We start from the raw sequence: 57,671 nt of genomic DNA, 5'->3' as shown, positions 1-57,671 counted from the left end.
CTCAATTCAACCGCCGTTACCATTCCTATACGAACATCGGTTCCAAATCGTTCAGCTTGCTGTTGCAATTGTATCATCATCGTCGGGCCATCAATGCCTTCGGGATATCCTGGAAAATTATCGACTTCGGTTGTCGTCGTCAATTGTCCCCCGGGCTCCATTCCTGTGTAGAGCACTGGCTTTAAGTCGGCTCGGGCAGCATATATTGCGGCCGTATACCCCGCTGGACCTGATCCAATAATCAGTGTTTTTACTTGTTCAACTTTCTTGGACATATTCAAATTCTTCTAAATTATTTAATACAACAAAAGTAGGTTTTTTGTAAAAAACCTTACAGCTAAAGTTATGAAAAGTTATTGAAGGGCCACACCCAAGAAAGGGATCCTGATATAGGCCGAAAATAAGACCTTTATGACATGCATCATAATGGGAATCGCCATGTTTTGTGTATTTTTAATATTGATCCTGAAGAATTTGGAAATGTATTGGATAATCGCCTTGATACTGTACATGCTTATTGCCATCGGAATGGTAATAAGTTTATTGGTCAATGGCATAAAGCCTGCTAAAACCTTGGCTTGGCTTTTAACGATTTTCACCATTCCCATAGGCGGTATTCTCTTATATTGGATGATTGGAAGAAATAGAAGAAAATATTCTTGGAGAGAAATACAGGAAGATGCCGCTATTTCCAAATACTTACATAAGGTGAGGCAAAATAGTAGTCAAGAAGACTATTCAGAAATCGCTACCAATAGGTTTACCAAATTGATCCATCTTATTGAAAAAAGTACTGGTTTTAAACCTACTGATAATAATGAAGTAACACTCTTAAAAAATGGGAAAGCCACCTTTGATGCTATTTTCGAAGCTCTTGAAGCTGCAGACAAATACATCTATCTCCTATATTACATTTTTGAGGAAGGCGAACTGGCCGAACGCTTGATTGAATTATTCGAAAAAAAAATAAAAAAAGGAGTCAAGGTAAAGATCATTTACGATGGGGTGGGCAGTTATTCCCTGAGCAAAAAATATATCGCAAGATTAAAATCCGTCGGAGCAGAGGTTTATCCGTTCCTGCCTTTTAAATTTGGACGTTTCTTAGCTTCAATAAACTATAGGAACCATAGAAAAATCATCATTGTAGATGGTAAAGTCGCCTTTACAGGGGGCATCAACATTTCGGATAAATATTTAAAGGGAGACCTTGTACTCGGCAAATGGCACGATATGCACCTGCAGTTGAAAGGCGCTTCAGTATTTGACCTGCAAATTGTTTTTACTATCGATTGGTTTTTGGTATCGGGTAACGAATCCGTATTTGATAATGAACTTCCCTCGTTGAAAAAAAAGGTAGGAAACCAAGTGGTACAAATCGTTTATGGTGGCCCTGATGACTACTTCTCCCCTATAGGACAGACCTATTTTGCCTTGATCAACAATGCCCAAAAATACATTTATATCACCAATCCCTATGTTATTCCCGGCACGGCTATTTTAAAGGCTTTGGAAGTTGCCGCCAATAGTGGTGTCGATGTCAGACTATTGGTCTCGGCCAAGGCGGATAGCGTTTTGGTAAAATGGAGTGTACGTTCTTATTTTGAATCTTTCTTAGTTGCGGGAGTCAAGATCTACCAATACCCAGATGGATTTTTGCATAGTAAGATCATTGTCTCAGATGATAGGGTTGCTTCTATTGGAACGGCCAATTTGGATATTCGGAGTTATGAGCAGAACTATGAAGTAAATGCCATGGTGTATGATTCCAGAACAGCACATATACTCAAGGAGGATTTTTTGACAGAAATTGAGCAAATCATTCCTTTGCACTATGACGCTTTTAAAAAGAGACCCTATTTGGACAAACTCAAGGAAGGTTTTGCCAAAATATTCAGTCCGCTTTTATAAAATGAGTGTTTCATATCCGAGCTCATTCTTGCAGTACTTCCCTTGCGCCCAACAATCCAGATTTTCGAATGTGATCCGTGCGATTTTGTGAAGCGCCTCTTCGGTAACATAGGCCTGATGCGGGGTCATCAAGACATTAGGGAATGTTAGCAGGGTCTTTAAATGACGGTCCTTTATACCGTGGGCAGAATGATCTTTGAAATACAATCCTTTTTCTTTTTCATACACATCGGCCGCGTAGTAAGCAATCTTATTCACCTCCAATGCCTTGATCAATGCCCTTGTATCTACAATGGCACCCCGGGCAGTATTCAAGAGGAATACATCGGGTTTCATCTGTTCAAACGCTTCTTTATCGATTAAATAATGGGTTTCTGCCGTCAAGGGTACGTGCAGGCTAATAATGTCTGCTTGCCTATATAGATGTTCCAAACCAACATAGAGTACGCCATACTTGGCTACCAATTTCTGATCGGGTAACAAGTCATGGGCCAGGATATTACATCCGAATCCATGCATTATCTTAACCATCACGGATCCTATACGTCCCGTACCTACGATACCGATGGTCTTACCCACCAAATCAAAGCCCATCAAATTTTTTTGTTCAAAGTTGAAGGAATGTACCTGACGATCGGCAACAGGTATTTTACGATTCAAGGCCATTAATAGGGCAACGGCATGTTCGGCTATGGCGTGGGGCGAATAATCCGGGGCATTGGCTACCTTGAGTCCAAATCGTTTGGCAGCCTTTATCTGAATATTATTGTACCCCGCAGCGCGTAATGAAATATATTTTACCCCCAGATCCCTTAACTTTTCAAGTGCGTTCAAGCATGCATCATCTCCAGAAGATATGCTTATCGCCTTATAACCCATCGCTTTTATCGCCGTGGTCGAATCAAGCTCATCTTTGATATAGGTAACCTTATGCCGTCCGTTATTCGCTTTTTGCAGGAAGGGTATCTCAAAATCCTTTGCACTAAAGACCAGTAACTTCATTTGTAGTTTTTTTTCTGAAAATCAGATCTTGATCTTCCATGGCCATAATGACCAACGCTATATAATCATCAATGGTTTTTTCAACATCGACGGGATCGGTAATATCGATGGCCCCTCGCCAAATCAGGTTCCTTTCCTTACCCGGGCAAATACAGTATAGCGAAGTTTCGGCATGATAGATCGTAAAATCATCATATTCCGTAGATTCAAAATAAATATTCTGACTACTTCGATAATCATCATTGAAACCTTGATTATACCGATCCAGATTGTTCATCAACCTTCTGTGGTTCTCAACATTCTCTATGTCGGTAATCTTTGTGAATAAAATGGCATCAAAATCCTTGTCAAGCAATTGCTGTTCAACATTGGCCAACTCTTGTTCCGAGCGTTCCGAAGCAGTAAATTCAACATCAAAGACATCCAAACTACGAACTGCCTCTACCCCTCGTTGTTCAAATTGCTTTCGCAATTTGGTTTCATATTGAGCACGGGCCTCTTCATTATGCGTCATACCAACGATCAATACCTTGTTGGCATCGAATAACACAATGTCAGGGTTCTTCCAATTTTCAACCAACTCGGCAGACGAACATGCCATTATCAGCAACGCTATAATTGCCAATACCCATAACTTTTTCATGATGCTTCTTATTTTAGATAAAGGCTTCAGTTAAGAAGTCTTTTTTGTTTTTCTTTTTTCATGACCTCTGAAATCATTTGAAATAGACTCCCTTTTAATATTCGATAGTTGGTCAAATACGTTTCAATCGCAAAAATCATATCCCTATGGGTTTCCGTATAGGCTTTCTCCATTTTGGGTTGATCGACATCATCAATCATTATCGATAATTGGTTCTCATGTACCTGGGCCTTTTTCAAGATTTTGTCGGCCTCAGCTTCGGCATTTGAAATTGAAGTGACCAACTTCCTACTTTTTTCCAGTAAGCCTAAACCTGTAATTTGAAGTGTGTAGGCCTTCACTAAATCGTTAAGAAACAACTGCTCGTCCTTAACAAACTTCAACGCTGAAATCCACTCCAAGGAGGTTTGATGCATTTCTTCTGGACTTTTCCACTCTAAATACCTGTAAATCTGCTTCTTTGTTTTCATTTTTTCTAGTATAATCAATAATTAAAACAATCATTTTGGATAGGTTCTTCACTATTTGAACCCACCTGACTTCTATTCCTAAGGTATCCTATTTATAGCATTCCATAAATGATATAGATCAGTCACTATTAGTGGGTATGTCTGATTTAAGGAATATAAATACCTTCCAAATACTACGTAAATTGTACCTGATTTAAGGCAAATTTGATTAAGTATCCTTATTTTTGGACTTGGATGTTGCGCATTTTAATCGATACCATGGGTCATTTTTAATGACTTAGGCGACCTGTGCGCTATAACCTTTAATGAAACCAAGAGTTAACGTAACCCAGAATGGCCAATAAAACCTTGAACACTGTCGTAGTCGAAGATTCTGAAACCCAAAGGGCCATTATCAAAAAATTGGCCGAGCAACATCCCCATCTTAATGTCTTGGGGGATTATGCAAATGGTATTCTGGCGTTGAATGCCATTCGCAAGGACAAGGTCGATTTAATCTTATTGGATATTGAAATGCCCGTAGTCAATGGTTTTGACTTGTTGGATGCTTTGGAAGAACCCCCGCAGATTATACTTATATCGGATAGAAGCGATTATGCCATGAAGGCGTTTGATTATAACAACATCACCGATTACCTGCAAAAGCCAATCAATAAAGCCCGGTTTACCATGGCCATTGATCGCGCAATCAGAAAGCAAGTCCAAATATTGCAAAACTTGGATAGTAAAGAATGTGTTTATGTGAATGTAGACCTTCAAAAGAAAAAGATATACCTACATTCAATTCTATGGATTGAGGCTATGGGCGATTACATCAAAATAGTAACCCTCAACGGGCATTTTATCGTGCTATCGACTATGAAAGCCTTTTTAAATCAGCTCCCTGGAAACAGGTTCATCAGAATCCATAAATCCTATATTGTAAATGTGGACAAAATAGATAATTGGAGCAGTACGAAAGTTGAGGTGGCAGACACGAAGTTGCCTATGAGCAGATCACATAAGGACGAATTGGAAAAAATATTGTTACCCTTATAAATCTTATAGCCTTTTTCGATCAAGAACTGGGTTTTCTTTTTTTTAAAATACCTCCGGCATATTCAAAGATTTCAGATTTCAGGTTTTTGAAATCTTCCATAAAACTTACGGTTTCCGCTTTGAGCGTCTCGTGTTTTTGTTTATAGAAACTATCACAGTATGCATCTGCACACTCGATCATTCCCCCGATCTTTTTTTCATGCTCAATGATTTTTCCACAAACCACCTCCCTATTCACCTTAGTTTTTTTTATCCGAGCCTGATAATCCTGTAAACGTTCAAACAAATTTGGCGTATTGGGTTCGAAGACATAGGAATTAAGTAAGTGCTCGATAAAGGTAAGTTCGTCATGTACGAGTTGCAAGTGCGATTTCCACAGCTTATATTCCCTGTACATAGCGCTCATTTTTACGGATTGAACCGCTTTTGAAAACTCCTTTTGAGCAGTCATGGCTATTGAATTTTTATAAAATTATCAATAATACGATCAAACAACTATGATGAAGATCAGTGGGCGCAATGATGAAGGTCATTGGAAGCCTAGACCATAAGTTCAATGGTCTCATATAAATTGGGGATATGCACGTTCCAATTGAATTCGTAGTTCAATTTAGTTCTAAATGCATCTAGGGACGTCGGTTCCCCATGGACCAAAAACACCCTTTCCGGGGTATTTTTCAATTCCTTCAACCAATGCAATAATCCCGTTTGGTCTGCATGGGCCGACAGGCTCTCCAAATGCATAACTTCTGCTTTTATAGGGTAGTACTTCCCAAATAGCTTTAACTCGAAAGCCCCTTCCAAAAGTTGTTTTCCCCTTGTTCCTTCGGCTTGGTAACCCACGAGTAATACAATCGTACTTTCGACATCGATAAATTGTTGCAAATAGGTGAGCACCCGTCCCCCGGTGACCATACCACTTCCGGCAATCACGATTTTTGGTCGGGGATCATCGATGGTTTCCCAAGTCTCCTTGTACGAACTAATAATGGTCATATGCCCACACATGGCATGGTATTCCTTCAAGGAAAGTTCATGCCAGTCGGGAAATTGTTCAAAGACCGATAAGACGTTATTTCCCATAGGACTATCTATAAAAATGGGAATATTGGGGATCTTGTTCTTTTTATATAGCATCCATAATCGATACATCAACGATTGCAATCGTTCTACGGCAAAGGAAGGAATAATCAATGTTCCCCTTTGATCGATGATTTTTTTGACCAAATGTGCCAATATGCCCTCAACATCTTCCTTGGGATGGTTTTTATTGCCATAAGTGCTCTCAACAAACAGATAATCTGCCCATTCAGGTCGTTCGGGAGGTGCCAACAGAACATCTTTCATTCGTCCTATATCACCCGAAAAAACAAAGCGCTTCCTGAAAATATCCAATTCGATGAACGTTGCCCCGATGATATGTCCATTGTATTGTGTTCTGAATTTTATATTCGGGGAGAGTGTCACCCACTCCTTATTTTCAATGGAAGAGAATAAGGCTATGGTCCGTTCGGCCTCTTCAAGGGTGTAGAATGGAAGTGCGGGTCTGTGTTTGGAGTACCCTTCGCTGTTCGCTTTTTCGGCTTCTTCTTCATGGATCTTGGCACTATCCTTCAGAATGATCGAGGTAATGGCCAACGTTGGGGAAGTTCCTAATATTTTCCCTTTGAATCCTTCCTTTACCAATCTGGGCAAGTACCCCGTATGATCCAAATGACCGTGAGTAAGTAAAACATAATCCAATTTTCGGGCATCGATGGGCAAAGGTTCCCAATTTCTTTCCCTGAGCGCTTTTATACCTTGGAACATTCCACAATCGACCATAAGATCCAGTTCTGGTGTCCCCAAATGGAACTTAGACCCGGTAACCGTTCCTGAAGCCCCTAAAAATGTAACTTTTACCGTATTCATTTGTTTAACAATTACATAATTGTCGAAGTTCTTTCATGATTTTTTCCTTTCTCGGTGGTACAATCTCCAAATGGTCAAGAAAAAAATGATCGTTCAACAATTGACGACATAAAACAATGTCCCTGCTCAATAAAAATTGCTTCTCACGTTGACTCAAGAGTGTTGAAACGGTTATTGGGTACAAGCCCAGTCTGTCGATTCGGTCTTTTAGCCCATCTCCTAGGGGAACATCCCAACTCAGCAAATAAAGATCCACGCATCTCCCATAGGAAATCGCGTCTTCGGTAAAACGGGTGTTTGTAACGACCCACCCTTTATCCAAAGCAAGTTCTTCCGTCTTTTTATCATCCCAGTGTTTTTTGATATCCTCATATCTCGAACGGATATAGAGCGGTATTTTCACATTACAATTACGTCCTTCCTCACTATGGAACTTACATTCAATAACTGCTACAAGTCCATTTTTCTTGGCAAATACATCTACCTCATGGGTAACGCAATGGCCTTGAAGTATCTTGCCCACTTCAGTGGTATAACCTGAATATTGTAAAATGGAGGCGATGAATTTCTCAAAGGGAAAACCGGTAGGTCCTAGTTCATAAATTGCCTTTTTCAACTTGTATTTAGACGCGAAAACCGCTTTTTTCTTTTTTAGCAAAGCAAAGGCCCGGTTATATATTTCCCGGGTTGATATGCCTTGATAGAGCTCGTCCCGAACCTGATCTACGATTTGGTCAACAACCTTCTCGTCCGCGCCACTGCGTTGTAACGACTTTCTCAATTTAGTCAAGGAAAACCTAACCCTTTCCCCAGAGGATTTAATGATTTCTATTGATTTTGGTTCTTTCATGCCATTGGATTTTAAGCTGCTTATTCGATTCATAAATCCATTCTACCCGATGATCGCTCGGAACAGTCCTTGATTGATGAAGTACTACTTTACCTGCACCTCGATTTCAGGTATTTTAAGCAATTGCAAGGTGGTCGATGCCAAATTGACCTTCCCTTTCGTTTTGGATACTGCATAAGCTATAGCTTCAAATAATCGATGCTTCGTACTCCTTCTTAATTTGTAATCGGTAATGTACCTGAGGTTCAGCACAATCCAGTTGTCGGTTAAACTGACAGCGAGGGTTGGGTCAATTTTCGCATCTTCTATATAATACCGTTCGACCATTTTAGCCCAGTTCGCTTTTGACTTGTTCGTATAATCCGCCAATATTTCAGAAGCCCGATCCATAATTATTTTCTTTGCCAATTCAAGATCGGAAGTATAAGTGATTAGAATATTAAGCTCGTCCCATACAAAAGGAAAGTCCATCGAATAATTTTTTATGGGACCTTTGAATACAAAGGCATTACTGATCTTTACGATACGTCCCGAGTAATTATCACTGTTGACCCATTCCCCCATTTCCATGATCGTCGTATAAATACTGCCAATATCGATCACATCACCCTTGATATTGTTTATCTCAATGCGATCACCTGGCTTATAGACCCTAACAAAAAATATATAGAAGGAACCAGCGATACTCAAAATCAATTCTTGGAGGGTAAATGTCAGTCCTGCAGTAAAAAGTCCGATAATAATGGTATAGTCCTTGACATTTTCAAAAGTGAAGGTCACCAATAACAAGATGGCGATTAGGATATACCCGACTATTTCGATACCCTTTTGGGCCTTATATCTAAAATCTGCATTTTCTATCCGCTTTTTGGTCAATTTTCTTAAAAACCCGATAACCAATACTATAACAACCAGCCAAATCAACACCCGCAGTCCCTTGAGGACCAAAGGGTCTTTTAAAAAATCGTTTAAAGTTTGCATCTTTTATATTTTTTGGAATCAATTCCCAAAAAAATCCCTGACCAATTTCTTTACTTGGTTGTCGGTCATGCTATCGGCCTTTTTAACGATGGTGACCTTGGCAGCCACAAGCGGATAGTGCTCATCCAATTCTTTCTTGAACATGGTAGCCGTTTCAGCCGGTCCGAACAGTGCCAGCTTATCAGCTGCTCCAATGGCGATAACCAAGTTCTTGAAATACGCTTTATATTGGTGTTTTTTACGCTCTAGGAACTTACTGTCCTGTACAACATCCTGGGGACCCCATTTGGCCGACTTGGTTCCCGATCCACCCGATGGCCTATAGTTTTCGATTTCTGAAACCAAGGTATCAAACGTTTCGGAATCCTTAGTGAGCGTTACAATATGTGCTTTTTCCTTATCAAGCCAAACTCCAATGTTTTTCATAAGTTCAATCATTTAAAAATTAAATACGGCACACCTATAGGGGCCTTCAGGTTTTTTGAGGAATCACCATAAACGGAATATCAATATCGAAAGCCAACTTTTTTATGACAGGTTCATGTAATAGACGCTCCAAAAAACTCTGTTCATAATTCACCATAACGAGCATTCCGATACCAAGCTCATCCAAAAAAGCTTGGATTGCCTTTGTTTTACTAGTGAAATTTGGCATCCAGTGCATTGTACTGGCAATGGGATTTAAATAGGTCCTCAAGGTTTTTAGATTACTCTCTTGTACCTTTGACAAACTTTTTTCTACGTTGATGTGCACTACACGTATGGCTGAACCACACTGGGTTGCCATTGCTTTTAAGGGTGCGATTATTTCAGCATCATAAGACCTCTTATAATCCGTGGCGAAAGCCATTTCATAAGGCACCTTAAAATCGGCATTCATAGGAACCGCCAAAATGGGGCATTTTTTTATGGACGCCATGATTTTTGTGGTCGTACTCCCTAAATATATTCCCAAACCACTTGATTTACCCTTGTTGCCCATGACTACTAAATCGATCTTATACTCATCAATCATATTTGACATCGCTTCGGTCAAATCCATTTTAACCGGAAGCAACGTATACCTATGATCAGGACACTTATGGTCTAGATTGATCCTATGGAAGGTCCGTTTAAGTTCCTCGCAGGATTCGTCCTTAAGTTGTTCGAGTAATCCTTTATGATGACCATTATGGTGGCCATTGTTACTATTCCTACTTAGCAATGGGGTACGTTCACTATAGGCATTCAACAGGTAAAAATTACAGGTCGTGGCCTTAAAGAGCCGGGACGCATAAAACAAAGCGTTGTAGGCATCATTCGAAAAATCTGTGGGCACTAGAATATTTTGCATATTCAATTGTTTTGATGTGGTGGGATTACCATAAATGGAATGGTTTCATGGAAACTCAATTTCTTGATCACGGGTTCAATGAACAATCGTTCCAAGAAATTATGACGATTTTGAATCATGACCAATAGGTCTGTACTCTTTGTTTGTTGAAAAGTATTAATCGCGGAAATCAATTCCTGGTTGGGTACCTCATGAAAAAGATGTTCGGTCTTGGCAAAAATTCCTTCCAATTTTGCTTTATTTTTCACCTGGGAAGGGGTTAAATCGTATCCTGATGATACATGCAATATGTCGATTTCCGTATTATGGTATTCACTTAGATCCAACAGCTCCTGCAATTGCTCTTTTTGATAATCGATCTCAAAATCGGTCGGAAACAATAATTTCTTGGGGGGAGTATAGGCAACGCCCGTAGGGATGGCCAAAACCGGACAACAGCCTTTTTCAATAACATGCACCGTATTGGTTCCTATAAAAATCTCCTTGGCCCCTGTTGCTCCTTGGGTACCCATTATGATTAAATTGGCACCCTCCTTTTGCGATGTATCGACGATTTCGTCCACAAGGATATTAAAGGCCGAATGCACCAGAAAAGTGTGTTTTTCATTTTTGAATTTCCCCAATAGTTTATTTTTCAAATCCTTTAATTGTGTCAAGGAATTCTCTTGGTAGATATCACCAAGACCAATCTGTCCTGGACTGTGCAAAACATATTCGGCCTGATAAATGGCAGGTGTATAGGTATGCACGAGGTAAAACGTACATTCTACCTCCTTGAACAGGTTAATGGCATAACATATGGCGTTATAGGCATTTTGTGAAAAATCGGTGGGTAAGATTATACGTTTCATATTTATGATTCTTTGATTATCTAAATAAATTCTGTAAGACCAAAAAAGGAATCTTAATATGTAGGCCTATCTTATCCAAAGTCGATTGCGACAACATATCCTCAAGGAAGGAATGTCTTGAATTCACAAAAACCAACATATCGATGTCATTATGTAAAATGTATTTGGTGATCGCAATGGTCTTATCCTTTTCCCCAGTGGTCTCGAATATCAATTTGGCCTTGGGAAGACATTCCCTAAGAAATTGCTGGTTGTCTTCTTGCCTTAGGGTGAGTTTCTTTATGGGATCGATATACAGCATATGAATTGTAGACCTAAACGAACCTGACATTTCGCACAGCAATTTCAACTCACGTCTTTTATATGGGGCCAAATAATTCGTCGGAAAAAGCACCTCTTTGGGGGCGTGGTAGGAATACCCTTCAGGAATGGCCAACACCGGACAACTGATATATTTCAAGACTTGCAAGGTATTGCTTCCGAAGGTTAGACTTCGATCATTGGTCTCCCCCCTGGTGGCCATGACAACCACATCCATATTTTCTTGGTTGACCAGATCATTTACCTCATCGATCAGGGATCCAAAGGCCGCAACCGTCTTATAACTATGTTGCGGATTGGGATAGAGGTGTTTTATCTCAGTTAAAATACCCTTGAGTCGTGTAACTGATTTACGGAATGTTTCTTCCTTTAACTCGTCCAAAAGGCTTCTTTTGGTCAATTTATCCTGTTGGTAAACTTCATCAGCATAGGCATGCATGATGAAAATCTCACTTTTTTCATACTTGAATACATGACAGGCATATTTTAAGGCATTAAAAGCATTTTCGGAAAAATCAGTTGGAACCAAAATCTTTCTCATGGTGTTGGCTTTACGTGTTTAGCCAAAGTTACCTTTCCTAAAAATCAAAAACCATGATTTTGGTCAGTTCTGAAGTCTTGGTATTTTATTAATTTGCATCTGCAAATGAGTTATGATGAAAAGTAGTTTCAATAACATTATCAATTCAGATACTCCTGTTCTGGTTGATTTTTTCGCGGATTGGTGTGGCCCTTGCAAAATGCTGGCACCCATTCTCAAGGAGGTAAAGAGCGATATGGGCGATGCGATTAAGATCGTAAAGATAGACGTGGACAAAAATCCCTCCATAGCCTCAAAATATCAGGTTCGGGGCGTACCTACGATGCTCTTGTTCAAAAATGGGAAACAGGTATGGCGGCAGTCAGGGGTACTTCAAAAAAGGGATATCATCCAAATAATCCAATCCCATAATTGAACACAAAGACGTTACTCGTGTAGAACCAAAAAGGGAATATCGGTATGGTAACTTATCTGTTCTACCTTGGGTCTAAAAAGTATTCGTTGAAAGAAATTTAGGTTCTTGGCCACCATGGTGATGACATCTATGTTCCTTGATTCTGTGAAACATTGTACCGCCGTTTCAAGATCGGTTCCTGTAAGCGAATGGAAGCTATGATCGATATCGCGCAAATAATCCTCCAAAAATTCCTTGTTCTCCAACTGTTCGTCACTTAACCTTTCCCCTTTTTTAGATATATGAAGCACACGTAAACTTGATTTATACAAGTTGACCATGGCAAACAGCGTATCAAGGACTTTCAAATCATAACTCAGATGGTAATCGGTAGGAAAAGCTATTTCCTTTGGTATTTTAAAGACTGCATTCTCTGGTACGGCCAGTAACGGACATTTGACTTTTGTAAGTACATCCCCTGTATTGCTACCCATGGTGACTTCCTTTAAGCCTGAGGCCCCCTTGGTTCCCATGATGATCAAATCTATTTTTCTAAGCTCTACTTGGCGTTTTATCGATTCCACAAAGAAATTATGGGAAGTGAAGGTCTCGAATGTATGTTTGGTTTTCGAAGCTATTTTATCGACTTGCATTAGCAGTTGATCGAAGCTGACCTTACTACTGCTTAAGACGCTTGTCTCCGCCATTCTAGAGGATACCTTTACAGAGGTACCTGCCGCCGAATAGGCCGGTATTGGGTTTATATGATGTAGATGGAAGGTACATTCGATATCCTTATAGAGTTGTATTCCATATTTAAGGGCATTCCATGAATTTTGTGAAAAATCGGTAGGGACTAAAATATGCATCATCTTTTTGTCTATTTATTTAAGGTACAAAATTAAGATGTTGGCACAAGGTTGTACATGATTTTGATCATGTGTTTGTAATTTAGGTGATGTTCAGTAGGTACGACTTAAGGCATCGTGATCTAAGATTCTTATTTTATGGTCTTCCATGGCAATAAGGCCCTCTTTTTTGAAGCTCGAAAGGGTACGGATCAAAGTTTCAGTGGCCATACCGGCAACATTGGCCAAGTCACTCCTTAAAATATGTATATTCCCAAGTTCGTCCTGTTCCAGTTTATCGGCGAACTTTAATAAGGTACTCGCGGTTTTCTTGCGCACAGATCCATACGCCATTTCCAATAATTGTGTTCTTGCCTCGGTGAGGTTTTCGGCCAAGACATGCATCAGTTCAATGGCGAGTTCATTGTTTTTCTCCAATACCGTCCTTAATTTATCCTTGCTTACCCCAACAAGTTTCGTGTCTTCCATGGCCGTGGCATATTCTTCATATATTTCGTTGGCTGTTAATGAAGAAAATCCGAAGAATTCATCCACATTGTAAATGGCAGTGATCAATTCCTTACCATTTTCATCCAATTTATGGGTCTTTACGATACCCTTTGTAATCAGATAGACCATGTGAACATTGCTTCCTTCACGATAGATTTCATCTCCCTGCGAAAACTCAAAGTCCTGCCCATTATCATCCAAATAATTTTTGAATTCATGAATGCTACGTATTCCATCATCTATTTGTTTCTCCTTCATTGGATCTGAAGCTGTGATTTCCTTTAATATGGCGGCCCTAGCTAATCTGCTTTCTATGGCACTGATAAGCTCGGCTTCCTCAAAAGGTTTGGTCAAATAATCATCAGCACCTAGGTTCATCCCTTTACGGATATCCTTTCGCTCAGTTTTGGCCGACAAGAATATAAAAGGGATATGCTTGGTTGTAGGATCTTCTCCTAATCGCTGTAAGACATCATAACCATCAAGTTCGGGCATCATAATATCACAGATGATCACATCGGGCAAGACCATTTTGGCCATCTGCACTCCTTTACTACCATTCGAAGCCGTCACGACCGTATAATCTGAAAGCCCTAAAAGCTCAGCGGTGTTCTCCCTTAGAATGGTATCATCTTCTATCAATAAAACTTTACTCATTCGTATCTAATTTAATTCTAAATGTATGCCTTCCCCTTTGGGCAACTCGACTGTGAAAGTGGTTCCCATATGCTCTTTACTCTTAAAATAAATCTTTCCTTCGAGGTTTTCAATATGCTCCTTGATAATATTAAGACCAATCCCCGTTCCTTGGTTCAATAAGGCATTTTCTGCCCTGAAATAGCGTTCAAAAATATGTTTTTGGTCCTTTTCTGGGATTCCGATGCCATAATCCTTTATTTTCAAAATAATCATATCCCCTACAATTTCAAATGAAATATCGATCTCAGAATCCTCAGGGGCATACTTTATGGAATTGTATATCAAATTTGTCAATATCAGGGTAAAAATCTTCTCATCCTGATATAGGACGACCTCATCGATATTGTGAGGATAATTGATCTTCTGCCCGTTTTTCAATAGCATGTTGGCATTATAAACGACTTCATTCACCACTTTGCTTAATGAAAACTTGGTGTAATTATAGATTTCTTTCCCTTTTTCAAGCCTTTCAATGGAAAGAAAATCGGTAAGGATACCATTAAGGTGCCTAACCTCCCCAATAATCGTAGTCAAATGCTTATCCCGTCTTTCTTGATCATCGGTATCCTTATATTTGCCCACCAGTGTCGCAGAAGTCAGGATACCACTGAGTGGCGTTTTGAATTCATGGGATACCAAAGACAAGAATTTTGTTCTCAATTCACTTAGTTCGCGCTCTCGCTGCAGCGCTATCTTCATTTTAGTTTCTGCCTCTTCCCTTTTTTTTATCTCTTTTTTTAGCATGGCCACTGTTTCCCTAAGCTCCAGGGTCCGGGTCTTTATCTTTTTTTCGAGATGATCGTTCAGGTCTTTGATCTGAGAATCGCGTTTACTGATTTCAGTCTTATCGAATATAAGGGTGAACACATAATCGATGCCTTCATAAGAAAAGGGATAGAGCCCTATTTGCACGGGGAACTTCTCTTGGTTCTTGCGCAGGCCAAACAATAAGCGATCGACCATCATTTTACCAGAAGATTTATGGGTGTCGAAAAAAGTTTCGACATGGCGGTCATGGTCCTTGTTGTGCGGATATGGCACCAAAACAGCAACAGATTGCCCAATGAGTTCATCCCTTTCATATCCGAACATTATATTGGCGTTGTTGTTGGTGGCCACGATGATTTGCGCTCTATCAACCACCAATATCCCTTCAGATACCGCTTCGGACAGCAGATTGAAAATATAATTGTTCTTCGCGAAAACCCTCATAGTATATAGAATTGCGTCAAATTACCATATGATTTGAGGCCTAATTCAAGCTGATTTGTTTTTAAAAGTAAGTTAATTCATTAGGATATGTAGCGTTATGATATAAATCATATTTTAAAAATATAAATCAAGGTAATTTTAGTGAAAATCACCATATCATGGAAAAAGTGAATTCCGTTTTGGATAAATCGACGTCTAGGGAGACTTGGGAACTATATAATCAGGAATGTGAGAAATTGAAATCCGATCTGGCGTGCCATAGTAACGAACTACACTTTTTACAAGAACTTTTAGATCGTTATTTTGAGGAGATCGTGCATAATGAAAATCTGGATGAGGTACGCGAGAGCCTTATGCGTTTTCAAGATCTTTGCTATAATTGTGGACGTCTTAAAAAAAGACTCAAGGACCATCAGGACCATTTAATAGATATTATCAAAGGTTCGACAAACTATGACCCGGATATGCTGTTTCAGGAACAATCTTGGATCGTAAAATGCAAATCATCGCTGATGAAGGATTTCAAAACGGTCAAAAAGGAAATCCTGAATATAGCCAATAATGTCATCCAGATCAATAAGGATAATAATGACATTGTCTTTCTGCACTAATTCTTTAACTTTCGGGAACACCAAATTTGGAACGCTATAAAGTGAAAGTGGAAGATGGACTATATCGATTATTATAAGGTACTGGATATTACAAAAAACGCTTCCCAAGCCGAGGTAAAAAAAGCGTATCGCAAGCTCGCCAGGAAGTTTCACCCCGATGTAAACCCCAATGATCCAGAGGCTGAACGAAAGTTCAAACAAATCAACGAGGCCCATGAAGTGTTGGGCAATCCTGAAAACAGGAAAAAATATGATGCGTATGGTAAGGACTGGCAACATGCCGATGAAATAGAAAAGGCAAAAAAAGCACAACAACAGCAAGGTTACCGTAGCCAGTCTACAGGAGGGTTCGGGGAACACGATTTTTCCGATTTTTTTGAATCGATGTTCGGGGGCAGGCCTTCGGGTGGATTCACTGGTGGTCGACAAGTAAAATATCGGGGTCAGGACTTCAACGCGGAACTCCAATTACAGTTGAAGGATGTCTATACGACCCACAAACGCACCTTAACGATCAATGGCAAAAACATACGAATCACCATTCCGGCTGGAATTGAAAACGGACAAACCATAAAAATAAAGGGACATGGGGGTCCTGGACGCAATGGTGGCCCTAAAGGAGATCTTCTGATCACCTTCGCCATAGACAACAACACCCCTTTTAAACGCGACGGCAATAATCTACACCGCACCGTGGAATTGGATCTATACACCGCTATTTTGGGAGGTGAGATCACGGTTGAAACTTTCGATGGTAAAGTGAAGCTAAAGGTAAAACCAGAGACCCAGAACGGGACAAGGATAAAATTGAAATCGAAAGGTTTCCCCGTCTATAAAAAAGAAGGGCATTTTGGAGATCTCTTCTTAACCTTCAACATTAAAATGCCGACAGGCTTATCGACCAAAGAAAAGGAACTCTTCGAGGAATTGGCACATTTAAATAAGAGGAAGTGATGGCGCAAATTAAATATATAGCAGTCAAGGATTTTTGTTTCAGTCATGGGATCAATACCCGGTTTATCATCGAATTACAAGAATATGGTTTGATAGAGGTTATTACAAAGGAAGACGTTGAGTACATCCAATATGATGAACTCCCGAATGTTGAAAAAATAGTACGCCTACATGCCGATCTAAACATCAATCTTGAAGGTATCGCCGTTATTCATGAATTGTTGGATAGAATACATCGAATGCATGAAGAAAATATTAGCCTTAAGAATAAATTGCGTTTTTATGAATGATCATTGTTCTAAAACACACCTATAGCTCCGAATAATCAGTGTTAAATACCTTTCATATGGTGCAAAGAGCACTACGCTATATCTTGGTACTATTTTTCTTGTCCTGTGGTAAGGATGTAGAAAAAATCACGCCGAAAAAAACAACCTTGGTTACGTCTGTATATGCCTCGGCCATAGTACAGCCAGATAGTCTGTACGCCGTATATGCATCGGTAGCCGGAATATTGGATGAGCTTTATGTGAACGAAGGTGATACTGTGGTTAAGGGCAGTGCGCTATTTCATATTTTCAATAAATCCCCTGAATTGACAAGGCAAAACGCGAAAATCAACCTTCAAGAGGCCCGTGAAGCCTATAAAGGTAGTGCCGCTGTTTTGGAGGGAATGCGAAAGGAGATCGAAACCGCCAGATTGAAATTACAAAACGATTCCGTGAATTTTAAGCGACAGGAACGCTTATGGCAACAGGAAATCGGTTCGAAAGCCGAATTCGATAACAAAAAATTGAATTACGAACTTTCCCTGAACAATTTGAACGTTCTTGAAAATAATTACGACCGCACCAAGGATGAGCTTAGGAACAAGGTAGCTATGGCCGGGAATACCTATGAAGCGGCCATAGTAACTAGCAATGAATTCACCATCACAAGTAAAATCAATGGCCGGGTATATGCCATCTACAAAAATATAGGGGAAATAGTAACCACCGTTGAACCCCTAGCGAGTTTGGGTAGTTCCGATAATTTCCTAATTGAATTGTTGGTCGACGAAGTCGACATCGTTACATTGAAAGTCAACCAAAAGGTCATCATAAATCTGGATGCCTATCCCGGGGAAGTCTTTGAAGCACATGTTCATAAGATATACCCGAAAAAAGATGAACGTTCCCAGACGTTTAAGATCGAGGCTGTTTTCGATAGGGCGCCCGAAGTGTTATTCCCCGGTTTGGCCGGGGAGGCCAATATTATTGTTTCTGAGAAGGAAAACACCTTGACCATACCCTTGGAATATTTGATGGACAACCATATGGTGAAAACAAATGACGGAGCGGTAAGCGTTGAGGTCGGCGCCAAAAACCTAACGGAAGTCGAAATACTCTCGGGCATAGATGAGCATACTGAAATCCTTAAACCTGAACAATGATCAATTGGAAGGTCATATTGAGTATTTCGAAAACACACTTGCTATCCCGCATCAAACAAACAAGTATAGCCGCGTTGGGGGTCACCTTTGGTATCGGAACCTTTATAATCCTGGTAAGCTTCATGACGGGTTTGAACGGCCTTTTAGACGGACTCATTTTAAACCGTACCCCACACGTACATATTTATAACGAGATCAAACCTTCAGTGCGTCAGCCCTTAGATCTATACGATAAGTTTGAGGATAGTTTTAAGCTTGTTCATTCCATAAAGCCAAAATTAACCCAGACCAAAATACACAATGCGCTTCCTTTGATCGATCAACTGAAAAAGAATCCGGATGTAAAAGGCGTGATTCCCCAATTGAAATCCCAGATCTTCTATATCTCCGGTTCCATTGAATTAGGAGGTAATCTAGTGGGGATTGATGTCTTAGAGGAAGTACGCCTTTTCAATTTTGGGGATTATGTGATCAAGGGTAGCCCTGAGGCCCTGAACAATTATGAAAACGGAATCCTGATCGGTTCGGGCGTTGCTGAAAAAATGTCACTTGATATTGGAAATACGGTACAGATCAGTACCGTACGTGGCGATTTGTTTCCTTTGAAAATCGTGGGCATCTACCAAAGTGGTCTTGCCGATATCGATAATATCCAAAGTTTTGCGACTTTAAAAACGGTGCAAAAGATACTTGGGGAACCAAAGAACTATTTTACGGATATCAATGTTAAATTATTTGATATCGATAAAGCTGTTCCCATGGCACGGAATATCGAAAATCAGTTCAACCTTACTGCGGTCGATATCAAATCGGCCAATGCGCAGTTCGAAACGGGCACTTCTATAAGAAACCTTATTACCTATGCCGTATCGATCACCTTATTGATCGTTGCCGGTTTTGGTATTTATAATATACTAAATATGCTTATTTATGAGAAGATGAATGACATAGCCATTTTAAAAGCCACAGGTTTTTCAGGCCGCGATGTGCAGTTGATTTTTATGAGTCAGGCTATTCTTATAGGGCTTATTGGTGGTATTTTAGGATTGGTGGTCGGCTATTCCATATCCTCGGTGATTGATAATTTGCCCTTTGAGACAGAGGCACTTCCTACCATTAAAACGTATCCGGTAAACTATAATATCTGGTATTACGTCATAGGAATCTCGTTTGCGATGATCTCAACATTCCTGGCCGGTTATTTCCCCTCCAAAAAAGCAAGGAAAATAGACCCCGTTGAAATAATCAGAGGACAATAACCATGGGGAACAATATTATCTTAGAGGCAAGGAACATCAATAAATATTTTCGGGAACCTGTGCTTTTTCATGTGCTAAAGAATATTAATTTTAGTATAAAACATGGGGAATTCGTCTCCATTATGGGCAAGTCGGGCTGTGGAAAATCCACATTGCTATATATCTTATCGACCATGGACACCGATTACGAGGGCGATCTATTTTTGAACGGGGAACTGGTTTCCGGAAAATCCCATGAGGAATTGGCCAAAATCAGGAATCGCAATATTGGATTCGTTTTTCAATTTCATTATCTACTTTCAGAATTCACGGTGCTTGAAAATGTGATGCTCCCTGCAAAAAAACTGGGGGTGAAATCCTTTGAGGAAATTGAACACGACGCCATGGAAAAGTTAAAGCTTCTCGATATACAGGAACAAGCCAAAAAATTGGCGTCACGTATTTCTGGCGGACAAAAACAACGTGTGGCCATAGCAAGGGCCCTTATCAATGACCCGGCCATCATCATGGGCGATGAACCCACAGGCAACTTGGACAGCCATAATTCACAAAACGTAATGAATATCTTCAAAGACCTATCCGCAGAACGAAATCTTTCCTTATTGGTAGTGACCCATGATCACGATTTTGCCGATAATACCGATCGTATCATTGAAATGGGCGACGGCACTATTATTCGCCAATAACTCCCTATCATTATCTGAACAATGACAAATGTCATAAATAATCCGTTAGGTTAAAGGTAACTTTAATGAAGTTCATAAATGTTGAATTTATATTTCAAGATCATGGAAAATTATAGAACACGACCCAAAGGCACCTTCATACAAAAAACAGATTGGAATGAATTATATGTGTTGACCAAACATTGGAAATCTGATCTGACTTTCTTTAAACAAGACCTACATTTTCTTCATAAATTGTTGAGCAAATATTTTATTTGGATCACAAAAAAAGAGAATCTAGCAGCCGTGGAATCGATAGGAAAGGGTGTTTTAAAGGATAAGAAAACAAGTGATCGACTACTTCAACGGGTGGATGAACATATTTCCCATATCGCCCAGACCATTCAAGACCCGTTTAAACATGATTCAAGTATATTCCGTGATGAACATCAAGTACTTGAAGATGATATCGCCGATTTCTATAAAACCGTACGTGAAAATAGAAAACAGGTATTTGCCATAACCGAACACATCTTGGATAGCGAAAACCTGGAACATTTACTCGAGGAGTGATTTTTTACGAAATATTTGACCAAGCCAACGCCGCAGGTCCTAAAATGGCGGCATTTCGAGGTGCATCGGATAGATATACCCGTATCTTGCCCTTATAGGCGACGAATAGATTTTTCTCCATGCTCGCGATAACCGGTTGCAAGAGGATATCCCCGGCCTTACTGAGTCCTCCTGCCAAAATAAAGGCTTCAGGATCTAAATGCGCCACTGTATCGGCCATTTTGCTGCCTAGGATCTCCGCGGTAATACTAAAAGCCCTCAGGGCCAATAGATCACCATCAAGCGCAGCCTTGGCAATTGTTTCCCCTGTGAGGTCCTCGAAACTGATGCTCCTTAAAGGGGAATCTTCCCGCATTTCGGCAATCAACTCAAAAACCGTTCGTTTTATGCCGGTAACCGAAGCATAGGTTTCCAAACAGCCCTGTAGTCCACAATTACAATACCTGCCATTGGGATCGACATTCACATGTCCGATCTCACCGGCTTGGGCATGTTCCCCTAAGAGGAGGTTTCCATTGACCACGATGCCACTACCCAAACCCGTTCCCAACGTCAAAACAACAAAATTCCGCATGCCCTTGGCCATGCCAAAGTGTAATTCGCCCAAGGCTGCGGCATTGGCATCATTGGCAATATACACAGGAAGGTTCAACGCGGTTGTTATTGATTTGGCAAGCGGTATTTCCTTACCCCAGTTTAAGTTGGGCGGATTCTCGATCTGACCTGTCAGCGAATTGGCATTGGGTGCCCCAATACCTACAGCCAAAGGTTTGGCTTGGGATTTCGAGGTATCCATTAATCGATGAATGTTGGGTATCAACTCTTTTAAATAGGTTTCAAAAGGCTCTTTTGCCCTTGTACCAAAAACCTGGGAAGCAAGTATCTTACCTTTATCATCGACGATGCCGATCTTGGTGAAGGTTCCTCCTATATCAATGGCCAGTACCGTCTTCATACTATTGTTCTTAGCTTACAAATGACTCTAAAAGTATTGATTTTTAAACTGATACAGATCATCCTATAACTCAAAATTTAGACCTATACTTAATGGTCCAAAAAACATTCTGAAATATATTATGGAACCCAAGGAAAACAACAAGGAAAAACTATATTTCCATATTGGAAAACTCTTTTATGGCATTGCCATGGCTGACAGGAAAATCGACAGGAAAGAAATAATAGCCCTAAAAAACACGGTATCCAAAAATTGGATGCATGAATCCTTAACCCCAGATCATTTCAACACAGATGGTCCCCAAGAAATACTTGAGGCCTTTTCCGAAATGCAACATACCAAGGCTGATAGTGACCCTTGCTTTAGTGCATTCCGTGATTTTTATCTTGAAAACCAACGGCTGTTTACCCAAGATGTAAAAAAACGGATTTGGGAGACTGCACAAACCTTGGCTTTGTCCATGGCCAAAAAAAATAAATCGGAATTGATTGTCCTGGCCAAACTCAGGTTGTTGTTTCAAACCTAGCTTTACAATTTGAATGTGATAACCGGTAATTCTGCATTGTTGGCGATATCTTCGCCCACACTACCTTTGAAAAAGTGGGCTAATCCCTTTCTTCCTTGGGTTGGCAATGCAATGATATCGGCATCGATTTTACGAGCATAACTGTAAATACCCTCCTCTATGCTGTAATCATTCAATATCTGAACACTATCCTTCTGATGTGCTTGCCCATGATGGGCTACACCCATAAATAGTGCTATTTGCGCATTGATTTCCTCAGAACTTTTGAAATATTGATTGGGACGATTAACATAGACGTTATGCACCTCAACATTCAATAAACTGAAGAATTTCATGGCCTTATTGAACACTTCTACATGCTCAACCTCAAAATCACTGGCGTATACCGCTTTCTTGATGCTGAAATCTTTATTTCTCTTTTTAATAACAAGTACCGGAGCGGTACAGGTCCGAATTACCTTTTCCGTATTCGAACCCACGAATAAGCCTGTCAAACCACTGTTGCCATGGGATCCCATAACTACAAGATCTATTTCCTGTTCTTTTACGATATTGTTTATTTCTTGGAAATCCTTATAATTTTGGACGATTTCTGCAACTTTGATCCCTTTCATAAAGGGTTTGCCCAAGAATTCATTGAATCTTTTTTTGGCCAACTTCATATAGTATTGAGCCTCCATAAATTCCTGGGCTTCATTCTTTGTGAAAATAGCCTCCGAGAGGCCCAGCATGTGCAATAAAACCAATTCTGCCTTAAAGTTTGTGGCCAATTGGGCCGCCACTTCCAAGGCGTTTTCCGAGAACTCGGAAAAATCTACCGGTACCAGTATTCTCTTCATGGGTACTACAATTTATGGTTATTCCTAAAGGCTTCAATGCTTGTTCATAATGGCCTTTCTTTTGCTCAATTGTTTTTCAAGATCCTTGATGGTGTTTGCCGCGGCCTTTTCAAAATCATCCTCATCGGACCGCGCAAATAACCTAGGTCCCGGAGCGCTGAGCTCCATCTCACATATTTTTCCTTTACCCGTTGGGTCGTTTTCCTGCTTAAAATACACTTGAGCCCTAATGATCCATTCATATTTGTTAGCAAGTCGATTTAATTTAATGGTTATTAATTCATTCATGGCTTCACTTGTAGGCATTTGAACGTATTGAATGTCAATTGTCATAATTAATGCGGTTTTTAAGGTTTACATAAAGCTATATCCTTTACTAAAATAAAACCATGACAAATATCATTACCCGAAATAAAATGTAATGTGAGTCCGAATCACATTGAAAATTAAAGGTATTTAGCACTGACTGATATTGATCATTCGTAAAGGCATCGCACTTTACTAATTTAACTCGATATTTGAAATTAAATTGTATTTAAATCAATGAAGGCTTTGCGTATTGTACTTTTTCTTATCCATGGATGCATCCACTTTATGGGTTTTGCAAAGGCCTTTTACCCTTCTTTCAATATCAGCGGCATACAAGATGTTTCAAGACCCCTAGGGTTGGCTTGGTTGGTAGCTGGTCTACTTTGTATCACCACCGCATTAGTACTGCTTTTAAAACGGGAATGGTGGCCTGTACTAGGTATTTTGACAGTCATCTTGTCCCAAATATTGATTGTTATCTATTGGGAGGACGCAAAGTATGCCACTTTTATGAATAGCATTCTTCTCATGATCTCAATTTCGGGCTATGGTAATTATAGTTTCGATCAAATGATTCAAAAGGAATCGCAGAACATGCTTGGGGCAATAGATTTGAATTCTGCCGTACTTCAAACCAAAGATGATGTTGGCCATTTACCAACTATTGTCCAAAAATGGTTGACCGCTTCTGGGGCACTACAGACAGAAAAAACGGTATCTGTTCGACTAAGACAAAAAGGGGAAATGAAAACGAGCCCTACTGGAAGATGGATGCCCTTTACGGCCCAGCAGTATTTCAATTGCGATGATCCCGCTTTTATATGGGTCACAAAAGTTAATGCCCTACCCCTTGTGCATTTGAATGGACGTGACAAACTTACCAACGCCCAAGGGGAAATGTTGATCAAATTATTCAGTCTGTTTCCCGTAGTACATGAAGGTCGGAATGAAAAGATAAATGCGGCGAGCATGCAGCGCTATTTAGCGGAACTATGCTGGTTTCCTTCTGCTGCCTCAAATGACTACATGGTTTGGGAATCGATTGATGAAACTTCTGCAAAAGCCATTCTTACCCTTAACAATAAACGTGTTTCCGGCATCTTTTCCTTTACATCGAAAGGGGAATTCCATTCCTTTGAAACCAAACGTTTTTATGGTAGTGATAAAGATGCGAAACTGGAAACTTGGTATATTGAGGCAGTAGATCACAAAGTCTTCAATGGTGTAAAAATCCCATCTAAATGCAAGGTATTCTGGAAATTGGAAGAAAGCGATTTCAATTGGTTAAAACTTGAAATCACTTCATTGGAATATAATAAACCGTATCCCTACAAATAGGCAAGTCTTTAGAAAAGCCTTACATGCGCAGTGCATATTTAAGCTACCATTTTTCTACTTTATAGTTCCTATTCCAAATTGAAATTGCCTAATTATGCCAAATACCTACCCCCTATTCTTCAAATAATCCATTGGCCAACGCCGGGATCTTAAAAATATCCATTTCCGGAGTAGTTCGTTCTTCTTTAAATATCCTTGCGGCGTTCTTCAATATGTCCGGGTATTCATTGGCAACGTTGGTCGTTTCCATAGGATCTGATCGCAAATTGTACAATTCGAGGGTGGCTTCTTCTTTATTGTCCTTTAGGTGTTGCCGAACCACTTTCCAATCGCCCATACGAATGGCAACTTGGCCCCCGTAACTTGGAAATTCCCATAACAAAAATTCGTGTTCTTTTTGATTTTCTTTGGATAGTAAAGTGGGTAATATACTTACGCCATCAGATTCTTGGCGTAGTTCATACCCTGTGATATCGGAAAACGTCGCTAGCATGTCATATTGAGCTGAGATAAGGTCACTTTTACTTCCCGGTTCGATTTTTCCTGGCCATGATGCGATCATTGGAACCCGAATACCTCCCTCATACAAATATCCCTTACCCCTGCCATAATTCCCATCGAAAGGTTTGGCACTTTTAAAAAACCCTGGGTCCGCACCACCGGCATAGGATGGGCCATTATCGGAAGTAAACACGATCAACGTATTATCATAAATCCCCTCATCTTTAAGCTGTTGTACCAGTTTGCCGATATTCTCATCCAAATAGGAGACCATGGCAGCATAGGCCGCCCTCGGATTTTGATGCGGAAAATAGCCCATTTCCCCCAGATATGGTTTTTCAGCACCAAATTTCTGTTTGTAATAGTCCAACCATTTTTGGGGAGCTTGCAAGGCCACATGCGGTATTGGGGAGGCCCAATAGAGAAAGAACGGTTTGTCCTTATTGCGGTCCACAAAATCAGTGAGTTCCCCGAACATCAAATCCGGGGCATACTCATTCAAAGTAAAGGGCACATAGTTCTTTGGGTCATTGGGGTCTGCCCCTTTTGGCAATTTGGTGTTGGGAGCTATGGTGTCATTCGCCAATGGCACCCTATTTTTGTTTTTGTACAAGAAAAGTGGAAAATAGGTATGTGCTTGACGCTGACAATTATAACCATAGAAAAAGTCGAAGCCCATCGAATTGGGTATTGATTGCGTATGCGGGGCCCCAAGTCCCCATTTACCTACCATTCCGGTTGTATACCCTACGTCCTGCAATCTTTTCGCCATGGTAATGGTAGTATTAGGCATTGGGCCTTGACCCTCTAAGGTTGAGTCCATAGCCATAGCACGATAGTTCCAAACATCCCCCCGTTCCTTCCATTCCGAATTACTGCGAATATATGCATGCCCGGCATGTTTACCCGTCAATAACATATATCGGGCCGGGGCACAAACGGGAGCACTGGAATAGTGTTGGGTAAAAAGCATGCCGTTTTGGGCCAAGGCATCGATATTGGGGGTTTCAATTTTTTCCTGTCCGTATACGCCAACGTCACCATACCCCAAATCATCGGCCAATATGTATATGATATTGGGTTTTTCGTTTTCTATGGTTTTAAGGGGTTCCGGTGTTTTATCCTGACAGGAAAAAAGAATTGTCCCCACCAATAGCAGGGACAATCGCATATACTTGAAATTCATAAATTGCTATTTTACCTTACATTACAACGGTTTTCCCTGGCATGGGAATATTATACCAACCATCAGCATTGGGCTGTACAGGTGCTGGTGAATCCCAGGTCAATCCGTCAGGGACCAATTTTAATTCCGATTTCATGGCCTCATCCCAGGTGATAATCTGTCCGGAATAGGTTGCCATACGACCGATAATGGCGCTCATGGTACTATGTGCCCCTTGCTCGCCATCACTGATGACACCTCCATTCCTAATTGAAGCGAACAACCTATCATGTTCAACTTGATACGGATTTGGGTCATCCTTGCCCCTATGTTCAAAGAGCGAATTGCCCTCCCAATCTTTCATTTCCACATTATCCCCTGCTGTGGAAACGGTACCTTTGGTTCCTTGGAAAAATTCCGATACACGTCGCATGGTGTCTGGTTGGTGTCTGCACTGACTTGCAACTACTGCCCCACTTGGGTAGGTGTATTCCACAAAATGGTGATCGTAAATCTCTCCATGATCTTTACCTGTCCTTACCTGTCTGCCGCCCATACCTTGGGCTGAGATAGGGGTTTCACCAATAAACCAATTGGCTACGTCGATATTATGAATATGCTGTTCTAGAATATGATCTCCGCACAACCAATTAAAATAATACCAATTACGCATCTGATATTCCAATTCGGATTGTCCCGGTTGTCGTTCACGTACCCAAACCCCAGCACTGTTCCAGTACACCTGTCCTGATACGATTTTTCCGATTTTATTCTGTTTCAATTGATCCAAGGCGGCCAAATAGCTCGACTGGTAATGTCTTTGAAGACCCACCACGACGTTTAGTTTATTCTCTTTCGCTTTCTTGGCTGCGGCCAACACCTTACGAACACCAGGCATATCGGTAGCTACCGGTTTTTCCATAAATACATGTTTGCCTGCATTGATGGCATATTCAAAATGCTCCGGTCTAAAACCAGGAGGTGTGGCTAGGATAACCACATCGGCCATGTCAATAGCTTTCTTTGCAGCATCGAATCCTACAAATTGATGCTCAGTCTTGACATTTATCTTTTTGGTCTCACCCATTTCCTTTGAAATGTTCATAAGACTATCCTTCAATCGATCTTCAAAGGCATCGGCCATAGCGACCAACTCTATATTCTCGTCCGCTCTCAATGCCTGTACGGCTGCCCCAGTTCCACGTCCACCACAGCCTACCACTGCGATTTTCAATTTCTTTTCATTAAAAACATTCACCATGGCATCCATTTGAAAGGTTGGTAAAACCATAGCTCCAGAAAGTAGGGCCGTATTTTTAACAAAAGTCCTTCTTGAATTATTAGCGGCTATTGTCTTGTTTTTTTGGTCACTAGTTTGTTTCATAATATTGATTTATTTAAACGGTCGGAAATGAATTTAAAAGCATCGTTGAATTTAATCATAAAAAGCTTTAAAATGAACATATTGGGTTGTTTTTTTACTTCCTATCCTTCGATATATCAAAGGAATCCAGACTTCTTTTTTTATAGGTAAATGGCACTTTCAATTGATAGAGGATATCATTTGATTTTTCCTTATCCAATACATCCAAACCATAGACGATCGCTCTCGGATCTTGATAAACGAATGTTCCGAAAGCCCTGTCCCAGAGCGAGAAGATATTCCCATAATTGGTGTCTGTCCATGGCATTTCGAAATGATGATGGAACTTATGGGTATTGGGTGAAATAAAAACAAGGCTGATCGCCTTATCCAACCAAATTGGCAGACGTATGTTGGCATGGGAAAAATAGGTGAAAAGTATGGTCAAAATTCGATACAGAACATAATAGGCCAAGGGCAATCCGGCGATAAGTATCGCTAGAAGCGCAAAAGTCTCCCTCATGATAAAGTCTATGGGATGGTGTCTTGTGCCCGACGTTACATCGACATGGGTATCACTATGGTGCACCATATGAAATCGCCACATAAACCTCACTTTATGCAGCATAAAATGTACTACATATTGTGCCAAGAAATCCAAAAGCATTATGGCCAATAGCAATTCGACCCAAACGGGTAGTTCGACCATATTCAATAATCCGAAGTCACTTTCCTCAAGCCAGACGAATATCCCAACGGTAGCTAGACCAAATAGAACATTGATAAAGATGGTAGAAGCCAATAATATTAAATTGGGGGCCGCATGTTCCCATTTTTTGTAATCGAACCTTTGAAATGGATAGGCCCCTTCGAGCAACCAGAATAGGGTCATCATACTTACGATCCATATCAGTTTTTGAAGACTGGTCAAGTGAGCGAAAAAATCTATGAATGCATCCATACAAGCCGCGAAATTTTTATAGCTATTGGTTTTCTGCTTGAATATACTTCAAAAATTTGAATCTGTTTTGATGTGATTTACCAAAAACCAAGGTCTGCGTCTGTTTAGCACCAAATAAAAAAGGGGTCATCTTGTTTTAGACAACCCCTTTTAAAATCAGTGCTTTTTTACTACCGCTTTAAAAAGTTCAGAACTTCCTGATATACTTTTTCGCCGGTAAATCCGAATTTATCATCCAAAACCTTTGCCGGGGCGGAATACCCAAAATGATCCAGTCCGAATACAGTGCCTTTGGGCCCTACCAAGGCCTCAAGATTTATCGGCAAACCGGCTGTTAAGCCAAAAACAGGTTTGTCCTTGGGAATTATACTGATCTGGTACCCTTTTGACTGCTGTCTGAAAATGCCCTCAGAAGGAATGGAGGCAATATTGATTTTCAACCCTTTTCTTTCTTCCAATAATGCCGCTGCCTCGACCAATGTTGAAACTTCGGAACCATTGGCGACCAATATTACATCGGGGTTTGCAGTTTCCTTCACCAAATACCCTCCTTTTTCAGCTTGTAAAGCCTCTTCATATCTAGAGCCTGATTGGGCAGGGACATCCTTTATCCCTTGTCGGGAAAGTATCAGACCTGTTGGCGTTTTGGTGTTTTCCATTGCCATTTTCCATGCCACGCTGGTTTCTTGGGAATCAGCGGGGCGCAAAGCCACAAAACTTGGATTTCCACTATGGTTTTTCAATTTTTCAAGGAGACGTATTTGGGCCTCCTGCTCAACGGGTTGGTGTGTAGGGCCATCTTCCCCTACCCTGAAGGCATCATGGGTCCAAACGAACTTCACAGGCAGTTCTTGGATACAACTTAACCTTATCGCGGGTTTCATATAATCCGAGAACACGAAGAAAGTAGCAACAACGGGAATTATACCACCATGTAAGGCAATTCCGTTAGCCAAGGATGCCATGGTCAATTCCGCTACCCCAGCCTGTAAAAATGCCCCCGAGAAATCCCCTTTTTGCAAGGCATGGGATTTCTTAAGAAAACCATCCGTTTTATCGCTATTCGATAAATCTGCAGAGGATACGATCATATTCTCAACATGTTCTGCCAAATAGGCCAACACATTCGATGAGGCCACCCGAGAGGCCAAGCCATCTTTGTGCGTAACGGATTCAAAATCCAACGCTGGCAATTTACCGGAAAGGAAATGATCTAATTTAGTGGCCAAAGCCTTATTATCTTTACGCCAAGCCTTTATTTCGTCCTTTTTGATTTGGGCATCGGCTTTCTTTTTAACAACTATACCATTATAGAAGTCCTTGACCTCTGTTCGTATTTCAAAAGGATTGCTTGGATCGACACCAAGATTCAATAGTGTTTTTTCATAATCTGCTCCGGTATGTCCAATAGGTTGCCCATGCAGTTCACAATGGCCCTCATACTTACTTCCATCCGCAGTAACGCATCCTTTGCCCATGATGGTTTTACCAATGATCAAGGTCGGCCTTTCTGTCTCGGCATTCGCTTCGGTAAGTGCCTTTCTGATCGCATTATGATCATGCCCATCAATGGTGATTACCTTCCATCCCCAAGCCTTGTATTTCATTGCCGTATCCTCCGAGGTCACGGTTTCGGTCATGGTGGACAATTGAACGTCATTGGAGTCATAGAACATAATAAAATTGTTCAAGCCTAAATGTCCTGCAATTCGCCCGGCACCTTGGGAGATTTCTTCTTGCACCCCGCCATCAGAAATGAATCCGTAAATCTTATGGTTCATCCAATCCCCAAAACGGGCCTGAAGGAATTTAGCAGCTATGGCAGCACCAATACCCATGGTATGACCCTGCCCCAAGGGACCGGATGTGTTTTCGATACCTCGTGCAACATCGACTTCCGGGTGGCCCGGTGTGATGGAGCCCCATTGTCTGAAATTCGCCACATCCTCCTTCTTATAATTACCAAAAAGATAATATTGCGCATACATCAAAGTGGACAAATGACCGGCATCCATAAAAAACCGATCCCTAAAGGGCCACGCCATATCAGTTGGATCGAAATTGAAAAATTCCGAATATAAAATATGCATAAAATCGGCACCCCCCATTGGACCTCCAGGATGTCCTGAATTTGCCTTTTCTACCATTGCTACGGCCAAAGCCCTAATATTATCAGCTGATTGCAGATTGATCTCTTTGTTCATTTAACGCTTTTTCTAAGAATTACTACTTATTTATTCGATGATGTCCATCATCAAAATGTAACACAAATCTAGCTTTTTTTATCCTTTTAGGCGGACATCTGCCTTAAAAACTATCGACAACCATATACATCTTAAGACCCACTTTTGCCAAATAACCCAGATTCCCTTATTTCATGGTATTCTACCTTTTAAACCCTTGTTTATCAATTTTATACAACGTTTTCGTAGTTTTAAGGAATACCAACCGCTATCGCATAAAATAAGAATAAATTTTGGGGTTATCCACAAGACAAAACTAGCAAGAACCCCGCTTACCACATCAGCAGGATAGAGCATTCCGCTAAAGGACCAACAAATGATTTATGAACCCTTTATCTAATAATAATCAATGTAACGACCTATTTTCTAATGATATTTCGATACTCCACTTAGAATATTATTATATTCGATGAAAATGCGTTAAAAAATTAGGTTCTTTTTAGCATTGAACGCATAGACAGCCAACATTATCCATGGGGAAAAACAAAAATCATACAAAGCCAAATACAAATAGACTGTTTTATGGTAGTTGTCTTGCTTTAATTACCACAGCATTCTCCTTTAGCCTGCGGGCAGGTGTGCTGCCAGAACTTGGGGAGGCTTTCGATTTAACGGCCAAACAACTAGGTGAAATAAATTCGATGTGGTTTTTCGGATTTCCCATTGCCATGATCATCGGCGGTCTGACCTATCATACCATTGGTCCAAAAAAAATTATGCAATTTGCCTTCTTCTCGCATGCACTAGGGATAGTTTTGACCATATATTCAGGTGGATATTGGGGCCTGATGTTCTCAACCTTACTTATTGGATTGGGAAATGGTTGCACCGAGGCTGCATGCAATCCCATGATATCAGATAGTGCCTCGGGCAAAAAAATGAGCACTTTATTGAACAGATTCCATATGTGGTTTCCCGGGGGGATTGTGTTGGGCAGTTTATTAAGTTACTTTATGACCAAAATGGATTTGGGTTGGCAGGCCCAGATATGGATCATATTGGCACCCACATTACTTTATGCGTATCTCTTTTACGGACAAGTGTTTCCAAAGCCACAGATTAAGGAGGCTAAAACCTTAAGAGGTAATTTAAAAGGAATGGCGACTCCCCTTTTTGTTTTTATAGCTTTTTGTATGGCCCTGACAGCCACAACGGAATTTGTTCCCATGCAATGGGTACGCTTGGTGCTGGATAAAAGTGGTGCGGATGGTATGGTTATTATGGCCTTGATTTCGGGCATCATGGCCTTCGGTCGTTATTTTGGTGGTGAATTCGTACATAAATTCGATCAAACAGGGGTCTTGCTCGGCTCGGCTATTTTTGCGACTATTGGCATGTTCTTATTGAGTACGCAAACCGGTGGACTTGTCTATGTAGCCGCTGTTATCTTTGCGATTGGGCTGTGCTATTTTTGGCCTAATATGATTGGTTTTGTGGCAGAAAAAATACCTAAAAGTGGGGCATTGGGAATGTCAGTCGTTGGGGCCATTGGCATGTTTTTAACCGCTAACATGCAGCCCATTTTTGGTATATGGATCGATGCTGCCCGGGAAAAAGCCATACTTATGGGACTTGCTGGTGACAACTTGGAATTGGCCGTTGGCCAGGAAACCTTAAAAACAATGATTGCCTTTCCTGCACTACTGGTGGTCCTCTTTAGTATTCTTTGGTTTTGGGTCAAAAAGAAAAGGGCAAAAAATATTCCCCATGAAAACGTGTTACCGGCCACGGAATATTGATCACCCAAAAGTATGCCCAGCCTTAAAAGGAATAATTCAAGCCTACCAACGTGCCTCTTGGCAATATGGGCACAACAACGAAACTGGCATCGGGATTGGACTGAATAAACTCAGCGGTAGCATCATTGGCGCTGGCACCAAAATTATTGGGGCCATAGAAATTCGCAAGACCCTCTGAATTGAATAGGTTTGTAACCTTCAAATTCGCCGAGAGTCTTTTATTGATCTTATAACCGAATCCTACATTAAAAATACTGTAGGAAGCCAATTGAAAGGCATTTGCAATATTGCCTTCCCTTTCGCCCATAAATTGCCAGTTAAAGAATCCATCCCATTTATCCTTTTGATACCCAACGCCCGTATTGAACATTAAACGGGGGTTAAAGGCCATGGTATTGCCGGAATAATCAAGCAATGAATCATCACCGGAATCGAATGAACCTGCCGCCTCGTACACCGTCCATTTTGTAGCTTTGGCATCCTGTATGGCACCATTGAAACTAAAGGTCAAAAACGGAACGGGAGAATAGGCACTTTCCCATTCAAATCCGATCGTTCGTGAATCATTGTACTGTACCGGGGCATAAAACACGCTTCCTTGTTCAGCATCAAATTGAAAATCCGAAATCCCAACGTTTTGTAATTGACTCCAGAACATGGTTGCCATGATTGAAAATTTATCATTGTGGTATTTATACCCCAATTCCGCTTGGTAGATTTTCTGGATATCCCCTTTTTTATTTATGGGTACCCCAGAAAAATTATTGAAATAAAAATTCAGTTCGGGGGCTTTGTTGCCTGATGAGAAGCGTGTAAAAATTTGGGCATGATCATTGACCCCATAATTCAGTGCGGTAGAATAGGAGATGTACTTATAGGTGAAATCAAAATCGTCGCGTATTCCGGTTGAGGTTAAGATGCCGTTATCATAATCGGTGGTAAGGTCACCGTCATAGCCTCCCTCCCCAACAAAAGGAGCCGCTTGGTCCTTGCTTCCGTTATGGGTGATGGTTTCGTAGCGCAACCCTAGGTCCAAATGCAACCGTTCGATTAATTTCCACTGGTCATTTGCAAACAATGCCACTTGACCCACGTCTGCCCGGGCATTATCATAAAACAACCCTCCGTAATTACTCAATCCGTTTTCATCTGATAAGGCGATTGTAGGTTGGTCTTGAATTTCAAGTGTCACCTGCAACATCCGAGGATTTGGTTCATAGGTCACATAGCCAAAGCTACCTTGGGTAAAAAGGGATGTTTTGGATAGGCCTAGGCCCATTCCAAAGGTCAAGTCGTGATTATCCGTGATTTTTCGAATGGTCAATTGATTCATCCATTCATCAGATTTGTTCTGTTTAAACCAAGAGGCCGTTCCCATAATCGCATCATTGGGCAATGTTCCCGTTCCTAGGTACTGAAAAGGTGCTCCCATTAGGATACCACTGTTGTCCAAACGGGCCAATTCCGTTCCTAAAAGGGCATCCTTAAAAACCACCTGGCCAATGGGAAACTGGGCTCCAGATATAAAATAGGCCAAGGGATCATTCAGCGAAACAAATGCATTACTGATGGCGGTCTGCCAATTGGCATTTTTGTGGGAATATTTCAGGTTAAATCTTACGGACCAGTCCTCCCCTGCATCTTGAAGAACATGCACTCCAATGGCCTTATCCTGGGCATGTAAGCCTTGCGAAGGATCAAAACGGTTTGTTTCCCCTGTATTCAATCTTCTGCCGTCGGGTACATTTGCTGAAAAAGCAGGCATCAACAGGGCCGTAGTATTAAAATCCTGACCAAAGGCCGCTATGGGTTTGTTCCAATGGGTTGCCGCAACCCCCGTATACCTATTCGTAAAATCATCGAGTAGCTTACCGTAGAATTTTATAAACCCCTTTTTGTGGTTTTTCAACACATTGAATCGTAGTTGGCCTCCTTTGCTGAATGTAAAATCGGTATTTCTGGCCCCTTCATCCTTACGATAATGTCCCCCGGCATTAAAAAACCAATCATGGCCCAACGGACCGCCGATCATGCCATCGATTCTCAATAGGGCATTGTTGTCGCCTTGCAATCCGCCTTGAAGCCGAAGCTCCCCCGTAAGCATAGCACTGGGCTCCTTAGTGATAAAATTATAAATACCCCCGGGAGCATTAAGGGCTGTGATTGCCGCACTGCCTCCACGTATAGCCTCTACCCGCTCTGTAAAGATGTCCATTCGATGGAATAGATCGGGCCCGTAATACGAGTGCTGTACCAGACTAACCGGTAGTCCGTCTTCTTGAAGAGAGACATAATACCATCCCATATCATCCTCTGCAGAGGCCGAAATGCCCCTGGAATACACTTTGGTAAAAACCTCGCCAGCCGAGGGATCGGTAAACGTACCTGGTACAACCTGCAATAGATCTGCTGTTCCCCTAGGAAAAGATTGCATTAATCTATGGGGTTCCAATGTGGTGATGGCCGTACTGGATGTAAGTTTACTTCGGGGTTCAAAGGTGCCGGTTACCACAACAGTTTGTAGGGCCAAGACATCGTCTTTTAAGAGTATATTCAAGAATACATCATCCTCTTTGACCTGTACCTTTTCAATATGGGTCTTACTGCCCAAATAGGAAATACGCAATAGGTATTCCCCGGGGTCCAAATTTATTATTTGAAATCTGCCATCTTTAGCGGATGCTGTTATGTGATTGCCCGGCTGAATACTAATATGCGCCCCTTCATAGGGCTCACCCTGCCCATTCTTTAAATCACCACCAATACTGAATTGACCAAAAATGGGAGAATGTATAAAAATCGAGGCAAACAACAGGCAGGAAAATAAAACCTTGGACATTGAATTAGTTTCTTATAGCGCCAAATTTAGCGCAAAACTTTTTTACCCCATAGGTTACCCACTATTAAATGGCATCAATAAACGAAATTCATAACGATGTTTCATGACAACAACAAAGGCCGTCGAAATTCTTTAGTGATCATCGTTTATTTCGTCTCGGATACTAGTCTTTGAATACCCATACACCTCTTTGACCCTTTCTTCGGTATTTGCAGTGACTAACCAACCAGACCATACCATGAACCATGACCACTTGGGCTGTACCTTCAATATATTCGTTTTTGGCAATTCGCCTATCTCACCAAGGGCAATGGGTTTGCCTTGTGCCATTGTCAATAATTGGTCATAGTCCTTTTGCCCATCATCGAAATGGTAAATCAAAAAACGCTGCGTTTTAAAGGCAGGGAATGATCTCTATTTTCCATTGAAGAAAATCATAACACCGATGACAATAATGATGATTATAATAGAAATGGAAATATCAACCCAACTATAACTGGCCTTGTTTTTTAATTTTTCTTCTGCGGTTATGGTGCCGAACGTTAAGTTTACCACCTTCTCCCTAGATGGTGCCGGAGTCAATAAACTAACAGCAATAATGAAAAGAATACAAAATAAGAAAAACCAAGCTCCAAAACTTAAAAAGTTCATATCTCCCAATTTATAAAGGAAACTATCCGTTTCAAAACTCCCTTTGACCAACTCAAGGGTAATCCTCAAAAATGCCACCACGATACCCATGATCAACGTGGCAAAGGCACCGGTAGCATTGATTCTTTTATAAAATATACCCATTAGAAACACCGCGGTGATGGGGGGTGCGATATAGGCTTGTACACTCTGTAAATATTCATACAGCACCCCTGAGATATTTGCCATGATGGGAATCCAAACAATACCTATAACAACCACGATGACCGTAGCCACTTGTCCCGTACGTACCAACTTTTTCTCGGGCGTATTCGGTCTCAATTTTTTATAGATGTCAACCGTAAAAAGCGTGGAACAGGAATTAAAGACCGAGGCCAAGGAGCTCATTAAAGCAGCCAATAATCCTGCGGCAACCAAACCACGCAATCCCGATGGCAATAGATTACTCATCAATACCGGAAAAGCTTCGTCTGGAGAGTCCCAATGCAATTCTCCCCTCATTTTTAGGGTTAGCGCAATAATACCGGGTATGAGAAATAGAAATACGGGCAATAATTTCAACATTGCCCCGAAAATGGTTCCTCGGCGTCCTTCTTTTATATTTTTGGCCGTCAAAGCCCGTTGAACAATGTATTGGTCCGTACACCAATACCAGATTCCCACTATCGTACTGGTAATCAAGAGGGAAGGCCATGGAAAATCAGGGTCAGTGGCAGGGCGCCACATATTGAAATATTCAGGACTTAAGGTTTCGGTCATGCTTTCCCATCCACCAACTCTGTCGAGCCCAATGGCGGTCAAAACCCCTGCGCCCACAATCAATAGAACCGCTTGCAAGGTTTCGGTATATACCACCGCGCGCATGCCTCCCAAAACAGTGTAAATTCCCGTGAGAATAACCGTAGCTATGGCACCGGTCCAAAAATCAATTCCCAAAAGCGCGGAAACCACGACCCCACCGGCATAAATGGTTACCGAAATCTTCGTTAACACATAGGCCGCTATCGAAAAAATGGAAAGTACCCATCGGGATCTTGCGTCAAATCGTTTTTCCAAGAACTCGGGCATGGTAAAAACCCCGCTCCGGGCATAAAAAGGCAAAAACACCCATCCTAGGATAAGTACGACCCATGCCTGAATTTCATAAATCAACAATGGTAATTTATCGCTAGCTCCTGTTCCTGCAAGTCCTACCACATGTTCCGAACCAATATTGGAAGCGAAAATAGAGGCTCCTACAACAAACCACCCAATATTTCTACCGGCTAAAAAATAATCTTCGGTATTCTCTTTTTTCTTACGTATAACCCACACAGCTATACCTAAAAGGACTAAAAAGTAGATGACAATACTGATCCAGTCGTATGTATCCAAGGTTTTCATAATATCGGTTTAGTTGGTTGTTAAATTCTTTTTTATGAGGTTGTAATTTTAAATCATTCTCAATGCTTCCTTCATCGCTTTTACTATGTCCTATAAACCCTTGCGCTTGATTATGTAGATGATCTACATTCGGTTAATTGGATGAACCATGCACCTAAAACCCATCCCAAACCCTACTTTTTCTTGTAATAATAGCATCATTCCCCGAAAAACCATCCAAGAATCCAAAATCGATCCTAGCTATCATCCATAGGTAATTACTTCAATAAAACACCATATTGCGACACTTGCCCATCATTGGTCCATCCCTTTGTAAATATATTAAACTCTTTCACTTCAATGACTTCAAATTTCATGAGATGGGCCTTGGTGCGTTTTGGACTTTTTATGGTTTTGGGTACCTAATGATTACTGCGTATCACTCCCATTTTTTAGGATCCATTAACACACAGATACAGCTCCGGTTTAAACGATGTCCAAATTCATCTTTTCATAAATGTATTTATTACACTTACAAATATAGGTAATATTCCATCGGATTGAAAAGCATCAACCGGACAATCTTTTCGTAGGAAACATTGGATAAAGTTCCGACCTACATTACAACGGATGTTTAATGGATTGTTCCATAGTGATAGGAGGCCCCAGCCGCTTGTATACACCACCCTATTGGGTAATTATATACAATTCCCTATAAACCATAGCCATAAATTACAGCAAAATCAGTCATTTTGATGTTTTCAGACGAGTACATCATTGCATCTAAAATGAGGGTCACAATACCATGGGAGCTTTAACACAGTAATTATCTAGAAAGAATACCTAACGCCCAGGTTCAACCCTACACCACTCGCATTCACGAATTGGGTTGGGATTTTCCGAACTTCGTTTTCATCTGATGCGGTCGTTAGGCTTTGGGTATAGCTATCGCTAAATTCGAACTCCTTTTCATATCGGGGCAAATCTTCCAATTGTTGCCCGGGAACAAGTGCTGACTGCCCATCGGTCACAGCTAAGGTGCTATATTTTTTTATACTTGCGGATTTACTTTTAATCGTGAAACTTTTGAATTCCATTTCCCCAAAAAGACTAAGTTTATCATTGATCGGATAGGTGGCACCAAATGCCCCGGTATAACCGACACTAAACCTCGATTTGACTTCGGACTCCGCATTTACGACAATGTCGGTACCTTCTCCCCCACCATCGATCTGTCGTACATTGGTCTCTATGGTAAGATCTCCACCCACAGTGAGTAAAAGACCGGCCCGTATGTATGGATTGACTTTCGCAAAATCCGGCGTAACATAAAATCCTGGATTTAAGTCAAAACCCTGAATATAGGTTGTCGCTTTTGAAATAACTTGCGGGGAGGTCAGTTGCCCTACCGTTGTTTCATCGCCCTTGAAATAATTAATCCCCATCTCAGCCCCCAAATAATCATTGAACATATAGCCCCCGGTCACAAAAAATTTATAGCCTGCCCCGACGGTTCCATTCAAGGCTTCAACAGTTGCCGTACCATCATTATTTACTGTTACGGCCGTAGATTGCTCTATACCGGTAATGCCATTGGGGTCCGTATTATTGAATTCAGTGTTCGCAAATTCCCCTGAATAACCGCCCCCGGCACGTACATACCAGTTTTGGGCCGCTACTTGCGAGGTAATTGAAAACAAGACTATAATGGCAAAAAAATCCAAAAGTTTTTTCATAAGAATGTGATTGTTTTGATTTGATTAAAGACAAGGGCTATTCAAGGGTTTTTTAAGATTCATTGCCCAAATTACCAGCTACAAAATTATTATAATAATCTTAGAAGACCAGTCCTTTTTAACATAATTCACGACGATAATCCATTTTGGGAAAATAGTGCCCACAAAAGGCCTGTTCCACATTTCAAAAAAGCTTTTGGGATGATTTTGATACTACTTGAACGTTAGCATGGCAATCCTATTTTTGCCGGCAGCATAGGCAATGCTGTCATTAGCGAATCGCAGGGTATAAAAGGATGCATCCGCTATTTTTGACCAGCTTTTGCCCCGATCGGAAGAATACGAAATTCCGGTTAAGCCAACGGCCACGATCGCATTTCCTCCATAATTGGGCACAAACTGCACGCAACTTTTATAATCAGGTTCAGAACCGTTGGCAATTAATGTCCAAGACCTTCCTCCATCCTCTGTCATTGCTTTATTGGCATTGTTACCCTCTGGTACCGTATAATCACCACCGATGGCGATTCCTAGGTGTTCATCGTAAAAATCGATCGAATAAATACCCTGTGTCGGTTTTTCCTTTACTATAGGGGTCGTAAAGTGCTCCCAGGTCTTACCCTTGTCGGCAGAAAAATAGATCGAGCTGCTTGTTGTGGCGATCCAAACCTTATCCCCAACCGTTTTGATATTGGTATTACTGGCGGCAAAAGCACCCTCGGAACTAGACCCTTCAGGCAGTTCTGAGCACGGAAGCTTATTCCAAGTATGGCCGCCATCCCTAGTGATGATTATTGATAAACATCCATCCACGGCGTCACCAACGGCAATGCCTTCCATATCATTCCAAAAAGCCATGGCATCATAAAAAACATGTTCCCCATCTTCCCGATAGACCAATTCCATACCATTATCACCTGTTTTATAAAGCAGGGCCGGACTTGCAATCGACAACATAAAAAAATCAGTAGCCGTATGTGCCACGGCCCTAAATTCAGGAAATATCGAATCCTGCTTTATTCGGTTGGCACGAACCTGTTTTGTGCTGAGGTCAATATTGCCAAAAGTGCCTTTATTGGTAGCAAAGGCCAAACTGTTATCCATAAGTTCTATGGCCCTAAAATTAAGGGAATCCTCATAAATCGTCTGAATACCTACCGAGGTAAAAGGTTTGATCTCTTTTTTACTTTCACAAGCAAATACCATAAACAGCATCAGGGGATATATGTAATTTCGCATGGGAATAATTTTTGGCAAAAATAGACAGAATAGCTTGCAAAACGATACCTTTGCAGCCTTATTTTTAGATATGAAACTTCATAGGAATTTAGTTTTTGCAGTGGTCGATGCGCTTGGATTTATCTTCAATGATGGGGAATATGCTGATAAGGTTGTAGAAAAAACATTGAAAAGGGATAAACGCTGGGGCGCACGTGATCGTGGATTTATTGCCGAAACTACCTATGATATTGTCCGTTGGAAGCGCTTGTATGCCGAAATTGCGGAAGTCAAGGCACCTTATACCCGGGCCAATCTTTTTCGGATGTTTGCAGTTTGGGCGGTGTTACGAGGAATCGAACTACCCGATTGGAAACAATTGGAACCTGTACCTGCACGACGGATCAAAGGTAAGTTCGATGAACTTTCCAAAATCAGAAAATACAGGGAGTCTATTCCCGATTGGTTGGATGCCTTGTGCGAGAAAGCCTTGGGCGATGCGTTATGGACGAAGGAAATTGCGGCCCTCAACCAACAAGCTCAGGTCATTTTACGGGTCAACACCTTAAAGACGACTAAGGAAAATCTAAGAAAAACGTTATTGGATGATGGCATCGTGGCAGAAACCATAAAAGGGTATCCTGATGCCTTGATGCTGACGGAACGTGCGAACGTTTTTGTTACATCAGCCTTTAAAGATGGTTATTTTGAAGTACAGGATGCCTCTTCCCAGTTGGTATCTCAATTTTTGGATGCGCAACCAGGCCACCGTGTAATAGATGCATGTGCAGGTGCGGGTGGCAAAACGCTGCATCTGGCGGCCCTTATGCAGAACAAAGGCCAGCTCATTGCCTTGGACATCTATGAAAACAAGTTGAAAGAGTTAAAACGCAGGGCACGAAGAAATGGGGCACATAATATTGAACCACGGCCTATCACTTCAACCAAGGTGATCAAAAAATTGCATGGTACCGCAGACAGGGTGCTCATTGATGCACCCTGCACAGGCCTCGGTGTCTTGCGTAGAAACCCGGATGCTAAATGGAAATTACAACCCGACTTTTTAGAGAAAATCGTTAAAACACAGCAAGAAATCATACGCAGTTATAGCCAAATGGTAAAACCCGGGGGCAAAATGGTATATGCCACCTGTTCAATACTACCCCAGGAAAACAGCGATCAGGTAAAATCATTCTTGGCCTCAGCGGAGGGTGCTGATTTTTCTTTGGCCAAGGAACAAAAGATATATGCGTCAAAGAGCGGGTTTGATGGATTTTATATAGCATTACTGGAGAAGAATTAATTCCTCCCTTTATCCCTCCTTTATTTGAGGGAGAAACTCATTCCCAAGAAAAAAAGGTAATTTTAAAACAACGATTTTATTGCAATTTCCCCTCTAGAAAGAGGGGATTAAGGGGTGTGTAGATTATGAATGATTATTTTTATAAAAAATCCGCACCGGTGTTATGAAAATCAAGTATAATCCGAAACTCAAAGAATTAGCTCGGCAACTCCGTAATAATGCCACTAAATCGGAAATTCGTTTATGGTAAAAATTGAAGCGGGATCAAATGTATGGCTATGATTTTCATAGACAAAAACCTATAGATGAATACATTGTGGATTTCTTTTGTAACAAATTGCAATTAGCCATAGAATGTGATGGTTATTCCCATCAAATCTTGGAAGTTTGGGAAAAGGATGTAAAAAGAACCAAACAATTGAATGAACTTGGTATCCATGTACTTCGCTTTTCGGATTATCAGATTATGAACGATATGGAAAATGTCTTAAGAGCGATTGAAGACTATATTTTAACATTTGAAGAGAATGGTCATAGGCCTCCGACTTTTGAAAATTATCAATAGAATATGAACATCAAAAAACACCTCCCTAAGTCCCTCCTTATTAGGAGGGAGGCACTATTTAAACACTTATACAAAACTAATTCTGTTTACTTTTACGTTTATATACCTCCTATGAAAAGCATGTAAGGGGTTTCGCCAAAGTAAGGGCAAAGGGGTACGCAATACAATAGCCAAGCCTATTGCTAGCTCTACCAAGAACCTTGCTTCTTATCTCTAACGAACAAAGAACATCTTTCAAAGTAATCAACAATCAGTATGGATAACTGTTAACTTCTCCACTACTTTTATAGCCTAAAAAGATTTAAATTTGTGCTTTCTTGAACTTAACACTTTATAGAATTCATGATTCACTTTTTCGGGGATGTCACAACAAAAGTTTTTGCAGTACAAACACAACAAGAACTTTCTCAGGAAGATACTAATAAACTCACTTGGTTATTTGGCAACCAACCCAAGCTAAATAGGGCGTCTCTCGACGCCTTTTTTGTTGGTCCAAGGGCGGCCATGGTGACTCCATGGAGCACCAATGCCACCGAAATAACCCAGAATATGGGTATTCGCGGCATCATCCGAATTGAGGAATTCAAGGGGGTCGCGGCCGATTTTAAAACATTCGACCCCATGCTCTCGCAAAAATACAAAGGGTTGACACAGGAAGTTTTCATGATCGAGGTAGTTCCTGAAGCCATTATGGAGATTGATGACATTGCGGCGTACAATGCCCAGGAAGGGCTGGCCTTAAGTGAAGAGGAAGTGGATTACCTAGATCGTATGTCCCAAAAAATAGGGCGCAAATTGACCGATTCCGAAGTGTTCGGTTTCAGCCAAGTGAATTCGGAACATTGCCGCCATAAAATCTTCAATGGTACCTTCATCATTGATGGCGTTGAAAAACCAAGCTCGCTTTTTAAGCTGATCAAGAAAACTTCCCACGAAAATCCAAATGATATCGTTTCGGCCTATAAGGACAATGTGGCTTTTGTAAAAGGACCAAAAGTCATTCAGTTTGCGCCCAAGAGTGCCGATAAGCCCGATTATTATGAAGAAAAGGAATTTATCTCGGTACTTTCTTTAAAGGCGGAAACCCATAATTTTCCCACTACCGTAGAACCCTTTAACGGGGCTGCCACAGGTTCGGGAGGTGAGATCCGCGATCGTTTGGCCGGGGGCAAAGGTTCTATACCCTTGGCCGGTACCGCTGTTTATATGACCTCCTATTCAAGATTGGAGGAAAACCGTTCATGGGAAAAGGCCATGCCAGAACGCAACTGGTTGTACCAGACCCCCATGGATATCCTTATCAAGGCTTCGAACGGGGCATCTGATTTCGGTAATAAATTTGGACAACCTTTGATTGCAGGGTCGGTATTGACTTTTGAACATCAAGAGGTCTCGACTGCGCTCGAACAGACAGTTAGAAGATTAGGGTATGATAAAGTCATTATGCAAGCCGGTGGTATCGGTTACGGCAAGGCTGACCAAGCATTGAAAGATACTCCCAATACGGGGGACAAGATCGTTATTCTTGGGGGTGATAATTATCGCATTGGTATGGGGGGTGCAGCCGTTTCCAGCGCCGATACTGGCGAATTCAGTGCAGCGATAGAATTGAATGCTGTTCAACGCTCCAACCCTGAAATGCAAAAAAGAGCTGCCAATGCCATTCGTGGTATGGTAGAAAATGACGAAAATCCGATAGTCTCGATCCATGACCACGGTGCAGGTGGCCATCTTAACTGTTTATCAGAACTGGTTGAGGATACCGGAGGAAAGATTGACTTGGATAAATTGCCTATTGGTGATCCTACCTTATCCGCCAAGGAAATCATAGGGAATGAATCCCAAGAGCGAATGGGATTGGTCATTGGTAAGAAGGATGTGGATCTTCTGCATCGAATAGCCGATCGCGAACGTTCGCCCATGTATGAAGTCGGTGAGGTGACAGGAGACCATCGATTTACGTTCGAATCAAATTCCAAAGGGGATAAACCAATGGACCTTGATTTGGAAGACATGTTCGGAAGCTCTCCAAAAACAATAATGAACGATCTTACGGTCGAACGTAACTATGAAAACCCCGCATACACCCTGGAGCATTTTCATACGTATTTAGACCAAGTACTTCAATTGGAGGCCGTGGCCTGTAAAGACTGGTTGACGAACAAGGTCGATCGTTGCGTAGGTGGTCGGGTGGCCAAACAGCAATGTGCAGGCCCGCTGCAATTGCCTTTGAATAACTGCGGGGTAATGGCCATGGATTATAAAGGGAAGGATGGTATTGCCACTTCCATTGGTCACTCCCCTATCACAGGTTTAATAGACCCGGTTGCCGGGAGTAGAAACAGTATTACCGAGGCCTTGACCAATATCATCTGGGCACCGCTCAAAGAAGGACTCAAATCGATTTCCTTATCCGCCAACTGGATGTGGCCTTGTAAGAATGAGGGGGAAGATGCGCGATTGTACGAGGCTGTACAGGCCGTTTCAGACTTTTCAATAGCCTTGGGCATCAATGTGCCCACGGGCAAGGATTCCCTTTCCATGAAACAGAAATATAAGGATGGTGAAGTGATTTCCCCGGGAACCGTGATTATCTCGGCCGCCGGTCATTGCGATGATATCACGAAAGTGGTCGAACCCGTTTTAAAGCGAGACGGAGGTGCCATCTACTACATCAATATTTCTAAGGACAATTACAAATTAGGAGGTTCGTCATTTGCCCAAATTTTAAATACCATTGGCAATGAGGCCCCAACAGTACAGGATGCAGCCTATGTGAAATCGGTTTTCAACACCATGCAACAGGCGGTTAGAAATGGTCATATTCTGGCCGGGCATGATGTCGCCTCAGGTGGATTGATCACCACGCTGTTGGAAATGTGTTTTGCCGATACCGATTTGGGTGCTATGCTGGATTTATCCTCTTTGGGTGAAGCGGATAGTATAAAATTATTATTTTCCGAAAATGCCGGGATTGTTTTTCAAGCAAAGGATGATTCAAGCATTGAATCCCTTTTGGCTGCCGATATCGATGTCAAAAAAATAGGGCGTGTAGTTAATGAATCCAAGTTGACCATTAAAAATGGCAGCATGGAACTTGGTCTGAATATAGCTTCCTTAAGGGACACTTGGTTCAAAACCTCTTTCTTATTGGATGATAAACAAACAGCGAATAACCTTGCAAAAAATCGATTCGTAAATTATAAGAATCAGCCCCTGCGGTACATTTTTCCAGAAGCGTTCGCGGGCACATTGCCAAAACAAGGACCGTCAAGACCTAAAGCAGCAATCCTTAGGGAAAAAGGAAGCAATTCGGAACGCGAAATGGCCAATGCCATGTATTTGGCAGGTTTTGATGTGAAGGATGTGCATATGACCGATCTTATTTCAGGACGTGAGACACTTGAGGACATCCAATTTATAGGCGCTGTCGGTGGATTCTCTAATTCCGATGTATTGGGTAGCGCCAAAGGTTGGGCCGGTGCCTTCAAGTACAATGAAATGGCCAATACGGCTTTAAAGGATTTCTTTGCGCGCCCAGATACCTTGTCTGTTGGTATTTGTAACGGATGTCAATTGTTCATGGAATTGGATTTGATAAATCCCGATCATGGGCAACATGGCAGAATGACCTATAATGACTCCCAAAAACACGAAAGTAGCTTTACCTCTGTAAAGATCCAAAAGAACAATTCGATCATGTTATCCACTTTGGCTGGCACCACCTTAGGTGTTTGGATATCCCATGGGGAGGGCAAGTTTAAACTGCCCCATCCAGAGAACACCTATGATATTGTGGCCAAATATGGTTATGAGGGTTATCCGGCCAATCCAAATGGCAGTGATTACAATACGGCCATGTTATGCGATAAGACCGGACGGCATTTGGTGACCATGCCCCATATAGAACGTTCCATTTTCCCTTGGAACTGGGCACACTACCCTACCGATCGCAATGATAAGGTATCCCCTTGGATCGAGGCTTTCGAAAATGCGAGAAAATGGGTCGAGCAACATAGGTAACCCCTTTTTCGTACCTGTAGCAATAAGAAAGGAGCCATGGTAAAGGCTCCTTTCTTGCTAACTCAACTCAACTAAACTCAACTATAAAACTAAACTCTATTTTTTTGAATAATCGGCATAAATGGCTTTTTCAAAAGCCTCCCAATGCTCGGGTGTCATTCGTTCCGGTGTAAATAAACAGATACCAGTGGCCCCATTTTCCATGGAACCTCGTATGGCCGTTTCCATTTCCGATGGCAGTAAACCGTGGTTCTCGGGATCCTTTTCACCGGTCTTCGCTTCGGGATTAGGGCATATGAACAAGCCACTGTATATGGGTTTTGAACCATTGACGGCAGCCACCTCTTCCTGAGTGATTTCGGCCAGCCACGCTGGGCCTTCCAGATAAAAATCATTATAATTCATGGGATAAATGGCATCCAAATCCCATTTGTTCCATTCTTGGCGTACCAATTTTTTTGCGAGTGTGGGACCTGGGAATACGGCAGCATTGATCACTTTTCCTTTTTCATGGACGACATTAGCCAATCGACCCACCAATTTGGTGATCACATCATATCTGAATTGTTTCCATTCCTTTACCTGTGAGGGGTCTTCGACCGCCTTGATATCGATTCCGGTCTCCTCCTTAAAATCAGAGACACAGGTGTCACAATAGCAATAATCATATTCGGGAAATTCACGATCCATAACCAAGCCATACTTCTCCCATAAGCCCCGAGCCAAAATCACATCGGGAAATCGAATGAAATCCAAGTGAATACCATCCACTTCATCCACCTCGGCAACACTTCCATAGAGATCTGCCAAAAATTCATAGGTACCTTCCTTATTCGGACATAGAAACTTGTAATGATCGACATAGGCAGGCTTATCAAAGGCCGATTCCCCCTTACCATTGATAGCATAGAGCTCTTTGGCTATTTTAGGATTCTCCCCTTGCACCATCGTGGGTATCCACGTATGGAATTCCATACCTGCTTCCTTAACCAACGCCCCGACCCTTTTATAGGTTGCGGGATCATGACCTCCGCTGTACATGAGTCCATCGATTCCTTTTTCCTTAAAATCATTGAATTTGGTGGCTAGTTCTTGATCCGTGGCATTACCCGGACCACCGGTCCATGCATATACGGGGATTTTAGTTCCCTTTTCAGTACATGAAACCAATGCAAAAGTTGCCAAACAGAGCACTAAAAACCTTTTCATCATTGTTGTAATTTGATTGTACCCGTGAACTTAATAAAAGTATTGCTTGTGCTCTCCAATTCTTAGCTTAACAACAACGATGCCCATATAAACAACACAAAACAAAGCACTTCTTTATTTAATTTGGTTTGAACCATTCGAAAATCGATTTTCCAATCGACTTTAAATCGCATAAAAATGAAGAAATCGTAAATATTATGGCTTTTATTTGTCAAACTCATTTTAAATCCCAACTGCTTTTCCTATTTTGCAATGACCAATCCGTAACTACGTATGTCAGAGATTACCCGCCTTTTTGATTTTCCATACTATCAATTGGAAAAGTATAATCTAACAAATGCCCTTGTAACGAAGTATGATGGCCTTTGGGTAAACACGTCTACACAAGAGTATATTGATCGGGCCAATGCCATAAGCCGCGGATTATTGCGCATGGGGGTTGCTAAAAATGATAAGATCGCCGTGATTTCGATGACCAATAGAACCGAATGGAATGTGGTCGATATTGGCGTCTTACAGCTCGGGGCACAAAATGTACCCATTTATCCTACCATTTCAGAACAGGATTATGAATATATTTTGAATCATAGCGAGGCTACATATTGTTTTGTCTCTTGCGTCGAAGTGCTGGACAAAGTCAATAAAATAAAAGATAATGTACCCAAGTTAAAGGAGGTTTTTTCTTTTGATCGAATCGCTGGTTGCAAGAACTGGGACGAGGTATTGAAATTGGGGGAAGATAAATCGAACGCCCCGGAGGTAGACAAAAGAAAGGATCAAGTAGCAGCCGGAGATCTAGCGACTTTGATCTATACTTCAGGTACAACGGGACAGCCTAAGGGCGTGATGCTTTCCCACCATAATATTGTATCGAACGTTATTGATAGCGAAAAAAGGGTCCCAATAGCAATGGGTAAAACAAAAGCCCTTAGTTTTCTACCTGTTTGCCATGTGTTTGAACGCATGATACTATACCTATACCAATTCTGTGGTGTTCAAATATACTTTGCGGAATCGCTCGAGAAAATGACGGAAAACCTAAAAGAAGTTAAACCAAATATCATGACCGCAGTGCCTAGACTCTATGAAAAGGTATATGATAAAATTGTGGCAAAGGGCGGCGAATTGAAAGGCATTAAAAAGGCCCTGTTTTTTTGGTCCTTAAATGTTGGCCTTACATATGAACCCTATGGGGCGAACGGATGGTGGTACGAACAAAAATTGAAGCTGGCACGTAAGCTGATATTCAGTAAATGGCAAGAAGCCTTAGGAGGTAATCTTGAACTTATGGTATCGGGTAGTGCTGCCTTGCAACCTCGATTGACTCGGGTTTTTGCGGCGGCCCAAATGCCAATTATGGAAGGGTATGGTCTTACAGAAACTTCACCCGTGGTCTCAGTTAATGATCAAAGAAATGGTGGGTTCAGGATTGGAACGGTAGGTAGACTGATCGATAACGTGGAAGTGAAAATAGCTGAGGATGGCGAAATCTTGGTGAAAGGCCCCAATGTTATGCTAGGGTATTACAAAGATCCCGAAAAAACGGCCACGGTTATGACCGGGGACTATTTTCACACAGGCGATATTGGCGAAATGGACTCCGAAGGTTTTTTAAAGATAACCGACCGCAAGAAAGAAATGTTCAAGACATCGGGTGGCAAATATGTTGCGCCCGCTTTGATTGAAAATGAATTAAAGCAATCGCGCTTTATCGAACAGGTAATGGTGATCGGTGAAGGTGAAAAAATGCCGGCGGCCTTGATCCAGCCCGATTTTCTATTTGTCAAGGAATGGGGCAAGAGACATCAGTTGAATTTTACCACCATGGCTGATGTAGTCAATAATGACAAGGTATTGGCTCGATTCCAAGAGGAAATCGATCATGCCAATGTGAATTTCGCCAAATGGGAAAAAGTTAAAGCCTTTAGATTGACACCCGATGCATGGACAATAGATGGGGGGCACCTTACCCCTACCATGAAACTGAAAAGGAAGGCAATCAAAGAAATCTACAGCGACCTATGCAATGATATTTATGGGCATTGATTACCCAACCCTAAGGCTTCCTAAATATCAAATTTTATAAGGACTTCAACAACAAGGACATTTTTTTATAGCTATTTACTATGCATGCATAGTAATTTTCCCTATATTTGAGAGCCAATCCGTCCTTTATGAAAGATGCAACCATTGATTATGTCTTGAGAGCCACTTGGCAAGCTGTTGCTAGAATGTATAATGAACAGGCCAAATCTTTCGAATCGACAATGGCGGTAGGTTTTACCTTGTTGAGTATTGATCCGAAAACAGGAACTCCTTCAACCGCCTTAGGTCCGAAAATGGGAATGGAGGCCACCAGTCTTTCCAGGATTCTCAAAAGCATGGAGGATAAAGGGCTGATAAAGCGTAAGCCCAATCCCAAGGATGGTAGAGGGGTTTTGATACACTTGACCGATTTTGGCCTGGAGAAAAGAAAAGACTCTAAAGATGCCGTTTTGCGGTTTAATGAAGTGGTACGGGCCAATGTTACAGAGGAAAAGTTAGATTGCTTTTTTGAGGTTATGGAGACCATAAACAAACTTGTAATAGAAAAAGGTATTTATGTATAGAAGATTCAAAACAATTTAATTCAGCTATAATTATATAACTACATGAACAAGCATATTCAAAAAGTAGCGGTAATTGGTTCTGGAATAATGGGAAGTGGTATTGCCTGTCATTTCGCCAATATTGGGGTAGAAGTATTATTGCTAGATATTATTCCTAGGGAACTCGACGACAAAGAAAAGGCAAAAGGACTTTCCTTAGAAGATAAGGTGGTACGCAATAGATTGGTGAACAATGCCTTGGCTGCTGCCTTGAAATCAAAGCCATCCCCTATTTACCATCAAAAATTCGCCTCTAGGATCACTACGGGGAATCTTGAGGATGATATTGCCAAGGTATCCAAAGTGGATTGGATCATCGAGGTTGTTGTTGAGCGATTGGACATCAAGAAAAAAGTTTTCGAGAATCTCGATAAACACAGGACGCCCGGTACGTTGATCACCTCAAACACATCCGGTATCCCCATTAAATTCATGTCTGATGGGCGCAGTGATGATTTCCAAAAGCATTTCTGTGGCACCCACTTTTTCAATCCTGCCCGTTATTTAAAATTGTTCGAAATCATCCCAGGGCCAAAAACTTCGCCAGAAGTATTGGAATTCCTAAATAGTTATGGTGAAAAGTTCTTGGGCAAAACCTCTGTTGTAGCCAAGGATACGCCCGCATTCATAGGTAATCGTATCGGCATATTCAGTATCCAAAGTCTTTTCCATATGGTAAAGGATATGGGAATGACCGTTGAGGAGGTTGATAAACTGACAGGTCCGGTAATTGGTAGGCCAAAATCGGCCACGTTCCGCACAGTGGATGTCGTAGGGTTGGATACACTGGTGCATGTGGCGAATGGGATTTATGAAAATTGCCCCGATGATGAAAAGCACGAGCTTTTTAAATTGCCAGATTTCATCAATACTATGATGGAAAAAAATTGGTTGGGAAGCAAAACCGGACAAGGGTTTTATAAAAAGGTGAAAGGTGCAGATGGTAAAAGCGAGATTTTGACCTTGGATTTGGATACCATGGAGTATCGTTCTAAGAAAAGCGCAAAATTCGCCACCCTAGAACTGACCAAGACGATTGATAAGGTTGTTGACCGATTTAAAGTTCTTGTCGCAGGTAAGGATAAGGCAGGCCAATTCTATAGAAAGAGTTTTGCCGCCTTGTTCGCATATGTCTCCCATAGGATTCCCGAGATAACCGATGAGCTGTATAAGATCGATGATGCCATGAAAGCCGGTTTCGGATGGGAACAGGGTCCCTTCCAGATTTGGGATGCCATCGGACTTAAAGAAGGTCTTGATATTATGAAGGCAGAAGGTGAAAAACCTGCGGAATGGATATCTAAAATGGTAGCGGCAGGTATTGGTTCTTTTTATTCCGTAAAGGAAGGAGCTTCCTATTTCTATGATATCCCGACAAAATCAATGGTAAAAGTACCTGGACAGGATGCCTTTATCATTTTGGACAACATTCGAAAATCGAACGAGGTGTTCAAAAACAGTGGTGTGGTTATCGAGGATCTCGGTGATGGTATCTTGAATGTGGAATTCCAATCAAAGATGAACACCATTGGAGGCGATGTATTGGCCGGCTTGAACAAGGCCATTGATTTGGCCGAAAAGGATTTCCAAGGCTTGGTTGTTGGTAACCAAGCAGCCAATTTTTCTGTAGGTGCCAATATCGGAATGATATTCATGATGGCTGTTGAGCAAGAGTATGATGAGCTTAATATGGCCATTAAAATGTTCCAGGATACCATGATGCGCATGCGTTATTCGTCGATCCCGACGATCTCAGCTCCTCATGGAATGACTTTAGGCGGTGGTTGTGAATTATCCATGCATGCCGATAAGGTCGTTGCAGCCGCCGAAACCTACATTGGTCTAGTTGAATTTGGTGTTGGGGTAATTCCTGGCGGCGGTGGATCGAAAGAATTTGCACTACGCGCTTCGGATACTTTCAAAAAGAATGATGTTGAACTTAATGTATTACAGGAATATTTCTTGACCATTGGTATGGCCAAAGTATCCACTTCGGCCTATGAGGCCTTTGATTTGGGGATTCTTCAAAAAGGAAAGGATATCGTGGTGGTCAACAAAGACCGACAGATAGCTACTGCCAAGGCCTATGCGAAGTTAATGGCGGAAACAGGATATACGAAACCTATAAAACGAAAAGACATCAAGGTACTCGGCAAACAAGCCTTAGGAATGTTCTTGGTAGGAACCGACGCTATGGAGGCGAGTCATTATATCAGCGAACACGACCAAAAGATCGCCAACAAATTAGCTTATGTGATGGCAGGTGGTGATTTATCGGAACCTACCCTGGTGAGTGAACAATACTTGTTGGATTTAGAACGGGAAGCCTTCTTAAGCCTTTGCACCGAACGGAAAACCCTTGAACGCATACAGCATATGCTTAAAACGGGTAAACCATTAAGGAATTAGTATTGAGTATTGAGATAATAGTGTTAAGTAGATAGGCCATATGCATAAAGTTGAAGATTTGAAAATATGGGAAAAAGCGATGAAATTGACCAAAGAGGTTTATTTCCTTATTTCCGAATTACCTCCGGATGAAAAATATGGTCTAAGCTCTCAAATAAAAAGATGCTCGGTATCTATTCCCTCAAATATCGCTGAGGGTGCAGGTCGGAATTCCACTAAAGAATTTAAACATTTTTTGAGTATTGCGAATGGTTCTTGTTATGAACTACTTACTCAATTAATTCTAATTACAGAACTCAATTTAATCAATAAAGAAAAAGTAAAACCAGTAATTGATATATGTATTGAAATTCAAAAAATGAATTATTCATTTCAACAAAAATTATAATTCTCAATACTCAAATCTCAATACTCAATTCTAAATAGAATATGAAAACAGCATACATAGTAAAAGCATATAGAACGGCGGTTGGCAAAGCCCCTAAGGGTGTATTCCGTTTTAAACGAACCGATGAGCTGGCAGCTGAAACCATACAATACATGATGAAGGAGTTGCCCGATTTTGATAAAAAACGAATTGATGATGTCATTGTCGGAAATGCCATGCCCGAAGGATCTCAAGGGCTTAATATGGCACGGTTGATCTCTTTGATGGGGTTGGATATTGTGGATGTGCCCGGGGTTACCGTAAACCGGTTTTGTTCGTCCGGTATTGAAACCATTGGTATCGCAACAGCCAAAATACAAGCAGGAATGGCCGACTGTATTATTGCTGGGGGTGCAGAGAGCATGAGTGCTGTCCCTATGACGGGATATAAGACCGAATTGAACTATGATTTGGTCAAATCAGGACATGAGGATTATTATTGGGGAATGGGTAATACCGCCGAAGCAGTCGCGAATGAATTTAAGGTTTCAAGGGAAGACCAAGATGAATTCGCTTACAATTCACATATGAAAGCATTGAAAGCACAGGCAGAAAATCGTTTTCAGGATCAGATCGTGCCTATCGAGGTAACACAAACCTATGTGGACGAAAATGGGAAAAAGGCGACCAAAAAATATACCGTCACTAAAGACGAAGGGCCGCGAGCCGGAACTAGTTTGGAAGCCTTAGCGAATTTACGCCCTGTCTTCGCAGCTGGTGGCAGCGTAACTGCTGGCAACTCCTCCCAAATGAGTGATGGCGCAGCCTTTGTTCTGGTCATGAGTGAGGCAATGGTCAAAGAATTGAAATTGGAACCCATAGCACGGTTGGTCAATTATGCGGCCGCGGGTGTGCCGCCACGGATTATGGGTATTGGCCCTGTTGCCGCAGTCCCAAAAGCGTTGAAGCAAGCAGGACTGAAACAAAATGATATTGAGCTTATAGAACTCAATGAAGCCTTCGCCTCCCAATCACTTGCTGTAATTAGGGAGTTGGACCTCAATCAGGAAATTGTCAATGTAAATGGTGGGGCCATTGCGTTGGGCCATCCTTTGGGATGTACGGGGGCAAAATTATCCGTTCAAGTATTCGATGAAATGAGAAAGAGAAATATGCAGGGTAAATACGGCATGGTAACAATGTGTGTAGGTACAGGACAGGGAGCTGCAGGGATTTATGAATTTTTAAAATAAAGATATGAGTAATTAGAATTGAGTATTGAGACTTTGATTCTCCTGCTCAATACTCCTTACTAAATACTAAATACTAAAAAAAATGAGCACCGAAACAAAAAACGAAGATTTACTAAGAGGCGGACAATTCTTGGTCAAAGAAACCAAATGTGAAGATGTGTTTACATTGGAGGATTTGTCCGAAGAGCAACGTATGATGCGGGATAGCACCAAAGAATTTGTCGATCGCGAACTTTGGGCACATTGGGAACGCTTTGAGAAGAAAGACTATACCTACACAGAAGCCTGTATGCACAAAGCCGGTGACCTTGGACTATTGTCCGTTGCCGTACCCGAAGCTTATGGTGGATTGGGTATGGGATTTGTATCCACAATGTTGGTGTGCGATTATATATCGGGGGCAACAGGTTCGTTCAGTACGGCATTCGGAGCCCATACTGGTATCGGTACCATGCCCATTACCCTTTATGGTACCGAGGAGCAAAAGCAAAAATATGTGCCTAGATTGGCCACTGGGGAATGGTTTGGGGCCTATTGCCTAACAGAACCAGGTGCTGGATCCGATGCCAATTCGGGAAAAACCAAGGCCGTACTATCCAAAGATGGTACCTATTATTCCATTTCAGGACAGAAGATGTGGATCTCAAATGCAGGATTTTGCAATATGTTCATTGTTTTTGCCCGAATCGAGGATGATAAATACATCACTGGTTTTATTGTTGAAAATGACCCAAAAAATGGTATATCCATGGGGGAAGAGGAAAAAAAATTGGGAATTCACTCCTCCTCGACCCGTCAAGTGTTTTTCAGCGAAACCAAAGTGCCTGTTGAAAATATGCTGTCCGAACGCGGCAATGGTTTTAAGATAGCCATGAACGCCTTGAATATTGGACGAATCAAATTGGCCGCCGCTTGTTTGGAAGCACAACGACGTGTCATAGGCGAATCGGTGAAATATGCCAAGGAGCGTAAACAGTTCAATACGCCGATTATGAATTTTGGGGCGATAAAAGCAAAAATTGCCGAAATGTGTACGAATACCTATGCCGGGGAATCGGCCAGTTACCGTGCCGCCAAAAATATCGAGGATAGGATCGCCTTACGCGAAGCCGCCGGCAATACCCATCAGGAGGCCGAGTTGAAAGGGGTCGAGGAATATGCCATAGAATGTTCCATCTTGAAAGTAGCGGTTTCAGAACACGTTCAAAGTACCACCGATGAAGGCATACAGATTTTCGGGGGAATGGGATTCAGCGCGGATGCACCGATGGAGAAAGCCTGGAGAGATGCGCGAATATCCCGTATTTATGAGGGCACCAACGAAATCAACCGTATGTTGGTAGTTGGCATGCTGGTCAAAAAAGCGATGAAAGGACATGTTGATCTCTTAGGACCCGCAACAAAGGTCGGGGAGGAATTAATGGGCATCCCTTCATTCGATACCCCAGATTTTTCAGCACTTTTCGCAGAAGAAAAAGACCTGATCGCCAGATTGAAAAAAGTGTTTCTAATGGTTGCTGGTAGTGCGGTACAAAAATATGGCACAGAACTTGAAAATCACCAACAATTGATGATGTCAGCAGCCGATATCCTGATACAGATCTATATTGCCGAATCGACCCTTCTAAGAACGGAAAAAAATGCCAAACGCTTTGGTGAAGAGGCCCAAGCCATTCAAATCGCAATGTCCAAATTGTATTTGTACCATGCAGTTGAAATCGCCATTTCCAAAGGTAAGGAAGCCATAACTTCTTTTGCTGAAGGCGATGAGCAACGGATGATGCTGATGGGACTTAAACGCTTTACAAAATATACCAATAACCCCAATGTAGTGGCCTTGCGCATACAGATTGCCGATAAGGTCGCTGCGGATAACGGTTACACCTTTGACTAATTCAAATTGAGACTTTTATTTTGAAGTAAAAACCGTCCTCACGATACTGTCAGGACGGTTTTTTATTTTAGCAGGTTAGGACATAACCAAAGTCTTTTGAAAATCTACGTATTAATTTGCATTTTTTTAACAATATATTTGGATGTTGTTAAGAATTTTGCATATTTTACCACCATAAATCTAAAACAAATAGAAAAATGAAAAAAAGCCTTACACTCTTGAAAAAAATTTATTTACCCTTTTTCTTAGCCTCCTTATTTTTTGTCTCATGTACGACTGAAACCAATATCTCAGACGAAGCGGAACTCAATGCAGTTTATGCAAAGTCCGCTTCCAAAAAAGATTATATGGTTATTTTAAAGGCCGAAGAAATTCCTGATGGTTTTGAGTCCGAAATGGAAAGTTTAGGGGCTACCGTAAAATCTGTAATTCCTGAAATTGGGGTAGCTGTGGTCTCTGCAAGCGAAAATGTTAGCAATAAAATTTCTAAAAAAGGAAATGTTCGATCCGTAGTGCCTGACCTTAAAGTACAATGGATTGAGCCAAGTGATTTTGCTCCTTCAGCATCTCCGCTAAGTATAGGCAGTGATGAGTGGTTTTTTGAGGATTTGTGGGGAATGGATGCCATTGATGCTCCCGAGGCTTGGAATACGGGCCAGACCGGGGAAGGTGTGCGAGTCGCGGTTTTGGATTCTGGAATAGATGGGACCCACCCTGATTTAGCTCCCAACTTAAATACAGATCTAAGTGAATCATTTGTTCCGGGTGAAGATTGGCAGGTACAACCTGGTTTCTACTTCAATCACGGGACCCACGTTGCGGGGACTATTGCTGCAGCAGACAACGAATACGGAGTTATAGGGGTTGCACCAAATGCTGAAATTGTAGCCGTAAAGGTACTTTCGGAATTTTCAGGGTCAGGTGCCTTTAGCTGGATAAATGCTGGAATCGTATATGCGGCAGATATCGGGGCAGACGTTATAAACATGAGTTTAGGAGCAACCTTAAATAAAAATGGTTTTGCAATTGATGAAGATGGTAACCCTATTCGTTATTCACCAAAGAGTATACAAGAAGTGATACATGCGCAACAAAGAGCAATTAATTATGCCTATAGAAATGGGGCTACCATTGTAGTTTCCGCTGGTAATGGGTATACTAATTTTGACGGAAACGGTTCTACCATTAAACTACCTGCCAGTTTAAACAACGTAATCTCTGTTTCTGCCACGGCACCTGAAAGCTGGAT

At 41.4% G+C, this 57,671-nt stretch carries 51 protein-coding genes (1 of these 51 running past the window's edge); 23 read left to right on the top strand and 28 right to left on the bottom strand.

Features of this window, described 5'->3' with window-relative positions:
• Positions 1-275 carry the start of a thioredoxin-disulfide reductase gene (trxB, locus tag WBM98_RS02600; RefSeq protein ID WP_424364463.1) on the bottom strand. 691 nt of this gene lie to the left of the window's left edge, so 275 of the gene's 966 nt are visible here — the first part of the coding sequence; it begins with the start codon at positions 273-275; its stop codon lies off the left edge, out of view.
• A gap of 136 nt (positions 276-411) precedes the next feature.
• Between trxB and cls the strand changes: the two genes are divergently transcribed.
• Positions 412-1,908, top strand: coding sequence for a cardiolipin synthase (cls, locus tag WBM98_RS02595; protein ID WP_424364462.1), 1,497 nt, complete (start codon positions 412-414; stop codon positions 1,906-1,908).
• On the opposite strand, the gene WBM98_RS02590 is transcribed toward cls, so the two are convergent.
• Genes WBM98_RS02590 through WBM98_RS02580 form a run of 3 tightly spaced genes read right to left on the bottom strand, consistent with a single transcriptional unit; the run spans position 1,903 to position 4,023 of the window.
• Positions 1,903-2,910: a 2-hydroxyacid dehydrogenase gene (locus WBM98_RS02590; protein WP_424364461.1), complete on the bottom strand. Its 1,008-nt coding sequence runs from the start codon at positions 2,908-2,910 to the stop codon at positions 1,903-1,905. The two genes, cls and WBM98_RS02590, sit on opposite strands and share 6 nt — an antisense overlap.
• The gene (locus WBM98_RS02585) at positions 2,891-3,553 is read right to left on the bottom strand and encodes a hypothetical protein (RefSeq protein ID WP_424364460.1); all 663 of its coding nucleotides are present in this window, start codon (positions 3,551-3,553) and stop codon (positions 2,891-2,893) included. The genes WBM98_RS02590 and WBM98_RS02585 overlap by 20 nt, the downstream gene beginning before the upstream one ends.
• Before the next feature lie 26 nt (positions 3,554-3,579).
• The gene (locus tag WBM98_RS02580) at positions 3,580-4,023 is read right to left on the bottom strand and encodes a hypothetical protein (protein WP_424364459.1); all 444 of its coding nucleotides are present in this window, start codon (positions 4,021-4,023) and stop codon (positions 3,580-3,582) included.
• Positions 4,024-4,356: 333 nt separating this feature from the next.
• Here WBM98_RS02580 and WBM98_RS02575 point away from each other — a divergent pair, with 333 nt between their 5' ends.
• A complete protein-coding gene (locus tag WBM98_RS02575) occupies positions 4,357-5,061 on the top strand; it encodes a LytR/AlgR family response regulator transcription factor (RefSeq protein WP_424364458.1) in 705 nt (234 codons plus the stop codon).
• Between the two features lie 19 nt (positions 5,062-5,080).
• Here WBM98_RS02575 and WBM98_RS02570 read toward each other — a convergent pair whose 3' ends face one another.
• From WBM98_RS02570 to WBM98_RS02535, 8 genes are all read right to left on the bottom strand, one after another.
• The gene (locus WBM98_RS02570; protein WP_424364457.1) at positions 5,081-5,512 is read right to left on the bottom strand and encodes a hypothetical protein; all 432 of its coding nucleotides are present in this window, start codon (positions 5,510-5,512) and stop codon (positions 5,081-5,083) included.
• Positions 5,513-5,601: 89 nt separating this feature from the next.
• Positions 5,602-6,972, bottom strand: coding sequence for an MBL fold metallo-hydrolase RNA specificity domain-containing protein (locus WBM98_RS02565; protein ID WP_424364456.1), 1,371 nt, complete (start codon positions 6,970-6,972; stop codon positions 5,602-5,604).
• Positions 6,973-6,976: 4 nt separating this feature from the next.
• On the bottom strand, positions 6,977-7,822 hold the full coding sequence (locus WBM98_RS02560; protein WP_424364455.1) for an ATP cone domain-containing protein: 846 nt from the start codon (positions 7,820-7,822) through the stop codon (positions 6,977-6,979).
• Between the two features lie 84 nt (positions 7,823-7,906).
• Complete coding sequence (locus WBM98_RS02555) at positions 7,907-8,803, bottom strand: mechanosensitive ion channel family protein (RefSeq protein WP_424364454.1); 897 nt, start codon at positions 8,801-8,803, stop codon at positions 7,907-7,909.
• Positions 8,804-8,821: 18 nt separating this feature from the next.
• Positions 8,822-9,229 carry a hypothetical protein gene (locus tag WBM98_RS02550; RefSeq protein WP_424364453.1) on the bottom strand — a complete coding sequence of 136 codons (408 nt, stop codon included), beginning with the start codon at positions 9,227-9,229 and terminating at the stop codon, positions 8,822-8,824.
• A 46-nt stretch (positions 9,230-9,275) separates the two neighbouring features.
• Positions 9,276-10,136: a universal stress protein gene (locus tag WBM98_RS02545; protein WP_424364452.1), complete on the bottom strand. Its 861-nt coding sequence runs from the start codon at positions 10,134-10,136 to the stop codon at positions 9,276-9,278.
• Positions 10,137-10,138: 2 nt separating this feature from the next.
• The gene (locus WBM98_RS02540; protein WP_424364451.1) at positions 10,139-10,987 is read right to left on the bottom strand and encodes a universal stress protein; all 849 of its coding nucleotides are present in this window, start codon (positions 10,985-10,987) and stop codon (positions 10,139-10,141) included.
• Positions 10,988-11,003: 16 nt separating this feature from the next.
• On the bottom strand, positions 11,004-11,849 hold the full coding sequence (locus WBM98_RS02535; RefSeq protein ID WP_424364450.1) for a universal stress protein: 846 nt from the start codon (positions 11,847-11,849) through the stop codon (positions 11,004-11,006).
• Positions 11,850-11,964: 115 nt separating this feature from the next.
• On the opposite strand from WBM98_RS02535, the gene trxA reads away from it, so the two are divergent.
• A complete protein-coding gene (gene trxA / locus WBM98_RS02530; protein WP_424364482.1) occupies positions 11,965-12,264 on the top strand; it encodes a thioredoxin in 300 nt (99 codons plus the stop codon).
• Positions 12,265-12,275: 11 nt separating this feature from the next.
• Here trxA and WBM98_RS02525 read toward each other — a convergent pair whose 3' ends face one another.
• The 3 genes from WBM98_RS02525 to WBM98_RS02515 all read right to left on the bottom strand — a co-directional run bounded on the left by WBM98_RS02525 (position 12,276) and on the right by WBM98_RS02515 (position 15,512).
• The gene (locus WBM98_RS02525; protein WP_424364449.1) at positions 12,276-13,115 is read right to left on the bottom strand and encodes a universal stress protein; all 840 of its coding nucleotides are present in this window, start codon (positions 13,113-13,115) and stop codon (positions 12,276-12,278) included.
• 90 nt (positions 13,116-13,205) lie between these two features.
• Entirely contained in the window at positions 13,206-14,258 is a 1,053-nt protein-coding gene (locus tag WBM98_RS02520; protein WP_424364448.1) for a response regulator, read from the bottom strand.
• 6 nt (positions 14,259-14,264) lie between these two features.
• A complete protein-coding gene (locus WBM98_RS02515; RefSeq protein WP_424364447.1) occupies positions 14,265-15,512 on the bottom strand; it encodes an ATP-binding protein in 1,248 nt (415 codons plus the stop codon).
• A gap of 158 nt (positions 15,513-15,670) precedes the next feature.
• Between WBM98_RS02515 and WBM98_RS02510 the strand changes: the two genes are divergently transcribed.
• The 7 genes from WBM98_RS02510 (at position 15,671) to WBM98_RS02480 (ending at position 21,006) form a co-directional block, all read left to right on the top strand.
• Complete coding sequence (locus WBM98_RS02510; RefSeq protein WP_424364446.1) at positions 15,671-16,123, top strand: hypothetical protein; 453 nt, start codon at positions 15,671-15,673, stop codon at positions 16,121-16,123.
• A 54-nt stretch (positions 16,124-16,177) separates the two neighbouring features.
• Positions 16,178-17,077, top strand: a complete 900-nt coding sequence (locus WBM98_RS02505; RefSeq protein WP_424364445.1) for a DnaJ C-terminal domain-containing protein — start codon at positions 16,178-16,180, stop codon at positions 17,075-17,077.
• Positions 17,077-17,367 carry a chaperone modulator CbpM gene (locus WBM98_RS02500; protein ID WP_424364444.1) on the top strand — a complete coding sequence of 97 codons (291 nt, stop codon included), beginning with the start codon at positions 17,077-17,079 and terminating at the stop codon, positions 17,365-17,367. Before WBM98_RS02505 ends, WBM98_RS02500 begins: the two co-directional genes overlap by 1 nt.
• Before the next feature lie 56 nt (positions 17,368-17,423).
• The gene (locus WBM98_RS02495) at positions 17,424-18,509 is read left to right on the top strand and encodes an efflux RND transporter periplasmic adaptor subunit (protein ID WP_424364443.1); all 1,086 of its coding nucleotides are present in this window, start codon (positions 17,424-17,426) and stop codon (positions 18,507-18,509) included.
• The gene (locus WBM98_RS02490) at positions 18,506-19,768 is read left to right on the top strand and encodes an ABC transporter permease (protein WP_424364442.1); all 1,263 of its coding nucleotides are present in this window, start codon (positions 18,506-18,508) and stop codon (positions 19,766-19,768) included. Before WBM98_RS02495 ends, WBM98_RS02490 begins: the two co-directional genes overlap by 4 nt.
• Before the next feature lie 2 nt (positions 19,769-19,770).
• Complete coding sequence (locus WBM98_RS02485) at positions 19,771-20,454, top strand: ABC transporter ATP-binding protein (RefSeq protein WP_424364441.1); 684 nt, start codon at positions 19,771-19,773, stop codon at positions 20,452-20,454.
• A 78-nt stretch (positions 20,455-20,532) separates the two neighbouring features.
• Complete coding sequence (locus WBM98_RS02480) at positions 20,533-21,006, top strand: hypothetical protein (RefSeq protein ID WP_424364440.1); 474 nt, start codon at positions 20,533-20,535, stop codon at positions 21,004-21,006.
• 4 nt (positions 21,007-21,010) lie between these two features.
• Here the strand turns inward: WBM98_RS02480 and WBM98_RS02475 are convergent, their stop codons facing one another.
• Positions 21,011-21,961 (bottom strand): ROK family protein, encoded by a 951-nt coding sequence (locus tag WBM98_RS02475; RefSeq protein ID WP_424364439.1) that lies wholly within the window; start codon positions 21,959-21,961, stop codon positions 21,011-21,013.
• Positions 21,962-22,082: 121 nt separating this feature from the next.
• Between WBM98_RS02475 and WBM98_RS02470 the strand changes: the two genes are divergently transcribed.
• The gene (locus tag WBM98_RS02470; RefSeq protein ID WP_424364438.1) at positions 22,083-22,487 is read left to right on the top strand and encodes a hypothetical protein; all 405 of its coding nucleotides are present in this window, start codon (positions 22,083-22,085) and stop codon (positions 22,485-22,487) included.
• Between the two features lie 2 nt (positions 22,488-22,489).
• Here the strand turns inward: WBM98_RS02470 and WBM98_RS02465 are convergent, their stop codons facing one another.
• Positions 22,490-23,326 (bottom strand): universal stress protein, encoded by an 837-nt coding sequence (locus tag WBM98_RS02465; RefSeq protein WP_424364437.1) that lies wholly within the window; start codon positions 23,324-23,326, stop codon positions 22,490-22,492.
• 33 nt (positions 23,327-23,359) lie between these two features.
• Positions 23,360-23,659 (bottom strand): HPF/RaiA family ribosome-associated protein, encoded by a 300-nt coding sequence (locus WBM98_RS02460; protein WP_424364436.1) that lies wholly within the window; start codon positions 23,657-23,659, stop codon positions 23,360-23,362.
• A 210-nt stretch (positions 23,660-23,869) separates the two neighbouring features.
• Between WBM98_RS02460 and WBM98_RS02455 the strand changes: the two genes are divergently transcribed.
• Positions 23,870-24,973 carry a DUF6920 family protein gene (locus WBM98_RS02455; protein WP_424364435.1) on the top strand — a complete coding sequence of 368 codons (1,104 nt, stop codon included), beginning with the start codon at positions 23,870-23,872 and terminating at the stop codon, positions 24,971-24,973.
• A 112-nt stretch (positions 24,974-25,085) separates the two neighbouring features.
• Here WBM98_RS02455 and WBM98_RS02450 read toward each other — a convergent pair whose 3' ends face one another.
• The 4 genes from WBM98_RS02450 to WBM98_RS02435 all read right to left on the bottom strand — a co-directional run bounded on the left by WBM98_RS02450 (position 25,086) and on the right by WBM98_RS02435 (position 31,167).
• Positions 25,086-26,660, bottom strand: coding sequence for an arylsulfatase (locus tag WBM98_RS02450; protein ID WP_424364434.1), 1,575 nt, complete (start codon positions 26,658-26,660; stop codon positions 25,086-25,088).
• Between the two features lie 16 nt (positions 26,661-26,676).
• Positions 26,677-28,023: a Gfo/Idh/MocA family protein gene (locus WBM98_RS02445; protein ID WP_424364433.1), complete on the bottom strand. Its 1,347-nt coding sequence runs from the start codon at positions 28,021-28,023 to the stop codon at positions 26,677-26,679.
• 94 nt (positions 28,024-28,117) lie between these two features.
• On the bottom strand, positions 28,118-28,963 hold the full coding sequence (locus WBM98_RS02440; RefSeq protein ID WP_424364432.1) for a sterol desaturase family protein: 846 nt from the start codon (positions 28,961-28,963) through the stop codon (positions 28,118-28,120).
• A 170-nt stretch (positions 28,964-29,133) separates the two neighbouring features.
• Entirely contained in the window at positions 29,134-31,167 is a 2,034-nt protein-coding gene (locus tag WBM98_RS02435; protein WP_424364431.1) for a transketolase family protein, read from the bottom strand.
• A gap of 512 nt (positions 31,168-31,679) precedes the next feature.
• On the opposite strand from WBM98_RS02435, the gene WBM98_RS02430 reads away from it, so the two are divergent.
• On the top strand, positions 31,680-32,945 hold the full coding sequence (locus WBM98_RS02430; protein ID WP_424364430.1) for an MFS transporter: 1,266 nt from the start codon (positions 31,680-31,682) through the stop codon (positions 32,943-32,945).
• 22 nt (positions 32,946-32,967) lie between these two features.
• Here WBM98_RS02430 and WBM98_RS02425 read toward each other — a convergent pair whose 3' ends face one another.
• The 5 genes from WBM98_RS02425 to WBM98_RS02405 form a co-directional block, all read right to left on the bottom strand.
• A complete protein-coding gene (locus tag WBM98_RS02425; protein ID WP_424364429.1) occupies positions 32,968-35,784 on the bottom strand; it encodes a TonB-dependent receptor in 2,817 nt (938 codons plus the stop codon).
• A 132-nt stretch (positions 35,785-35,916) separates the two neighbouring features.
• On the bottom strand, positions 35,917-36,165 hold the full coding sequence (locus WBM98_RS02420) for a hypothetical protein (RefSeq protein WP_424364428.1): 249 nt from the start codon (positions 36,163-36,165) through the stop codon (positions 35,917-35,919).
• 33 nt (positions 36,166-36,198) lie between these two features.
• A complete protein-coding gene (locus tag WBM98_RS02415) occupies positions 36,199-37,818 on the bottom strand; it encodes a sodium:solute symporter (RefSeq protein ID WP_424364427.1) in 1,620 nt (539 codons plus the stop codon).
• An 809-nt stretch (positions 37,819-38,627) separates the two neighbouring features.
• The gene (locus WBM98_RS02410) at positions 38,628-39,533 is read right to left on the bottom strand and encodes an outer membrane beta-barrel protein (RefSeq protein WP_424364426.1); all 906 of its coding nucleotides are present in this window, start codon (positions 39,531-39,533) and stop codon (positions 38,628-38,630) included.
• A 213-nt stretch (positions 39,534-39,746) separates the two neighbouring features.
• Positions 39,747-40,772 (bottom strand): VPS10 domain-containing protein, encoded by a 1,026-nt coding sequence (locus WBM98_RS02405; protein WP_424364425.1) that lies wholly within the window; start codon positions 40,770-40,772, stop codon positions 39,747-39,749.
• Between the two features lie 70 nt (positions 40,773-40,842).
• Between WBM98_RS02405 and WBM98_RS02400 the strand changes: the two genes are divergently transcribed.
• From WBM98_RS02400 to purL, 3 genes are all read left to right on the top strand, one after another.
• A complete protein-coding gene (locus tag WBM98_RS02400) occupies positions 40,843-42,054 on the top strand; it encodes an RsmB/NOP family class I SAM-dependent RNA methyltransferase (RefSeq protein ID WP_424364481.1) in 1,212 nt (403 codons plus the stop codon).
• A 253-nt stretch (positions 42,055-42,307) separates the two neighbouring features.
• A complete protein-coding gene (locus WBM98_RS02395; protein WP_424364424.1) occupies positions 42,308-42,619 on the top strand; it encodes an endonuclease domain-containing protein in 312 nt (103 codons plus the stop codon).
• Positions 42,620-42,961: 342 nt separating this feature from the next.
• Positions 42,962-46,642 carry a phosphoribosylformylglycinamidine synthase gene (purL, locus tag WBM98_RS02390; RefSeq protein WP_424364423.1) on the top strand — a complete coding sequence of 1,227 codons (3,681 nt, stop codon included), beginning with the start codon at positions 42,962-42,964 and terminating at the stop codon, positions 46,640-46,642.
• A 96-nt stretch (positions 46,643-46,738) separates the two neighbouring features.
• Here purL and WBM98_RS02385 read toward each other — a convergent pair whose 3' ends face one another.
• Positions 46,739-47,854: a hypothetical protein gene (locus WBM98_RS02385; protein WP_424364422.1), complete on the bottom strand. Its 1,116-nt coding sequence runs from the start codon at positions 47,852-47,854 to the stop codon at positions 46,739-46,741.
• A 270-nt stretch (positions 47,855-48,124) separates the two neighbouring features.
• On the opposite strand from WBM98_RS02385, the gene WBM98_RS02380 reads away from it, so the two are divergent.
• The 7 genes from WBM98_RS02380 to WBM98_RS02350 form a co-directional block, all read left to right on the top strand.
• Positions 48,125-49,897: an AMP-dependent synthetase/ligase gene (locus tag WBM98_RS02380; RefSeq protein WP_424364421.1), complete on the top strand. Its 1,773-nt coding sequence runs from the start codon at positions 48,125-48,127 to the stop codon at positions 49,895-49,897.
• A 128-nt stretch (positions 49,898-50,025) separates the two neighbouring features.
• Entirely contained in the window at positions 50,026-50,460 is a 435-nt protein-coding gene (locus WBM98_RS02375) for a MarR family winged helix-turn-helix transcriptional regulator (RefSeq protein ID WP_424364420.1), read from the top strand.
• A 42-nt stretch (positions 50,461-50,502) separates the two neighbouring features.
• Positions 50,503-52,908 carry a 3-hydroxyacyl-CoA dehydrogenase NAD-binding domain-containing protein gene (locus WBM98_RS02370; RefSeq protein ID WP_424364419.1) on the top strand — a complete coding sequence of 802 codons (2,406 nt, stop codon included), beginning with the start codon at positions 50,503-50,505 and terminating at the stop codon, positions 52,906-52,908.
• Positions 52,909-52,948: 40 nt separating this feature from the next.
• Positions 52,949-53,296, top strand: a complete 348-nt coding sequence (locus WBM98_RS02365; protein WP_424364418.1) for a four helix bundle protein — start codon at positions 52,949-52,951, stop codon at positions 53,294-53,296.
• Between the two features lie 41 nt (positions 53,297-53,337).
• Complete coding sequence (locus WBM98_RS02360; protein WP_424364417.1) at positions 53,338-54,528, top strand: acetyl-CoA C-acyltransferase; 1,191 nt, start codon at positions 53,338-53,340, stop codon at positions 54,526-54,528.
• An 82-nt stretch (positions 54,529-54,610) separates the two neighbouring features.
• On the top strand, positions 54,611-56,422 hold the full coding sequence (locus tag WBM98_RS02355; protein ID WP_424364416.1) for an acyl-CoA dehydrogenase family protein: 1,812 nt from the start codon (positions 54,611-54,613) through the stop codon (positions 56,420-56,422).
• Positions 56,423-56,619: 197 nt separating this feature from the next.
• Positions 56,620-57,671, top strand: a 1,052-nt coding sequence (locus WBM98_RS02350; protein ID WP_424364415.1) for a S8 family peptidase, incomplete at its 3' end; no start/stop codon positions are given.

The sequence above is a fragment of the Maribacter sp. genome, from assembly GCF_049667165.1.
Classification (GTDB): domain Bacteria; phylum Bacteroidota; class Bacteroidia; order Flavobacteriales; family Flavobacteriaceae; genus Maribacter_A.
Note: the sequence above shows the minus strand (reverse complement) of the source record. Positions and strands in the feature narration are given on the sequence as shown.

Excerpts from the sequence above, each read along its gene's own strand:
- WBM98_RS02545 (WP_424364452.1), bottom strand. The coding sequence starts at position 10,136 with ATGCAAAATATTCTAGTGCCCACAGATTTTTCGAATGATGCCTACAAC.
- WBM98_RS02440 (WP_424364432.1), bottom strand. The coding sequence starts at position 28,963 with ATGGATGCATTCATAGATTTTTTCGCTCACTTGACCAGTCTTCAAAAA.
- WBM98_RS02590 (WP_424364461.1), bottom strand. The coding sequence starts at position 2,910 with ATGAAGTTACTGGTCTTTAGTGCAAAGGATTTTGAGATACCCTTCCTG.
- WBM98_RS02410 (WP_424364426.1), bottom strand. The coding sequence starts at position 39,533 with ATGAAAAAACTTTTGGATTTTTTTGCCATTATAGTCTTGTTTTCAATT.
- WBM98_RS02495 (WP_424364443.1), top strand. The coding sequence starts at position 17,424 with ATGGTGCAAAGAGCACTACGCTATATCTTGGTACTATTTTTCTTGTCC.
- WBM98_RS02405 (WP_424364425.1), bottom strand. The coding sequence starts at position 40,772 with ATGCGAAATTACATATATCCCCTGATGCTGTTTATGGTATTTGCTTGT.
- WBM98_RS02555 (WP_424364454.1), bottom strand. The coding sequence starts at position 8,803 with ATGCAAACTTTAAACGATTTTTTAAAAGACCCTTTGGTCCTCAAGGGA.
- WBM98_RS02475 (WP_424364439.1), bottom strand. The coding sequence starts at position 21,961 with ATGAAGACGGTACTGGCCATTGATATAGGAGGAACCTTCACCAAGATC.
- WBM98_RS02445 (WP_424364433.1), bottom strand. The coding sequence starts at position 28,023 with ATGAAACAAACTAGTGACCAAAAAAACAAGACAATAGCCGCTAATAAT.
- WBM98_RS02535 (WP_424364450.1), bottom strand. The coding sequence starts at position 11,849 with ATGAGAAAGATTTTGGTTCCAACTGATTTTTCCGAAAATGCTTTTAAT.
- WBM98_RS02355 (WP_424364416.1), top strand. The coding sequence starts at position 54,611 with ATGAGCACCGAAACAAAAAACGAAGATTTACTAAGAGGCGGACAATTC.
- WBM98_RS02460 (WP_424364436.1), bottom strand. The coding sequence starts at position 23,659 with ATGACAATTGACATTCAATACGTTCAAATGCCTACAAGTGAAGCCATG.
- WBM98_RS02415 (WP_424364427.1), bottom strand. The coding sequence starts at position 37,818 with ATGAAAACCTTGGATACATACGACTGGATCAGTATTGTCATCTACTTT.
- WBM98_RS02510 (WP_424364446.1), top strand. The coding sequence starts at position 15,671 with ATGGAAAAAGTGAATTCCGTTTTGGATAAATCGACGTCTAGGGAGACT.
- WBM98_RS02500 (WP_424364444.1), top strand. The coding sequence starts at position 17,077 with ATGGCGCAAATTAAATATATAGCAGTCAAGGATTTTTGTTTCAGTCAT.
- WBM98_RS02560 (WP_424364455.1), bottom strand. The coding sequence starts at position 7,822 with ATGAAAGAACCAAAATCAATAGAAATCATTAAATCCTCTGGGGAAAGG.
- WBM98_RS02585 (WP_424364460.1), bottom strand. The coding sequence starts at position 3,553 with ATGAAAAAGTTATGGGTATTGGCAATTATAGCGTTGCTGATAATGGCA.
- WBM98_RS02430 (WP_424364430.1), top strand. The coding sequence starts at position 31,680 with ATGGGGAAAAACAAAAATCATACAAAGCCAAATACAAATAGACTGTTT.
- WBM98_RS02435 (WP_424364431.1), bottom strand. The coding sequence starts at position 31,167 with ATGAACAAAGAGATCAATCTGCAATCAGCTGATAATATTAGGGCTTTG.
- WBM98_RS02425 (WP_424364429.1), bottom strand. The coding sequence starts at position 35,784 with ATGTCCAAGGTTTTATTTTCCTGCCTGTTGTTTGCCTCGATTTTTATA.
- WBM98_RS02480 (WP_424364440.1), top strand. The coding sequence starts at position 20,533 with ATGTTGAATTTATATTTCAAGATCATGGAAAATTATAGAACACGACCC.
- WBM98_RS02515 (WP_424364447.1), bottom strand. The coding sequence starts at position 15,512 with ATGAGGGTTTTCGCGAAGAACAATTATATTTTCAATCTGCTGTCCGAA.
- WBM98_RS02575 (WP_424364458.1), top strand. The coding sequence starts at position 4,357 with ATGGCCAATAAAACCTTGAACACTGTCGTAGTCGAAGATTCTGAAACC.
- WBM98_RS02465 (WP_424364437.1), bottom strand. The coding sequence starts at position 23,326 with ATGAAGAGAATACTGGTACCGGTAGATTTTTCCGAGTTCTCGGAAAAC.
- WBM98_RS02385 (WP_424364422.1), bottom strand. The coding sequence starts at position 47,854 with ATGATGAAAAGGTTTTTAGTGCTCTGTTTGGCAACTTTTGCATTGGTT.
- WBM98_RS02380 (WP_424364421.1), top strand. The coding sequence starts at position 48,125 with ATGTCAGAGATTACCCGCCTTTTTGATTTTCCATACTATCAATTGGAA.
- trxA (WP_424364482.1), top strand. The coding sequence starts at position 11,965 with ATGAAAAGTAGTTTCAATAACATTATCAATTCAGATACTCCTGTTCTG.
- WBM98_RS02520 (WP_424364448.1), bottom strand. The coding sequence starts at position 14,258 with ATGAGTAAAGTTTTATTGATAGAAGATGATACCATTCTAAGGGAGAAC.
- WBM98_RS02375 (WP_424364420.1), top strand. The coding sequence starts at position 50,026 with ATGAAAGATGCAACCATTGATTATGTCTTGAGAGCCACTTGGCAAGCT.
- WBM98_RS02365 (WP_424364418.1), top strand. The coding sequence starts at position 52,949 with ATGCATAAAGTTGAAGATTTGAAAATATGGGAAAAAGCGATGAAATTG.
- WBM98_RS02370 (WP_424364419.1), top strand. The coding sequence starts at position 50,503 with ATGAACAAGCATATTCAAAAAGTAGCGGTAATTGGTTCTGGAATAATG.
- purL (WP_424364423.1), top strand. The coding sequence starts at position 42,962 with ATGATTCACTTTTTCGGGGATGTCACAACAAAAGTTTTTGCAGTACAA.
- WBM98_RS02360 (WP_424364417.1), top strand. The coding sequence starts at position 53,338 with ATGAAAACAGCATACATAGTAAAAGCATATAGAACGGCGGTTGGCAAA.
- WBM98_RS02570 (WP_424364457.1), bottom strand. The coding sequence starts at position 5,512 with ATGACTGCTCAAAAGGAGTTTTCAAAAGCGGTTCAATCCGTAAAAATG.
- cls (WP_424364462.1), top strand. The coding sequence starts at position 412 with ATGACATGCATCATAATGGGAATCGCCATGTTTTGTGTATTTTTAATA.
- WBM98_RS02540 (WP_424364451.1), bottom strand. The coding sequence starts at position 10,987 with ATGAAACGTATAATCTTACCCACCGATTTTTCACAAAATGCCTATAAC.
- WBM98_RS02490 (WP_424364442.1), top strand. The coding sequence starts at position 18,506 with ATGATCAATTGGAAGGTCATATTGAGTATTTCGAAAACACACTTGCTA.
- WBM98_RS02550 (WP_424364453.1), bottom strand. The coding sequence starts at position 9,229 with ATGAAAAACATTGGAGTTTGGCTTGATAAGGAAAAAGCACATATTGTA.
- WBM98_RS02580 (WP_424364459.1), bottom strand. The coding sequence starts at position 4,023 with ATGAAAACAAAGAAGCAGATTTACAGGTATTTAGAGTGGAAAAGTCCA.
- WBM98_RS02450 (WP_424364434.1), bottom strand. The coding sequence starts at position 26,660 with ATGAATTTCAAGTATATGCGATTGTCCCTGCTATTGGTGGGGACAATT.
- WBM98_RS02455 (WP_424364435.1), top strand. The coding sequence starts at position 23,870 with ATGAAGGCTTTGCGTATTGTACTTTTTCTTATCCATGGATGCATCCAC.
- WBM98_RS02525 (WP_424364449.1), bottom strand. The coding sequence starts at position 13,115 with ATGATGCATATTTTAGTCCCTACCGATTTTTCACAAAATTCATGGAAT.
- WBM98_RS02470 (WP_424364438.1), top strand. The coding sequence starts at position 22,083 with ATGGAACCCAAGGAAAACAACAAGGAAAAACTATATTTCCATATTGGA.
- WBM98_RS02400 (WP_424364481.1), top strand. The coding sequence starts at position 40,843 with ATGAAACTTCATAGGAATTTAGTTTTTGCAGTGGTCGATGCGCTTGGA.
- WBM98_RS02565 (WP_424364456.1), bottom strand. The coding sequence starts at position 6,972 with ATGAATACGGTAAAAGTTACATTTTTAGGGGCTTCAGGAACGGTTACC.
- WBM98_RS02505 (WP_424364445.1), top strand. The coding sequence starts at position 16,178 with ATGGACTATATCGATTATTATAAGGTACTGGATATTACAAAAAACGCT.
- WBM98_RS02485 (WP_424364441.1), top strand. The coding sequence starts at position 19,771 with ATGGGGAACAATATTATCTTAGAGGCAAGGAACATCAATAAATATTTT.